Origin of the sequence: Caballeronia sp. INDeC2 (assembly GCF_023631325.1) — a bacterium.
Classification (GTDB): Bacteria; Pseudomonadota; Gammaproteobacteria; order Burkholderiales; family Burkholderiaceae; genus Caballeronia.
The window spans coordinates 171921-228671 of the sequence record NZ_JALQDG010000011.1 but is presented as its reverse complement, the minus strand read 5'-3'; the positions used below and the strand labels follow the sequence as shown (position 1 = coordinate 228671).

At 63.2% G+C, this 56751-nt stretch carries 52 protein-coding genes and 3 tRNA genes (2 of these 55 running past the window's edge); 39 read left to right on the top strand and 16 right to left on the bottom strand.

Annotation, left to right across the window (positions count from 1 at the left end; translation table 11 throughout):
* The 3 genes from NCS28_RS09475 to NCS28_RS09465 all read left to right on the top strand — a co-directional run.
* On the top strand, positions 1-746 hold the 3' portion of the coding sequence (locus tag NCS28_RS09475; RefSeq protein ID WP_250513581.1) for a glycosyltransferase family 4 protein. Its footprint begins 319 nt before the window's first position; only the last 746 of its 1065 coding nucleotides appear in the window; its start codon lies off the left edge, out of view; the stop codon is at positions 744-746.
* A 221-nt stretch (positions 747-967) separates the two neighbouring features.
* Positions 968-1798, top strand: a complete 831-nt coding sequence (locus tag NCS28_RS09470) for a hypothetical protein (RefSeq protein WP_250513580.1) — start codon at positions 968-970, stop codon at positions 1796-1798.
* 64 nt (positions 1799-1862) lie between these two features.
* Positions 1863-2336, top strand: coding sequence for a DUF2214 family protein (locus NCS28_RS09465; protein WP_250513579.1), 474 nt, complete (start codon positions 1863-1865; stop codon positions 2334-2336).
* 91 nt (positions 2337-2427) lie between these two features.
* Here NCS28_RS09465 and NCS28_RS09460 read toward each other — a convergent pair.
* Positions 2428-2502 (bottom strand) — tRNA-Val (locus tag NCS28_RS09460).
* 169 nt (positions 2503-2671) lie between these two features.
* Between NCS28_RS09460 and NCS28_RS09455 the strand changes: the two genes are divergently transcribed.
* Entirely contained in the window at positions 2672-3106 is a 435-nt protein-coding gene (locus tag NCS28_RS09455) for a hypothetical protein (protein ID WP_250513578.1), read from the top strand.
* A gap of 275 nt (positions 3107-3381) precedes the next feature.
* Here NCS28_RS09455 and dnaQ read toward each other — a convergent pair whose 3' ends face one another.
* Genes dnaQ through NCS28_RS09440 form a run of 3 tightly spaced genes read right to left on the bottom strand, consistent with a single transcriptional unit; the run spans position 3382 to position 5432 of the window.
* Entirely contained in the window at positions 3382-4119 is a 738-nt protein-coding gene (dnaQ, locus tag NCS28_RS09450) for a DNA polymerase III subunit epsilon (RefSeq protein ID WP_250513577.1), read from the bottom strand.
* An 18-nt stretch (positions 4120-4137) separates the two neighbouring features.
* Complete coding sequence (gene rnhA / locus NCS28_RS09445) at positions 4138-4599, bottom strand: ribonuclease HI (protein WP_250513576.1); 462 nt, start codon at positions 4597-4599, stop codon at positions 4138-4140.
* A complete protein-coding gene (locus NCS28_RS09440) occupies positions 4599-5432 on the bottom strand; it encodes a class I SAM-dependent methyltransferase (protein ID WP_250513575.1) in 834 nt (277 codons plus the stop codon). The genes rnhA and NCS28_RS09440 overlap by 1 nt, the downstream gene beginning before the upstream one ends.
* 27 nt (positions 5433-5459) lie before the next feature.
* Between NCS28_RS09440 and gloB the strand changes: the two genes are divergently transcribed.
* From gloB to NCS28_RS09405, 7 genes are all read left to right on the top strand, one after another.
* Positions 5460-6293, top strand: coding sequence for a hydroxyacylglutathione hydrolase (gloB, locus tag NCS28_RS09435; RefSeq protein ID WP_250513574.1), 834 nt, complete (start codon positions 5460-5462; stop codon positions 6291-6293).
* 161 nt (positions 6294-6454) lie between these two features.
* Positions 6455-8110, top strand: coding sequence for a transglycosylase SLT domain-containing protein (locus NCS28_RS09430; protein ID WP_250513573.1), 1656 nt, complete (start codon positions 6455-6457; stop codon positions 8108-8110).
* Positions 8111-8223: 113 nt separating this feature from the next.
* On the top strand, positions 8224-9474 hold the full coding sequence (locus NCS28_RS09425) for an MFS transporter (protein WP_250513572.1): 1251 nt from the start codon (positions 8224-8226) through the stop codon (positions 9472-9474).
* Positions 9475-9816: 342 nt separating this feature from the next.
* Positions 9817-10959 carry a glutamine-hydrolyzing carbamoyl-phosphate synthase small subunit gene (carA, locus tag NCS28_RS09420; RefSeq protein ID WP_250513571.1) on the top strand — a complete coding sequence of 381 codons (1143 nt, stop codon included), beginning with the start codon at positions 9817-9819 and terminating at the stop codon, positions 10957-10959.
* A 30-nt stretch (positions 10960-10989) separates the two neighbouring features.
* Positions 10990-14244: a carbamoyl-phosphate synthase large subunit gene (gene carB, locus NCS28_RS09415; RefSeq protein ID WP_250513570.1), complete on the top strand. Its 3255-nt coding sequence runs from the start codon at positions 10990-10992 to the stop codon at positions 14242-14244.
* A gap of 113 nt (positions 14245-14357) precedes the next feature.
* A complete protein-coding gene (greA, locus tag NCS28_RS09410) occupies positions 14358-14834 on the top strand; it encodes a transcription elongation factor GreA (RefSeq protein WP_061120979.1) in 477 nt (158 codons plus the stop codon).
* Positions 14834-15349, top strand: a complete 516-nt coding sequence (locus NCS28_RS09405) for a DUF4149 domain-containing protein (protein WP_250513569.1) — start codon at positions 14834-14836, stop codon at positions 15347-15349. The genes greA and NCS28_RS09405 overlap by 1 nt, the downstream gene beginning before the upstream one ends.
* A gap of 55 nt (positions 15350-15404) precedes the next feature.
* On the opposite strand, the gene NCS28_RS09400 is transcribed toward NCS28_RS09405, so the two are convergent.
* On the bottom strand, positions 15405-15941 hold the full coding sequence (locus NCS28_RS09400) for a YhbY family RNA-binding protein (RefSeq protein ID WP_250513568.1): 537 nt from the start codon (positions 15939-15941) through the stop codon (positions 15405-15407).
* A 284-nt stretch (positions 15942-16225) separates the two neighbouring features.
* Between NCS28_RS09400 and NCS28_RS09395 the strand changes: the two genes are divergently transcribed.
* From NCS28_RS09395 to phoR, 11 genes are all read left to right on the top strand, one after another.
* On the top strand, positions 16226-16888 hold the full coding sequence (locus tag NCS28_RS09395) for an RlmE family RNA methyltransferase (protein ID WP_250513567.1): 663 nt from the start codon (positions 16226-16228) through the stop codon (positions 16886-16888).
* A 185-nt stretch (positions 16889-17073) separates the two neighbouring features.
* Positions 17074-18960: an ATP-dependent zinc metalloprotease FtsH gene (gene ftsH, locus NCS28_RS09390; RefSeq protein WP_250513566.1), complete on the top strand. Its 1887-nt coding sequence runs from the start codon at positions 17074-17076 to the stop codon at positions 18958-18960.
* A gap of 232 nt (positions 18961-19192) precedes the next feature.
* Entirely contained in the window at positions 19193-19993 is an 801-nt protein-coding gene (gene folP / locus NCS28_RS09385) for a dihydropteroate synthase (protein ID WP_250513676.1), read from the top strand.
* Between the two features lie 115 nt (positions 19994-20108).
* Positions 20109-21470 (top strand): phosphoglucosamine mutase, encoded by a 1362-nt coding sequence (gene glmM / locus NCS28_RS09380; protein ID WP_250513565.1) that lies wholly within the window; start codon positions 20109-20111, stop codon positions 21468-21470.
* A gap of 223 nt (positions 21471-21693) precedes the next feature.
* A complete protein-coding gene (gene pstS, locus NCS28_RS09375; protein WP_250513564.1) occupies positions 21694-22725 on the top strand; it encodes a phosphate ABC transporter substrate-binding protein PstS in 1032 nt (343 codons plus the stop codon).
* Positions 22726-22848: 123 nt separating this feature from the next.
* Positions 22849-23832: a phosphate ABC transporter permease PstC gene (gene pstC, locus NCS28_RS09370; RefSeq protein ID WP_250513563.1), complete on the top strand. Its 984-nt coding sequence runs from the start codon at positions 22849-22851 to the stop codon at positions 23830-23832.
* On the top strand, positions 23832-24719 hold the full coding sequence (gene pstA / locus NCS28_RS09365; protein ID WP_250513562.1) for a phosphate ABC transporter permease PstA: 888 nt from the start codon (positions 23832-23834) through the stop codon (positions 24717-24719). Before pstC ends, pstA begins: the two co-directional genes overlap by 1 nt.
* Before the next feature lie 15 nt (positions 24720-24734).
* Complete coding sequence (pstB, locus tag NCS28_RS09360; RefSeq protein WP_250513561.1) at positions 24735-25610, top strand: phosphate ABC transporter ATP-binding protein PstB; 876 nt, start codon at positions 24735-24737, stop codon at positions 25608-25610.
* A gap of 39 nt (positions 25611-25649) precedes the next feature.
* On the top strand, positions 25650-26354 hold the full coding sequence (gene phoU, locus NCS28_RS09355; protein WP_250513560.1) for a phosphate signaling complex protein PhoU: 705 nt from the start codon (positions 25650-25652) through the stop codon (positions 26352-26354).
* 56 nt (positions 26355-26410) lie between these two features.
* Positions 26411-27112 carry a phosphate regulon transcriptional regulator PhoB gene (gene phoB / locus NCS28_RS09350; protein WP_061120967.1) on the top strand — a complete coding sequence of 234 codons (702 nt, stop codon included), beginning with the start codon at positions 26411-26413 and terminating at the stop codon, positions 27110-27112.
* A gap of 76 nt (positions 27113-27188) precedes the next feature.
* Positions 27189-28502 (top strand): phosphate regulon sensor histidine kinase PhoR, encoded by a 1314-nt coding sequence (gene phoR, locus NCS28_RS09345; RefSeq protein ID WP_250513559.1) that lies wholly within the window; start codon positions 27189-27191, stop codon positions 28500-28502.
* Positions 28503-28572: 70 nt separating this feature from the next.
* Here phoR and ppk1 read toward each other — a convergent pair whose 3' ends face one another.
* The gene (ppk1, locus tag NCS28_RS09340) at positions 28573-30636 is read right to left on the bottom strand and encodes a polyphosphate kinase 1 (protein WP_250513558.1); all 2064 of its coding nucleotides are present in this window, start codon (positions 30634-30636) and stop codon (positions 28573-28575) included.
* 251 nt (positions 30637-30887) lie between these two features.
* On the opposite strand from ppk1, the gene ppx reads away from it, so the two are divergent.
* Positions 30888-32399 carry an exopolyphosphatase gene (gene ppx / locus NCS28_RS09335; protein WP_250513557.1) on the top strand — a complete coding sequence of 504 codons (1512 nt, stop codon included), beginning with the start codon at positions 30888-30890 and terminating at the stop codon, positions 32397-32399.
* A gap of 54 nt (positions 32400-32453) precedes the next feature.
* Here the strand turns inward: ppx and NCS28_RS09330 are convergent, their stop codons facing one another.
* Entirely contained in the window at positions 32454-33278 is an 825-nt protein-coding gene (locus tag NCS28_RS09330) for a GNAT family N-acetyltransferase (RefSeq protein WP_250513556.1), read from the bottom strand.
* 135 nt (positions 33279-33413) lie between these two features.
* Positions 33414-33872: a SixA phosphatase family protein gene (locus NCS28_RS09325; RefSeq protein WP_250513555.1), complete on the bottom strand. Its 459-nt coding sequence runs from the start codon at positions 33870-33872 to the stop codon at positions 33414-33416.
* 105 nt (positions 33873-33977) lie between these two features.
* On the opposite strand from NCS28_RS09325, the gene NCS28_RS09320 reads away from it, so the two are divergent.
* Positions 33978-34054: transfer RNA gene (locus NCS28_RS09320), tRNA-Pro, on the top strand.
* 70 nt (positions 34055-34124) lie between these two features.
* Positions 34125-34298, top strand: coding sequence for a hypothetical protein (locus NCS28_RS09315; protein ID WP_250513554.1), 174 nt, complete (start codon positions 34125-34127; stop codon positions 34296-34298).
* Between the two features lie 442 nt (positions 34299-34740).
* Here NCS28_RS09315 and NCS28_RS09310 read toward each other — a convergent pair whose 3' ends face one another.
* From NCS28_RS09310 to NCS28_RS09300, 3 genes are all read right to left on the bottom strand, one after another.
* Positions 34741-35061 carry a hypothetical protein gene (locus NCS28_RS09310; RefSeq protein ID WP_502801172.1) on the bottom strand — a complete coding sequence of 107 codons (321 nt, stop codon included), beginning with the start codon at positions 35059-35061 and terminating at the stop codon, positions 34741-34743.
* 29 nt (positions 35062-35090) lie between these two features.
* Positions 35091-35774, bottom strand: coding sequence for a peptidoglycan DD-metalloendopeptidase family protein (locus tag NCS28_RS09305; RefSeq protein WP_250513553.1), 684 nt, complete (start codon positions 35772-35774; stop codon positions 35091-35093).
* A 125-nt stretch (positions 35775-35899) separates the two neighbouring features.
* Positions 35900-36811: an aldose epimerase family protein gene (locus NCS28_RS09300; protein ID WP_250513552.1), complete on the bottom strand. Its 912-nt coding sequence runs from the start codon at positions 36809-36811 to the stop codon at positions 35900-35902.
* A gap of 566 nt (positions 36812-37377) precedes the next feature.
* Between NCS28_RS09300 and NCS28_RS09295 the strand changes: the two genes are divergently transcribed.
* The 3 genes from NCS28_RS09295 (at position 37378) to NCS28_RS09285 (ending at position 39132) form a co-directional block, all read left to right on the top strand.
* Positions 37378-38208, top strand: a complete 831-nt coding sequence (locus tag NCS28_RS09295) for an undecaprenyl-diphosphate phosphatase (protein ID WP_250513551.1) — start codon at positions 37378-37380, stop codon at positions 38206-38208.
* A gap of 92 nt (positions 38209-38300) precedes the next feature.
* Positions 38301-38377, top strand: a tRNA-Arg gene (locus NCS28_RS09290).
* Between the two features lie 299 nt (positions 38378-38676).
* On the top strand, positions 38677-39132 hold the full coding sequence (locus NCS28_RS09285) for a response regulator (protein WP_250513550.1): 456 nt from the start codon (positions 38677-38679) through the stop codon (positions 39130-39132).
* On the opposite strand, the gene NCS28_RS09280 is transcribed toward NCS28_RS09285, so the two are convergent.
* Positions 39032-40360, bottom strand: coding sequence for a cyanate transporter (locus tag NCS28_RS09280; RefSeq protein WP_250513549.1), 1329 nt, complete (start codon positions 40358-40360; stop codon positions 39032-39034). The genes NCS28_RS09285 and NCS28_RS09280 overlap by 101 nt on opposite strands.
* A gap of 150 nt (positions 40361-40510) precedes the next feature.
* Between NCS28_RS09280 and NCS28_RS09275 the strand changes: the two genes are divergently transcribed.
* Entirely contained in the window at positions 40511-41224 is a 714-nt protein-coding gene (locus tag NCS28_RS09275; RefSeq protein WP_250513548.1) for a GntR family transcriptional regulator, read from the top strand.
* 72 nt (positions 41225-41296) lie between these two features.
* On the opposite strand, the gene NCS28_RS09270 is transcribed toward NCS28_RS09275, so the two are convergent.
* Positions 41297-42865 (bottom strand): acid phosphatase, encoded by a 1569-nt coding sequence (locus NCS28_RS09270; RefSeq protein WP_250513547.1) that lies wholly within the window; start codon positions 42863-42865, stop codon positions 41297-41299.
* 244 nt (positions 42866-43109) lie between these two features.
* On the opposite strand from NCS28_RS09270, the gene NCS28_RS09265 reads away from it, so the two are divergent.
* From NCS28_RS09265 to NCS28_RS09255, 3 genes are all read left to right on the top strand, one after another.
* Positions 43110-44444, top strand: a complete 1335-nt coding sequence (locus NCS28_RS09265; protein ID WP_250513546.1) for a cytochrome-c peroxidase — start codon at positions 43110-43112, stop codon at positions 44442-44444.
* 148 nt (positions 44445-44592) lie between these two features.
* Entirely contained in the window at positions 44593-44991 is a 399-nt protein-coding gene (locus tag NCS28_RS09260; protein ID WP_250513545.1) for an RT0821/Lpp0805 family surface protein, read from the top strand.
* Positions 44992-45010: 19 nt separating this feature from the next.
* Positions 45011-45460 (top strand): NUDIX hydrolase, encoded by a 450-nt coding sequence (locus NCS28_RS09255; RefSeq protein ID WP_250513544.1) that lies wholly within the window; start codon positions 45011-45013, stop codon positions 45458-45460.
* Here NCS28_RS09255 and NCS28_RS09250 read toward each other — a convergent pair whose 3' ends face one another.
* Entirely contained in the window at positions 45461-46435 is a 975-nt protein-coding gene (locus NCS28_RS09250; protein ID WP_502801174.1) for a transporter substrate-binding domain-containing protein, read from the bottom strand. It abuts the gene before it with no gap.
* Between the two features lie 67 nt (positions 46436-46502).
* Positions 46503-48212: a glutamine--tRNA ligase/YqeY domain fusion protein gene (locus NCS28_RS09245; protein ID WP_250513543.1), complete on the bottom strand. Its 1710-nt coding sequence runs from the start codon at positions 48210-48212 to the stop codon at positions 46503-46505.
* A gap of 377 nt (positions 48213-48589) precedes the next feature.
* On the opposite strand from NCS28_RS09245, the gene NCS28_RS09240 reads away from it, so the two are divergent.
* Positions 48590-48802: a hypothetical protein gene (locus NCS28_RS09240; protein ID WP_041730537.1), complete on the top strand. Its 213-nt coding sequence runs from the start codon at positions 48590-48592 to the stop codon at positions 48800-48802.
* 14 nt (positions 48803-48816) lie between these two features.
* On the opposite strand, the gene NCS28_RS09235 is transcribed toward NCS28_RS09240, so the two are convergent.
* On the bottom strand, positions 48817-50037 hold the full coding sequence (locus tag NCS28_RS09235) for a CaiB/BaiF CoA transferase family protein (protein WP_250513542.1): 1221 nt from the start codon (positions 50035-50037) through the stop codon (positions 48817-48819).
* A gap of 201 nt (positions 50038-50238) precedes the next feature.
* On the opposite strand from NCS28_RS09235, the gene alaS reads away from it, so the two are divergent.
* From alaS to NCS28_RS09205, 6 genes are all read left to right on the top strand, one after another.
* The gene (gene alaS / locus NCS28_RS09230; RefSeq protein WP_250513541.1) at positions 50239-52863 is read left to right on the top strand and encodes an alanine--tRNA ligase; all 2625 of its coding nucleotides are present in this window, start codon (positions 50239-50241) and stop codon (positions 52861-52863) included.
* Positions 52864-53103: 240 nt separating this feature from the next.
* Positions 53104-53340: a hypothetical protein gene (locus NCS28_RS09225; protein ID WP_250513540.1), complete on the top strand. Its 237-nt coding sequence runs from the start codon at positions 53104-53106 to the stop codon at positions 53338-53340.
* Positions 53341-53493: 153 nt separating this feature from the next.
* Positions 53494-54528: a threonine aldolase family protein gene (locus NCS28_RS09220; RefSeq protein WP_250513673.1), complete on the top strand. Its 1035-nt coding sequence runs from the start codon at positions 53494-53496 to the stop codon at positions 54526-54528.
* Between the two features lie 66 nt (positions 54529-54594).
* Positions 54595-55743 (top strand): 4-hydroxybutyrate dehydrogenase, encoded by a 1149-nt coding sequence (gbd, locus tag NCS28_RS09215; RefSeq protein WP_250513539.1) that lies wholly within the window; start codon positions 54595-54597, stop codon positions 55741-55743.
* Between the two features lie 3 nt (positions 55744-55746).
* Complete coding sequence (locus tag NCS28_RS09210; RefSeq protein WP_250513538.1) at positions 55747-56184, top strand: acyl-CoA thioesterase; 438 nt, start codon at positions 55747-55749, stop codon at positions 56182-56184.
* A gap of 70 nt (positions 56185-56254) precedes the next feature.
* A protein-coding gene (locus NCS28_RS09205) for a branched-chain amino acid ABC transporter permease (protein WP_250513672.1) crosses the window boundary here: on the top strand, positions 56255-56751 show its 5' portion. Its footprint extends 385 nt past the window's final position; the window shows 497 of its 882 coding nt (coding positions 1-497); the start codon lies at positions 56255-56257; its stop codon lies beyond the right edge, outside the window.

The following is a 56751-nucleotide window of genomic DNA, read 5'->3' as shown; positions in this document are numbered from 1 at the left end:
CGGTGCCGTTCCTGACGACGATGCACGGCCGCCTCGACCTGCCCGAACTGCAGCCGATCTTCAACACGTTCAACGACGTGCCGGTCATCTCCATTTCGGACAACCAGCGTCAGCCGCTGCCGCAGGCGCATTGGCTGTCGACGGTGTATCACGGGCTGCCGGAAAACCTGCTGAAGCCGATTCCGAACGTGAAGCCCGGCTATCTCGCATTCCTCGGCCGCATCTCGCCGGAAAAGCGCGTCGATCGCGCAATCCGTATCGCGCAGGCCGCGGGCATGAAAATCAAGATCGCCGCGAAGCTCGACAAGGCCGACCGCGCGTATTACGAAGAAGAGATCAAGCCGCTCTTCGCGCTGCCGCACGTCGAGTACATCGGTGAAATCAGCGAAGCCGAAAAGACGGAGTTCCTCGGCAACGCGCACGCGCTGCTGTTCCCGATCGACTGGCCGGAGCCCTTCGGCCTCGTGATGATCGAAGCGATGGCCTGCGGCACGCCGGTGATCGCGTTCAACCGCGGCTCGGTGCCGGAAGTGATCGAAAACGGGGTGTCGGGCTTCGTCGTGGAAGACGAACTCTCGGCGATCGCCGCCGTGAAGCGGCTCGACACGCTGTCGCGCGAGAAGGTCCGCGGCGCATTCGAAGCGCGTTTCTCGTCGAAGGTGATGGCGCAGAACTACGTGAACGTGTACGAAGAACTGCTGCGCCAGAAGCGCCGCACCGTTCTGCGCGAAGTCAACGCGAGCTGAGCCAAGCCTTGCCGCTTCGCGCGGCATCGGCAACGAAACAACGCCCCGCGTGCCTCAAGGCACGCGGGGCGTTGTCGTAATAGCACACTTGGGTCGGCCTTTCGCGCGCCAGACCGCGTTCCGGTTGTCAAACCTCTGACGACATCCGTAATCTCCCTATAATGGCCGGGCTTCGCGATGCGCGGAGCGGCATGCATCGTTCGTGGACAGGAGTGTTTCTTTTGGCGAGACCCAAGCAAATCAGCGCGAGCCCGGCACCGGGCGCCGGCACCGTGTTCGCGTTGCGCGCGATCGGACTGGTGCTCGCGGCGCGTTGGGCGTTCTCGATGTCGCAGATGGGCTATCTGTCCTCGCTGCGCGCGATGACGTCGTCGCCGTGGGCATGCGTGAACCTCGTCCTGATCTTTCTCCTGATCGTGCTGCCGGGTGCAAAGGCGCGCACGGAGCGTCCGCTGCATCCGCTGCCGCAATGGCTGCGGCAGGCATTGCGCTTCATCGCGCTGCTGGCTTTCGGCTTCGCGATGTTTTCCGTCGGCGCGTTCGTCTGGAGTTCCGGATGGCGGCGCTTCACGCAAGCGCTCGCCGAGACCAACGGCTGGCTCGTCGTCGGCCCGGCGCTCTATGCGGTCGTCATGTGGATTTGCCGGCCGCGCGCGCTCTGGCGCACGAACATCGCGGCGCGGCGCTTCGCGATCGGCCGCTATGCGATTTCCCTCGATCCCGTTACGCGGCTCGCGGTCGTCTGGGCGGAGAGCCGCAAGCTCGGCCAGTACGATGCGCGGGAACTGTCGGTGAAATGGCCGGTGCCGTCGCCGGACGTATCGCCCTCCACGACGATGCTCACGCCGGCCACCGAGCCCGCCGGCCCGTCGATCCGCGCAAGCGGCGAAGCGCGGCGCGGCGTGTTCGCACGTCGGCCGAAAGTCGAATTGCTGTGGGACTCGCCCGCCGCGGCCGGGCACAATCGCACCACCGTGTTCCGCGCGCCGCTCGCCAGCGAGAGCGATCGCAACGCGGCGCGGGCCCTCGATGCCACACTGCGTCAGGTCTGAATCGTTCGACTTCGTAAGCCGACATTGCCGTACACGTCGTTCCTGTCTTTTCAGGGAGGAAGGGATGCTGATACGTTGGTTGCTGGCCGCCATTCATCTTCTTGCTTTCGGGTTCGCGCTCGGCTCGGTACTCGCGCGCGCCCGCGCTCTGCGGCGTCTCGATGCCGCCGAGTCGATTCAGGCGAACGAACTGCGCCTGCGCGACGTGTTCCGTTCGGACTCGGTGTGGGGCGTCACCGCGATCGTGCTGATCGTGACGGGCGTGACGCGCGCGTTCGGCGGATTCGAGAAAGGGGGCGCTTACTATCTGCACGAGCCGCTTTTTCATTTGAAGATGACGGCGCTCGTCGTGATTCTGCTGATCGAAGTTTCGCCGATGCTTGCGCTGATTCGCTGGCGCATCGCGCTCGCGCAGGGCGGTCCGATCGATCTGACGCGTGCGCGGCGTTTTGCGTGGATGAGCGATCTCGAAGCCGCACTCGTGATGGTGATGGTGATTGCCGCGAGCGGGATGGCGCGGGGCGTGTGGGCATCGTAGCCGCATCAGGTGACGCAAAATGAAAAAGGCCCAAGTCGTGAGACTTGGGCCTTTTTATCTTCGGTGCTTGTCTTTACCAACACCAGAATTCTGGTGGGTAGTACTGGGATCGAACCAGTGACCCCTGCCGTGTGAAGGCAGTGCTCTACCGCTGAGCTAACCACCCGAAGAAGGCAAAGTATAAAGCATATTGCGCGCCTTGCCAATACCCTCGCACGATTGCGGTGAAGTCGATAGCGAGCGGCCTGAGAGTACTTTCATAAACCTTTCAGTCTGACCCTTTTAGGTTAAGCTCCCGATTCCGTACGGATTCCGTACGCAACCGAGGAACGAAGATGACTAACCTGATTGGAACAAAGACCGCCCGTGAACGTTTAGAGCCGCGTAGGGAACCGTATTTCGTGCGCCTACGGGCCGGACTCTTCGTAGGGTACGTGCGGGACGTTTGCGGCGCGTTCCAGCCGCGCGAAGTTCTCGACCTCTTGATGTTCGAGATTCGCAAGTTCAACTTCGGGTTCAACGTTCCGAAACTCAACGTGCCCGGTCGGTTCCGGTCGAAGGTGGACCTGCCGGACGATCCCGAAGGTCAACACCCGGTTCTCTCTTGGCTGTACGTGGAGGGGAAGGCGACTTGGAAGGAGTTGCAGGAGGACTATTGTCTGAAGGACGCGTTCACCATGCACCGCGAACTGCTTAAGTCGAAAGTTAAGGCCGCGATGGAAGCGGAGTTGGCCGCGATAGAGGCGAAGGCGAAAGCGAAGGGCGGCTGATTGCGCACTAATATTCGGGCTGCTCGCGGCGCTACGGTCGCGAGTACGCACCGGATTAGTGCAGATTTCCGTACGGATTCCGTAGCGGAAACGAAAACGGCCTACGCCGAAGCGTAAGCCGCTGATAATTCTGGTGCTTCTACGTTCATCTACACAGGTCCGCCGACCGTGTGAAGGCAGTGCTCTACCGCTGAGCTAACCACCCGAAGAGAAGTGAGATTATGTCAGGCGTTTCGCGTTTCGTAAAGAGCTTCTTAAAGCCAAATTCGAAAAAATTATGCGGGAACGACATCGCCTTCCGCCGGCGCGGTTTCCGTGCGCCATACGCTCGTGCCTTTGAGGGCCTTGTCGAGATCGGTCAGCACGGCTTCGTGCGCGGCTAGTTCGGCCTCGCTCGCGACGATCACCGGCAAATCGAGATCGTCGAACGCGATGCGCGACGTGGAAATCGAGCCCGACGCGGCCTGATCGCCGAGCATGTCGATGACGAGGCTCTCTTGACCGCGCGTCATCGCGAGATAGACCTCCGCGAGCAACTCCGAGTCGAGGAGCGCGCCGTGCAGCGTGCGATGCGCGTTGCTGATGCCGAAGCGGTCGCACAGCGCGTCGAGCGAATTGCGCTTGCCAGGGAACATCTGTTTGGCCTGCGCGAGCGAGTCGATCACGCCGGCGCATGTCTCCGACACCTTCGGCAATCCGAGCAGCGCGAACTCCATGTCGAGAAAGCCGACGTCGAAGGGCGCGTTATGGATGATCAGTTCCGCATCCGCGATGAAGTCGCGCAACTGAGCGGCGATTTCGGCGAACTTCGGCTTGTCGCTCAGGAACTCGGTGGTGAGACCGTGCACCGCGAGCGCGCCGGGATCGCTGTCGCGCTCGGGGTTCACATAGAGGTGCAGATTGTTACCGGTGAGCCGGCGGTTGATCAGTTCGACGCAGCCGATTTCGATGATTCGGTCGCCCGTCCTTGCGTTGAGGCCGGTGGTTTCGGTGTCCAGTATCAGTTGGCGCATAGATGGCGTGTAGTTTGATCAGTTGTCCGTGAGCGAGGTCACGCCGCGATTGGCGAGCGCATCGGCGCGTTCGTTTTCGGGATGACCGGCGTGGCCCTTGACCCAGCGCCACTCGATTTCATGCTGCGCGACGAGGCCGTCGAGCCGCTTCCAGAGATCGGCGTTCTTGACGGGCGTCTTCGCGGCGGTCATCCAGTTCTTTTTCTTCCAGCCGTGGATCCATTCGCTGATACCTTTTTGCACATATTGCGAATCGGTATGGATGATCGCGTGGCACGGGCGTTTGAGCGCCTCGAGCGCGGAGATTACGGCCATCAGTTCCATGCGGTTGTTGGTGGTCGCGGGCTCTCCGCCGAACAGTTCCTTTTCCAGCGAGCCGAAGCGGAGCAGGGCGCCCCAGCCGCCGGGCCCGGGATTGCCTTTGCAGGCGCCGTCCGTGTAGATGTCGATTACCTTGTTCGATGCGGATTCTTGAGTCATCAATGCTCGTTGCGGGTCTCGTTGCGCGTGTGCGGAGCCGCGACCGGCGCGAGGCCGGGCGCGAGCGCGGTTTTTTTCAGCTTGCGCGGACCGATGACGCGCATGCCGCGCACGCGTTTCACGGCCGTGATCATGTACGCCGCGCCGAAGATGGGCCACCAGCGGTCGCCGGCGGCTTCCATGAATTGAAAGCGTTGCAGCCATTTGTCCGCCACGAGCGGCGGACGATAGCAGCCGAAGCGCCCCCGTTCAAGATCGAATCCGAGCAGCTTGATCCAGTCCTTGATGCGCGTGAACGCGATCATCTCGTGCGCCGCCGGCACGAACGGCCGTCCGGCCACCTTGCCGAGCGATTGCCGCGCGCCCCACAGGCTCAGCGAATTGAAGCCGAGGATAATCAGTTGCCCTTCGGGCACGAGCACGCGCTCGGCTTCGCGTAACAGCCGGTGCGGATCCGGCGAGAATTCGAGCGTGTGCGGCAGCACGAGCAAATCGACGCTTTGCGCTTCGAAGGGCAGGTCGAGCAGATCGCACCACGCGGTGCTGCGCCCGTCCGGCGCGCTCGCGGCGGGCAGTGCGCTCACGCCGGGCGTCGTGGCGCGCGGCGGCGTGTAGGGCGCGCTCGATGCGCTTTCGGCGTCGAGCACGAGCGCACGGCCGGTCATGCGATTCTCGCGCAGCGCGTCGAGCTGCGGCATGCCGAGTTGCAGCGCGTGATAGCCGAAGATGTCGGACACCACGTGATCGAGCTGCGCCTGTTCCCATTCGAGCACGTAGCGTCCGGGCGCCGAACTCGTCCAAGTGGGCCAGTCTATAATCGGTCGGTCAGACATGTTCGAATTGCCGCATAGAAGATCGCCATGAATTCGCTTGCCAAGAATCTATCTGCTCAGGATGCACTCGAATACGTGCCGGTTCCGGCGTTCGAGGACAACTACATCTGGCTCGTGTCGGACTCGCGCGATGCGGTCGTGGTCGACCCCGGTGACGCTGCGCCCGTCGAGGCGTATCTCGCCAGGCGCGGTTGGCGGCTGACCGCTATTTTACTCACGCACCATCATCAGGACCACGTCGGCGGCGTGAAAGCGCTCCTCGATAGCCGATCGGCAGAGGGGGGCGTCCCCGTCTACGGTCCGGTTGGCGAGCGTATCGAGCATCTGACCCAGCGCGTCGCGGGCGGCGATACGGTGACCATCGCGCACCCGGCGCTCGAGCTCTCCGTCATCGACGTGCCGGGCCATACGGCCGGTCACATCGCTTACTTTCAGGCGGGCGGCGAGGGCGGCACGCCGCATCTTTTTTGCGGCGACACGCTGTTCGCGAGCGGCTGCGGCCGTCTCTTCGAAGGCACGCCGCAGCAAATGCTGAATTCGCTCGACGCCCTTGCCGCGTTGCCGGAGAACACGCAGGTTCACTGCGCGCACGAATACACGCTCTCGAACATCAAATTTGCGCGCGCGTGCGAGCCGGACAACGCCGCGCTGCTGCGCTGGAGCGACGACGCACAGGCGTTGCGCGCGGCCGGCAAGCCGACTTTGCCGACCACCATCGGCCATGAAAAAGCGGTGAATCCGTTCCTGCGCGCAGACGTTCCGGCGATCAAGGCGACACTTTCTTCGCAGTTCGGCACCACGGTGACAGACCGTCTGGAAGCGTTCCGAATGATGCGCGGCTGGAAAGATAAGTTCCGTTAACCCAAAGCTTTTGGGGCCAACTTAAACCCGAACGGTGGAATCGCCGTTAGATGCAGGATTTTGCAGGGGTTTTGCGCGCATTCTTATTGACGTCTTAAGTGCTGTTCCGTACCATCGGCTGCAAATTTCCAAGCATTATTTTGTGGAAGCAGAGACGTTCCATGCGACTAACCCTTAGCGCGCTGTCCGTCCTGATGCTCGCCGCGTGCGCGAGCCAGGGGCCTACAGCGTCAGATCCTTTATCAGCTTCAGCCACCTCCACCGCTTCGCAGCAACAGCAACAACAAGTCGCCGACACCATTCGCCGCACCGCAGCAGCCAAGGAAACCATCGACGTCGACAAGACGCCGGTGACTTCGCTCGCGGGATCGTCCGATCTCTGGAACCGCATTCGCGGCGGCTTTCAGATTCCCGATCTGCAAAGCGATCTCGTCGACATGCAGGTCAACTGGTATGCGCAGCGCCCGGATTACGTCGAGCGCATGACCACGCGCTCGCAGAAATACCTTTATCACATCGTCGAGGAGCTGGAGCAGCGGCACATGCCGACCGAACTAGCGCTCCTGCCGTTCATCGAGTCGGCTTACAGCCCGCAGGCGCTCTCCGTCGCGAAAGCCGCGGGCATGTGGCAGTTCATGCCGGGCACCGGCCGCGACTACAACCTCAAGCAGAACATGTGGCAGGACGAGCGCCGCGACGTGCTCGCCTCGACGAGCGCTGCGCTCGACTATCTCTCGCGTCTGCATGACATGTTCGGCGACTGGCATCTCGCGCTCGCCGCATACAACTGGGGCGAGGGCAACGTGCAGCGCGCGATCGCGCGCAACGAGGCGGCGGGCTTGCCGACCGACTACGAAAGCCTGCGCATGCCCAACGAGACGCGTAACTACGTGCCGAAGCTGCAAGCGGTGAAGAACATCGTGAGCAACCCGCAAACGTACGGTCTCACGCTGCCGGACATTCCGAATCACCCGTATTTCGTGACAGTCACGACCGCGCGCGACATCGACGTGACGATGGCCGCGAAGCTCGCCGGCATGAGCGTGGAAGAATTTCGCTCGCTCAATCCGTCATTCGCGAAGCCGGTGATTCTCGGCGCGACCAATCCGCAGATCCTGCTGCCGTTCGACAACGCGGCTTCGTTCCAGCGCAATCTTTCGTCGTATTCGGGCGCGCTGTCGTCGTGGACCACGTACACCGTGACCGAGCGCTCGCGCCCGGCGGCGATCGCCGAGAAGATCGGTGTGGACGCGGACACGCTGATGTCGGTCAACCGCATTCCCGCGGGCATGCGTCTGAAGCCCGGCTCGACGATCGTCGTGCCGCGCACGGACGACGACGACGAAGACATCAGCGCCGACGTCGCCGCAAACGCGATGCTCGCGATCGAGCGCGACGTGCCCGACACGCGCCGACTGGTGATCCGCGTGCGCCGCAAGCAGGCCATCAGCACGTTGGCGGACCGCTACAACGTGTCGCCGGCGCAGGTGCGCGCATGGAACCGCACGCACGGTGAGATGTTCATGCCGGGTCAAGTGGTCGTCCTGCATGTGCCGTACGGCCGTCCGGTGCCGGCCGAGCCGGGTCCGGCGCGCGTCGAAGTGGTGTCGGCGTCGAGCCGTTCGTCGGGCGGTGTGTCGAGGATCGGCACGCGCGTGCCGGAAACGAAGTCTTCGCGCGGCGGCAAGGCAGTCGCGCATTCGGCGGGGAAGGTGACGAAAGTGTCGGCTTCGACGACCTCGCACGCTGCGAAGCCCGCTGCCGCGGCGAAAACCGTGAAGCCGGCCGCATCGACGAAGAGCAGCAAAAAGAAATAAGGCCGGCGTTTCGGCGAAGCGCTAATCCACGCCGTCACCAAGGTGACGGCGTTTTCTTTTGGCGACCCCGCTACACTGGCGAACCAAAAGAATCAATGAAGCGTCCGTTTCACATGTCGTCCACCCTTCGTCTCCGCGTTTTCTTCCTGTTTGCCGCCGGTTACTTCGTCTCGTACGTGTTCCGCGGCGTCAATCTCGGCTTCGCGCCGCTCATCACGCACGACCTCGGATTGTCCGCGGCCGACCTGGGTCTGCTCACCTCGCTGTATTTCATCGGCTTTGCGCTGGCGCAGATTCCCGTCGGCGTGCTGCTCGATCATTACGGCCCGCGCCGCGTTACGGCGAGCATGCTGGTGTTCGCGGCTGCCGGCATCTGGGTGTTCGGCGCATCCCACGGGCTGGCAGGGCTGATGATCGGCAGGTTGCTGATCGGCATCGGCGTGTCGGTGTGCCTGAGCGCGGCCTTCAAGGCATCGGCGCAGCATTTCGCGCTCGCGCGCCTGCCGCTCGTCAACGGATTTACGATGGCCGTCGGCGGACTGGGCGGTGTCGTGGTCGGGTCGCCGCTCGCGGCGCTTTTGCAGGTCGCGAGTTGGCGGCAAATGTGCGCGGGGCTCGGCGTGTTCACGCTCGCTGTCGCTACCGCGATCGTCCTGTTCGCGCCGCGCAAGGCGGAGACCGATGCGCATCGTCGGGCAGACGTCGTCACCCAATTCAAGGGGACGTGGCTCATTCTGAAAAGCGGCGTGTTTTGGAAGATCGCGTCGTTTTCCGTCGTCACGCAGGGCGTTTTCTATGCGATGCAATCGCTATGGATTCGCCCCTATTTGCTCGATGTAATGAACCTCGAGCCCGCGCACGCCGCGGCGCTCGTGTCGATACTCGGCTTCGCGATGATGTTCGGCTGTGTCGGCTTCGGCGCGGCGGCGCGCGGAATGGAACGGCGCGGCGTGTCGGTATATGCGTTCTGCGGCGCCGGCATGGTGCTGTTCGTCGCGACGCAACTGCTGATGGTGCTGCGCGTGCCGGTTCCGCCGTCCGTTTTGATCGCCGCATACGGGATTTTCGGCGGCACGGGCATTCTGAGCTACGCGGTCGCCGCGGAATATTTTCCGTCACACATGATCGGCCGCGCGCATACGACGCTCACCCTTGTGATCTTCCTGTTGATCTTCGCCTTTCAGGTGGGCGTCGGCGCGATGCTTTCGCTTTGGCCTTCCGATGGCGGGCGCTATCCGGCGTCGGCGCATCTGAAGGTGTGGATCGTTCTGATCGGGGTGCAACTCGCAAGCGCGGTCTGGTACGTTTTCCCGAGCCGCGTGCTGCGCAAGATCGGTCGCGAAGCCGAGCACGCCGTGCGCTGACCGGCGCCCGAGGCAAGCAACCGGCAAGCGGATGTTTCCCAAATCTGGCGAATGCGACCTTTTCGCGCTATAATTCGAAGGTTTGAGCATATCAACCCGCACCCTAGCGCCTACCTCCCATTCACCGTCGTTCGCTGCGCACGAACTGCGCGCCGCACGCCGCCGATCGCCTGCTTGAATCCATTGTTGCCACGCGCGAGCGTGCCGGTTCGAGCCACGATGCGCGCCCCGCGAGCCGCCGCTTTCACTGCGAAGGAAGCCCTCGTTCTTCGAGCGACGGGAGGCCAAGCCTGAATTTCGGACAGACAGGTCGGTAACAGGGTGTTCCCCAAGGAGCTTCCCGTGTTGCCGTCATTCTCCCCCGCACTCCTCGCACTTGCCGACGGCACGGTCTTTCGTGGTCAATCGATCGGCGCGCCCGGTTCGACGATCGGCGAAGTGGTCTTCAACACCGCCATCACCGGTTATCAGGAAATCCTGACCGATCCGAGTTATGCCCGCCAGATCGTCACGCTGACCTATCCGCACATCGGCAACTACGGCGTGAACGCCGAAGACGTCGAAGCCACCAAAGTCCATGCCGCCGGCCTCATCATTCGCGATCTGCCGGTGCTCGCATCCAACTTCCGTTCCGAGCAGAGTCTCTCCGATTATCTGAAGGCGCAGCGCGTCGTGGCGATTGCGGGCATCGACACGCGCAAGCTGACCCGCATCTTGCGCGAGAAGGGCGCGCAGAACGGCTGCATTCTCGCCGGCACCGATGACGAAGCGAAGGCGCTCGGCCTTGCGCGCTCGTTCCCGGGTCTCGCGGGCATGGACCTCGCGAAGGTCGTGTCGACGGAACAGAATTACGAGTGGACGCAGACCGAATGGCGTCTCGGCAATGGCTACGGCAAGCAGGAAGCGCCGAAATTCCGCGTCGTCGCATTCGACTACGGCGTGAAGTTCAACATCCTGCGCATGCTGGCCGAGCGCGGTTGTCACGTAACCGTGCTGCCGGCGCAATCGAGCGCCGCCGACGCGCTCGCGCTCAATCCGGACGGCATCTTCCTGTCGAATGGCCCGGGCGACCCGGAGCCGTGCGACTACGCTATCGCCGCGACCAAGGAATTCATCGAACGCGGCATTCCGACGTTCGGCATCTGCCTCGGCCATCAGATCATGGGTCTCGCCGTCGGCGCGAAAACGATGAAGATGAAGACGGGCCATCACGGCGCGAACCATCCGGTGAAGGACATGGAAGACGGCCGCGTTGTCATCACGTCGCAGAACCACGGCTTCGCGGTCGATGCCTCCACGCTGCCCGCGAATGCGAAGGTCACGCACGTCTCCCTCTTCGACGGCACGCTGCAAGGTTTCGCGCTCACGGACAAGCCTGCGTTCTGTTTCCAGGGCCACCCGGAAGCGTCGCCCGGCCCGCACGACATCGCGTATCTGTTCGACCGCTTCATCAAGCTGATGGAGTCGGCGAAGGTCGCCGCCTAAAGTACCGAACATATATATTCGAGAGCAGTTATGCCGAAGCGCACAGACATCAAGAGCATCCTCATCATTGGCGCGGGCCCGATCATCATCGGCCAGGCGTGCGAGTTCGATTACTCGGGCGCGCAAGCCTGTAAAGCGCTGCGGGAAGAGGGCTACAAGGTCATCCTCGTCAACAGCAATCCGGCGACGATCATGACCGATCCGAACACGGCCGACGTCACCTACATCGAGCCGATTTCGTGGGAAGTGGTCGAGCGCATCATCGCGAAGGAGCGCCCGGACGCGATCCTCCCGACCATGGGCGGACAGACCGCGCTCAATTGCGCGCTCGACCTGTTCCACCACGGCGTGCTGGAGAAGTACAACGTCGAACTGATCGGCGCATCGCCGGAAGCGATCGACAAGGCGGAAGACCGTCAGAAGTTCAAGGACGCGATGACGAAGATCGGCCTCGGCTCGGCCAAGTCGGGCATCGCGCATTCGATGGAAGAAGCGCTCGCCGTGCAGGCGCAGATTGCCGAAGCGACGGGCAGCGGCGGTTATCCGACCGTGATTCGTCCTTCGTTCACGCTGGGCGGCTCGGGCGGCGGCATCGCGTACAACAAGGAAGAGTTCGAGGAAATTTGCCGCCGCGGTCTCGATCTGTCGCCGACGCGCGAACTGCTGATCGAAGAATCGCTGCTCGGCTGGAAAGAGTACGAGATGGAAGTCGTTCGCGATAAAAAGGACAACTGCATTATCGTGTGCTCGATCGAAAATCTCGACCCGATGGGCGTGCACACGGGCGACTCGATCACCGTCGCGCCCGCGCAGACGCTCACCGACAAGGAATATCAGGTGCTGCGTAACGCGTCGCTCGCGGTGCTGCGCGAGATCGGCGTCGATACGGGCGGCTCGAACGTGCAGTTCGCAATCAATCCGAAGGACGGCCGCATGGTCGTCATCGAGATGAACCCGCGCGTGTCGCGCTCGTCGGCGCTGGCGTCGAAGGCGACGGGCTTCCCGATTGCGAAGGTCGCCGCGAAGCTCGCGTGCGGCTACACGCTCGACGAACTGAAGAACGAAATCACGGGCGGCCAGACGCCGGCATCGTTCGAACCGACGATCGATTACGTCGTGACGAAGGTGCCGCGCTTCGCTTTCGAAAAATTCCGCGAAGCCGATTCGCGCCTGACGACGCAGATGAAGTCCGTCGGCGAAGTGATGGCGATGGGCCGCACCTTCCAGGAATCGTTCCAAAAGGCGTTGCGCGGTCTGGAAGTGGGCGTCGACGGCCTCGATGAAAAAACACAAAGCCGCGACGAAGTGATCCGCGAGATCGGCGAGCCGGGACCGGACCGCATCTGGTATCTCGGCGATGCATTCCGTCTCGGCCTCACGATGGACGAGATCTTCGAAGAGACGTCGATCGATCCGTGGTTTCTCGCGCAGATCGAACAGATCATCTTGAAGGAGAAGGCGCTCGAGGGCCGCACGCTCGCGAGCCTGACGCGCGATGAGCTGCTCTACTTGAAGAAGAGCGGATTCTCGGATCGGCGTCTTGCCAAGCTCACCGGTTCGAAGCAAGACGACGTGCGCAAGAAGCGCCATGAACTGAAGGTGCGTCCCGTCTACAAGCGCGTGGACACGTGCGCGGCCGAGTTCGCGACGAAGACCGCCTACATGTACTCGACCTACGAGGAAGAGTGCGAAGCGAATCCCACGGACAAGAAGAAGATCATGGTGCTGGGCGGCGGCCCGAACCGGATCGGGCAGGGCATCGAGTTCGACTATTGCTGCGTGCATGCCGCGCTCGCGATGCGCGAGGACGGCTATGAAACCATCATGGTCAACTGCAACCCGGAAACCGTGTCGACCGACTACGACACGTCCGATCGTCTGTACTTCGAATCGCTGACGCTGGAAGACGTGCTCGAAATTGTCGATCTGGAAAAGCCGGTCGGCGTGATCGTGCAGTACGGCGGACAGACGCCGCTCAAGCTCGCGCTCGATCTCGAAGCGAACGGCGTGCCGATCATCGGTACGTCGCCGGACATGATCGATGCCGCCGAAGACCGCGAACGCTTCCAGCAGCTTCTGAAGGATCTCGATCTGCGCCAGCCGCCGAACCGCACGGCGCGCGCCGAAGACGAAGCGCTGAAGCTCGCGGAAGAGATCGGTTATCCGCTCGTCGTGCGTCCGTCGTACGTGCTGGGCGGCCGCGCGATGGAAATCGTCCACGAGCCGCGCGACCTCGAACGCTATATGCGCGAGGCCGTGAAAGTATCGAACGACTCGCCGGTGCTGCTCGACCGCTTCCTCAACGACGCGATCGAATGCGACGTCGACTGCATCTCCGATGGCGACGACGTGTTCATCGGCGGCGTGATGGAGCACATCGAACAGGCGGGCGTGCACTCGGGCGACTCGGCTTGCTCGCTGCCGCCGTACTCGCTGTCGAAGGAAACCGTCGACGAGCTGAAGCGGCAAACCGGCGCGATGGCGAAGGCGCTGAACGTCGTCGGTCTCATGAACGTGCAGTTCGCGATCCAGCAGGTGCCGCAGGATGATGGCTCGAAGAAGGACGTCATCTACGTACTGGAAGTGAACCCGCGCGCGTCGCGCACGGTGCCGTACGTGTCGAAGGCGACGGGCCTGCCGCTCGCCAAGATCGCCGCGCGCGCGATGGTCGGTCAGAAGCTCAAGGCGCAAGGCGTCACGAAGGAAGTGATTCCGCCGTACTTCAGCGTGAAGGAAGCGGTGTTCCCGTTCGTCAAGTTCCCGGCGGTCGATCCGGTGCTCGGACCGGAAATGCGTTCGACGGGCGAAGTGATGGGCGTGGGCCGCACGTTCGGCGAAGCGCTCTTCAAGTCGCAGCTCGCGGCCGGCTCGCGTCTGCCGGAATCGGGCACGGTGCTGCTCACGGTGATGGATGCGGACAAGCCGAAGGCCGTCGAAGTCGCGCAGATGCTGCACGAACTCGGCTATCCGATCGTCGCGACCAAGGGCACGGCGGCGGCCATCGCGGCGGCGGGCGTGCCGGTGAAGGTCGTGAACAAGGTGAAGGACGGCCGTCCGCACATTGTCGACATGATCAAGAACGGCGAGATCGCGCTCGTGTTCACGACCGTCGACGAAACGCGCGCCGCCATCGCCGATTCGCGCTCGATTCGCATGAGCGCGCAGGCCAACAAGGTCACGTACTACACGACGATGTCGGGCGCGCGCGCTGCGGTCGAGGGCCTGCGTTATCTCCGCGATCTGGAAGTCTATGATTTACAAGGGCTCCATGCTCGCCTAAACTAAGGCTTCGATTACCAGTCTAAGCATCACGAGCCGCGGTTAAGCGGCGTCTCCTTTGATCGGGAGATGCGCTTAACCGCGGTAATTTTTTTGACGAAATTGTTTGTGAGTGGTCTATGAGCACGATTCCTTTGACGAAGCGCGGCGCGGAGTTGCTGCGCGACGAATTGCAGCGCCTGAAGGCCGTGGAGCGTCCGGCGGTCATCAACGCGATCGCGGAGGCCCGCGCGCAAGGCGACTTGTCGGAAAACGCGGAATACGATGCGGCGAAGGAAAAACAGGGCTTCATCGAGGGCCGCATCGCCGAGATCGAGTCGAAGCTCGCCGCCGCGCAAGTGATCGACCCGACGCAGGTCGAGGCCGAAGGCCGCGTGGTATTCGGCGCGACGGTCGAGCTGGAGGACCTGGAGTCGGGGGACATGGTGACGTATCAGATCGTCGGCGATGACGAAGCGAATATCGATCACGGTCTCATCTCGGTGAGCTCGCCGATCGCGCGCGCGCTCATCGCGAAATCGGAAGGCGACGTGGCGTCGGTGCAGGCACCGAGCGGCGCGCGCGAGTACGAAATCATCGCGGTGCGTTACGTCTGATGGAGCACCGGCTCTTTCGCACCGTCAGCATGGTCTGGGTCGGCAGCTTGCTCACCCTGGGCCTCGTCGCCGCGCCCGTCCTCTTTTCGATGCTCGACCGCACGTCGGCGGGCTCGGTGGCGGCGCAACTCTTCAGGATCGAGGCGATCATCGGCGTGGTCAGCGCGCTCGTGCTGATTCTGATCGGCAATCGCTTCGTGAAAAGCGGCATCGTCGACTACAAGCGCGTTCGGTGGATCGTCGCGGTGATGCTGCTTTGCGTGCTCGTCGGCTACTTCGCGCTGCAACCGTTCATGAACTCGCTGCGCATGGCGGCGCAGGAAGCAGGCACCGATCTCGCGAACTCCCCGTATGCGAAGGAGTTCGGCGTGCTGCACGGCATATCGAGTGCGATCTATCTGATCGAATGTCTGTTCGGCATTGCGCTGGTGTGGCGCCTGCCGGGAGCTGCGCCCGTCAAGTTCGTGCCGAAGGGCAAGTCGGCCAAGGTGGCGGCGAAGCGAGCGCGCAGTTAAGCGCGCTTATTACGAGACGGCGCGTGCGTCGATTCGGGACGCACGCGCCGTTTGATCATTTCACGTCCTGATGCTGGCGTTTAGAGCTGGTCTGACGCTTCTTCGCCCGCTTCACGTTGCCGCCGGCCGTCACGCGTTCGTTGCCCAGCACTTTCAGCGTCTGCTTTTTCGGCTTCTTGAAGGCAGGCGCGTCGCGCGTGATCTTCACTGCCTTGACGACGCGCGGCGCACGGCCCTTGGTCGCGCGGTCGGCGGCTTCGCCCGCGCTCGGCGGCATCGTGCTGCGCGTGCGGGTGGCGCGGCTCTTCGGCGCGGCGCCTTCGGGTCTCCAGATCACGAGCAGCTTGCCGATATGCTGGATGGGCGCGGCGTTCAGGCGATCGCAGATTTCGTCGTAGATGCCGACGCGCGTTTCGCGTTCGTCGCCGAACACGCGGACCTTGATGAGCTGGTGCGCTTCGAGGTGCACGTTGATCTCTTTCAGCACGGCATCGGTCAGACCCTCCGCGCCGACGAGCACGACGGGCTTGAGCGCGTGGGCCTGGGAGCGCAGATCGGCGCGTTCGGCGGGGGAAAGGTTAAGAGCTGGCATGAGAAATTTGGGACTCGACTAAAATGTGGACGGCGTGAGGTACGCGCGCGAGGCGGTTTGAACACGCTGAAGCGAAAGCATATGGCTTCGCGCCGGATTGGCGGCGCATCGATCGCGCCACCGCCCACCAGAAACAGAACAGGCCGGATGCCGGGTTTCCGCGCATGTGAGCGCGCGAGGTCCGGTCCGGCCGACAAGACGCGTATTATCCGCTAAAAGCATCGCGCGATGCAGCAAAATGCGCACCGGGCGCGCTGTCAGCGCGCCACATGAGCTCAGTCTGAATGGCAAAGAACCGTTTTAATCAATCGTGGTTACACGACCACATCAACGATCCCTACGTAAAGATGGCGCAGCGCGAGGGCTATCGCGCGCGCGCCGCGTACAAGCTGAAGGAGATCGACGAGCAGGACAAGCTCATCAAGCCGGGGCAGGTCATCGTCGATCTTGGCTCGACGCCCGGCAGCTGGAGCCAGTACGCGCGCAACAAGCTCGCGCAGGGCGCGAAGCGGGACGCCGAGCGCGAGGGCGGCATCGACGGCACGATCATCGCGCTAGATATTCTGCCCATGGAGCCGATTGCGGACGTCACGTTCATTCAGGGCGACTTCCGCGAGGACGAGGTGCTTGCGCAACTCGATGAGATCGTCGGCGAGCGTCGGGTGGACCTTGTAATTTCCGACATGGCCCCCAACCTCTCCGGTGTAGCCAGTGCGGATGCCGCGCGTATCGAGCATCTCTGCGATCTGGCGCTGGAGTTCGCTCAGAACCATTTGAAACCGGAGGGTGCGCTGCTGGTCAAATGTTTTCATGGCAGCGGCTACAGTCAGATCGTCGAAAAGTTCAAGCACCAGTTCAAAGTGGTGGCGCCGCGCAAGCCCAAGGCCTCTCGCGACAAATCGTCGGAGACTTTTATCCTCGGGCGGCGGCTCAAGCACCCGAACTGAAAGGCCCGGTCAGCCAGTTTGGCGAAAATCCGCGATATTTGCGCGGATTATGCCGAAAAAAGCTTGTCTGCCGCTATTTATGCGGTAGATAAACCTTATGGCAGGGGTTAGCGGTCTGGATTAGAATGCTTTGGTGGCGTCGCAAGGTTTATGTAGGCGCCCGTCTATGAGTGAGGAGTGGTGCTTTGAACAACAATATGTTCTCTAAAGCGGCAGTGTGGCTCGTGATCGCACTGGTGCTGTTTACGGTGTTCAAGCAGTTCGATAAGCCCCGCGTCCAGGAAGGTGTGTCCTATTCGCAGTTCATGGACGACGCGAAGAACGGCAAAGTCAAGAATGTCACCGTTCAGGGCCGCAATCTCACGGTCACTCCGGCGGACGGCCAGAAATACCAGATCGTGTCGCCCGGCGACATCTGGATGGTCGGCGATCTGATGAAATACGGCGTTCAGGTCAGCGGCAAGGCTGACGATGAACCGAATGCGCTCGTCTCCGCGCTGTACTACCTCGGGCCCACGATCCTGATCATCGGCTTCTGGTTCTACATGATGAGGCAGATGCAAGGGGGCGGCAAAGGCGGAGCGTTTTCGTTCGGAAAGTCACGAGCGCGGCTGATCGACGAAAACAACAACGCAATCAATTTCACCGACGTCGCGGGCTGCGACGAAGCCAAGGAAGAAGTGTCGGAGCTGGTGGACTTCCTGCGCGATCCGCAGAAATTCCAGAAGCTGGGCGGGCGCATACCACGCGGCGTGCTGCTGGTGGGTCCTCCGGGTACCGGCAAAACCTTGCTGGCGCGCGCCATCGCCGGTGAGGCGAAGGTACCGTTCTTCAGCATTTCGGGTTCGGACTTCGTGGAAATGTTCGTCGGTGTCGGCGCGGCGCGTGTGCGAGACATGTTCGAGCAGGCGAAGAAGCATGCGCCATGTATCGTGTTCATCGATGAAATCGACGCGGTCGGTCGTCATCGCGGCGCCGGTATGGGCGGTGGCAACGACGAGCGCGAGCAGACGCTGAACCAGATGCTCGTCGAGATGGATGGCTTCGAGGCGAACTCGGGCGTCATTGTGATCGCGGCGACGAACCGGTCGGACGTGCTCGATAAAGCGCTGCTCCGTCCGGGCCGTTTCGACCGTCAGGTGTACGTCGGTCTGCCGGATATCCGCGGTCGCGAGCACATCATGAAGGTGCATCTGCGCAAGGTGCCGATCGCGAACGACGTGGATGCATCGGTTATCGCACGTGGCACGCCGGGTTTCTCCGGCGCGGATCTCGCGAACCTCGTGAACGAAGCTGCGCTGTTCGCGGCGCGTCGCGGCAAGCGCATCGTCGAGATGCAGGACTTCGAGGACGCGAAGGACAAGATCTTCATGGGTCCGGAGCGCAAGTCGGCGGTCATGCGTGAGGAAGAGCGTCGCAATACGGCGTATCACGAGTCCGGTCACGCAGTGGTGGCGAAGCTGCTTCCGCACGCCGATCCGGTCCATAAGGTCACGATCATGCCGCGCGGCTGGGCGCTCGGCGTCACCTGGCAGTTGCCGGAGCATGACCGCGTGAACCTGTATCGCGACAAGATGCTCGAGGAAATCGCGATCCTGTTCGGCGGTCGCGCAGCGGAAGAAGTGTTCCTGAACTCGATGTCGACCGGTGCTTCGAACGACTTCGAGCGCGCGACCAAGATGGCGCGCGACATGGTCACGCGCTACGGCATGTCGGATGTGCTCGGCACGATGGTTTATGTCGACACCGAAGACAACGGCATGTTCGGCAAAATGGGCGCGAAGTCGGTGTCCGAAGCCACGCAGCAGAAGGTCGATGCGGAAATCCGCCGCATCCTCGACGAGCAATATGCGCTTGCCCGCAAGCTGCTGGAAGACAACCGCGACAAGGTCGAAGCGATGACCAAGGCGCTACTCGAATGGGAAACCGTCGACGCGGACCAGATCACCGACATCATGTCGGATCGTCCGCCGCGTCCGCCGAAGAATCTGCCGCCGCCGTCCGGCGATACGCCTTCGGGTGGCAGCAGCGGCACCGAGGTTAAGCCGGGCAACGCGCCGGCGACGGCCTGAGTTCCCTGCGTCCGTTCATGGGCCGGTGTGCATAGCACGCCGGCCCATTTTCACTTTACGGCCCAGGTTTTAATGAGATGCTGAACGCGGCGTCCGTCGCTTGCGAGAGTCGCGTTCCCATTCTGATCTACGCTTCGTTCCGACTCGCTTGACCACGCCAATCTCATCCCCGCTTTCAGCCGCGCCGCTCCAGTGCGGCCGTTTCACGCTGACCTTCGACCGCCCGCTCGTCATGGGCATTCTCAACGTTACGCCGGATTCGTTCTCGGACGGCGGCCGCTTCGTGTCGCGTGACGCCGCGCTCGCACGCGCCGAGCACATGCTTGCCAATGGCGCCGACATGATCGACATCGGTGGCGAATCGACGCGTCCCGGCGCGCCGCCCGTGCCGCTCGACGAGGAACTGGAGCGCGTCGTGCCGATCGTCGAGGCGCTGCGCGCCATGCAAGTGCCGCTTTCCGTCGATACCTACAAGCCTGCCGTCATGCGCGCCGTGCTCGAAGCCGGCGCGGACATGATCAACGATATCTGGGGCCTGCGTCAGGAAGGCGCGCTCGATGCCGTCAAGGACAGCAATTGCGGACTGTGCGTGATGCACATGCTCGGCGAGCCGCGCACAATGCAGCTCCACGACCCTGCGTACAAGGATGTCGTCGCCGACGTACGCGCGTTCTTCGCGGAGCGCGTCGCCACGCTCGCGCACGCAGGCATCGCAGCGGAGCGCGTCAGTCTCGATCCGGGCTTCGGATTCGGCAAGACGGTCGAGCATAATTACGCGCTGCTCGCGTATCTCGCGGCCACGTTGCCGTCCGGGACGAGCTTCCCGCTGCTCGCGGGCATGTCGCGCAAATCGATGCTCGGCGCGGTCACCGGGCGCGGCGCCGGCGAGCGTCTCGCGGCGAGCGTCGCGGGCGCGGTCTGCGCGGCCGAACGCGGCGCTGCGATCATCCGCGTACACGATGTCGCTGAGACCGTCGATGCGCTGAAAGTCTGGCAGGCCACAAAGAATGCGGCCGGGAATGGGCATCATTGACTCCTGGCCTCAATCATTAGGAAGTTAGGCGCAGGCGCGCGCCCATAGCACTCATCAACTAAAAATCGCAGTCCGATAACAAGCGCCATACGGACGCGAGGAGGGTCAAGCAACAATGGCACGTCAATACTTTGGAACGGACGGCATCCGCGGACGCGTTGGCGTCGCGCCGATCACGCCGGACTTCGTACTCAAGCTCGGCTACGCGGCCGGCAAGGTGCTGGCCGGCGCCGACCGCGCCCAGCAGAAGAAGGGCAATCGCCCGACGGTGCTGATCGGCAAGGACACGCGCGTGTCCGGCTATATGCTCGAAGCCGCGCTGGAGTCAGGCTTTTCGGCGGCGGGCGTCGACGTGATGCTGGCCGGCCCTATGCCGACGCCCGGCGTCGCATACCTGACGCGCGCGCTGCGCTTGTCGGCGGGTGTGGTGATCAGCGCGTCGCACAATCCGTATAACGACAACGGCATCAAGTTCTTCTCCGCCGACGGCAACAAGCTGCCCGACGAAGTCGAGCTCGAAATCGAGCGTCAGCTCGAGCAGCCGATGGAATGCGCGCCGTCCGAAAGTCTCGGCAAGGCGCGGCGTCTCGACGACGCGGGCGGACGTTATATCGAATTTTGCAAGAGCACCTTCCCGGCGAGCTTCGACTTGCGCGGGCTGAAGCTCGTGGTCGATTGCGCGCACGGCGCCGCGTACGACGTCGCGCCGCACGTGTTCCACGAACTCGGCGCGGAAGTCGTGTCGATCGGGGTGTCGCCGAACGGCTTCAATATCAACGACGGCGTCGGTGCCACCGCACCCGATGCGCTCGTGCGCGCCGTGCTGGAGCACAAGGCCGATCTCGGCATCGCGCTCGATGGCGACGCGGACCGCCTGCAGATCGTCGATTCGACCGGCCGTCTCTTTAACGGCGACGAACTGCTCTACGTGCTCGTCAAGGACCGCATCGCGACCGACGGCAAAGTGGAAGGCGCAGTCGGCACGCTGATGACCAACATGGCCGTCGAAGTGGCGCTGAAGGAAGCCGGCGTGCAGTTCGTGCGGGCGGCGGTCGGCGACCGCTACGTGCTCGAAAAGCTGCGCGAAAACGGCTGGCTGCTGGGCGCGGAAGGCTCGGGCCACATCCTGTCGCTCGACCGTCATTCGACCGGCGACGGCATCGTCTCGGCGCTCCTCGTGCTCGCGGCGATCCAGCGCAGCGGCAAGTCGCTGGCCGATTTGCTGCACGGCGTGAGCCTGTTCCCCCAAAAGCTCATCAACGTGCGCATGACTGCGGGCGCGGACTGGAAAAGCAGCGACGCGATCCGCCGCGCAGTCGAGCAAGCCGAGCGTTCCCTCGAATCGCACGGGCGGGTTTTGATTCGCGCGTCGGGGACCGAGCCGGTGTTGCGCGTGATGGTCGAAGCGTCGGCGCAAAAGGACGCGGTTCGATACGCGGAAACGATTGCGCAAGTCGTGAAAGAGGCGACTTCGTAGGCGTTTACTGGAAGCCGTCACATTCGCTGAGAGCGGGCTGCGGCCCGCTTTTTTTATTGGAATCGATGCGTTGACAAAGAGGGTGTGATCAAACTTTCAGCGCGTAAGCGGAATGACACGCTGGCTTCACGCAAATTCATATTACTGTCACAGACTCCTCCTATATTTCGCGTTGTCGTCTCACACGCACACACGACACACGCTCACAACCCTGGAGGTTTCAATGAAATTGATGCAAACCGCGCTGGCCGGCGTAATTGGCGCCCTGTTCGCCATCTCCGCGCAAGCCGCCGACATTACCGGCGCGGGTTCTACCTTCGCAGCTCCGATCTACACCAAGTGGGCAGACGCCTACCAGAAAACCGGCGGCGGCAAGGTGAACTATCAAGGCATCGGCTCGTCGGGCGGTATCAAGCAAATCATCGCAAAGACGGTGGATTTCGCGGGCTCGGATGCTCCGCTGAAAGATGAAGAACTCGCGAAGGACGGCCTGTTCCAGTTCCCGACGGTGGTCGGCGGCGTCGTGCCGGTGATCAACGTGCCGGGCGTAAAGGCCGGTGAAGTGACGCTGTCGGGCCAGGTACTTGGCGACATCTACCTGGGCAAGATCAAGAAGTGGAACGATCCGGCGATCGCCGCGCTGAACCCGAAGGTCAAGCTGCCGGATACGGACATCGCCGTGGTCCGTCGCGCCGACGGCTCGGGCACGAGCTTCATCTGGACCAACTATCTGTCGAAGGTCAACACCGAGTGGAAGTCGAAGGTCGGCGAAGGCTCGACCGTCAACTGGCCGACGGGCACGGGCGGCAAGGGCAACGACGGCGTCGCGGCCTTCGTGCAACGTCTGCCGGGCGCGATCGGCTACGTCGAGTGGGCGTATGCGAAGCAGAACAAGATGACCTATGTCGGCATGAAGAACGCGGCGGGCACGGTCGTCGAGCCGAAGACGGACACGTTCAAGGCGGCGGCTGCCGGCGCGGACTGGTCGAAGTCGTTCTACCAGATCCTGACGAACGAGCCGGGCCAGAACGCGTGGCCGATCGTCGGCGCGACGTTCGTGTTGCTGCACGCGACGCAAGAAAAGCCGCAACAAGGCACGGAAACGCTGAAGTTCTTCGACTGGGCATTCAAGAACGGCAATCAGGCTGCCAACGATCTCGACTACATCTCGCTGCCGGATTCGGTCGTCGCCGAAATCAAGACTCAATGGAAGGCGAAGGTCAAGGATGCGTCGGGCAAGTCCGTTGCCGAATAAGCGCAGTACCCCTGGCTTGAAACTGTCCTAAGCTTCTGAAGCCCGGACGGTCGTAACAAGAAAGCCGCGCGGCGGGCCGAAAGGCTGCCGCGCGGTCTGACACGTAGCGAAACCAAGGCTCCCATGTCGGACATCAACTTAGCGTCGGCAGTGCCGGCAGCGCAGACGCAGCGCGCGCCGAGCCGTATCGGCGACATCATTTTCGGCGGCGTGACGCGGCTTGCGGCCGTCATCACGCTGCTTCTGCTTGGCGGCATCATCGTTTCGCTGATCGTCGCGTCGATGCCGACCATCCAGAAGTTCGGCCTCTCGTTTCTGTGGCGCTCGGAGTGGGATCCGCCCAGCGAACTGTTCGGCGCGCTCGTGCCGATTTACGGCACCATCGCGACTTCGATCATCGCGCTCATCATCGCGGTGCCGGTGAGCTTCGGCATCGCGCTCTTTCTGACGGAACTGTCGCCCGCCTGGCTGCGCCGGCCGCTCGGCGTCGCGATCGAACTGCTCGCGGCGATTCCGTCGATCGTCTACGGCATGTGGGGCCTGCTCGTGTTCGCGCCGATCTTCGCGCAATACTTCGAGAAGCCGCTCGGCCATCTGCTCGGAGGCGTGCCCGTTATCGGCATGTTCTTTCAGGGGCCGCCGATCGGCATCGGCATCCTGTGCGCGGGCGTGATTCTCGCGATCATGATCATTCCGTACATCGCGTCCGTGATGCGCGACGTGTTCGAAGTCACGCCGGTGCTGCTGAAGGAATCGGCGTACGGCATCGGCTGCACGACCTGGGAAGTGATGTGGAAGATCGTGCTGCCCTATACGCGCGCCGGTGTGATCGGCGGCGTCATGCTCGGCCTCGGCCGCGCGCTCGGGGAAACGATGGCCGTCACGTTCGTCATCGGCAACACGAACCTGCTCGACAACGTGTCGCTCTTTTCGCCCGGCAACAGCATCACCTCGGCGCTCGCCAACGAGTTCGCGGAAGCGAGCCCGGGCCTGCATACCTCGGCGCTGATGGAACTCGGTCTGATTCTCTTCGTAATCACGTTCTTCGTGCTCGCGCTCTCGAAGCTCATGCTTCTGCGCATGGAACGCGGGGAGGGCCGTAAATAATGAGCCGTCCCGCTACGTTCAATCAGGATCCGGAGCGCGTGCAGGCCACGCGCATGAAGCTGCAAAGACGCCGCCGCGGCACCAACGCGGTCGCGCTGACGCTCTCGCTCGCCGCGATGGCCTTCGGCCTCATCTGGCTCGTCTGGATTCTCTACACGACGCTCAAGCTCGGCATCGGCGGTCTGTCGATCGACCTCTTCACGCAATCGACGCCCCCGCCGAATACCGACGGCGGCGGTCTCGCCAACGCGATCGTCGGCTCGTTGATGCTCGTGCTGCTCGCGACGTGCGTCGGCACGCCGCTCGGCATTCTCGCGGGCGTGTATCTCGCGGAATACGGACAGAAGGGCTGGCTCGCGAGCGTGACGCGCTTCATCAACGACATTCTGCTGTCGGCGCCCTCGATCGTCGTCGGGCTGTTCGTGTATGCGATCGTCGTCGCCAAGATGGGCCGCTTCTCGGGCTGGGCCGGCGTGATTGCGCTGGCGCTTCTGCAGATTCCGATCGTGATCCGCACGACCGAGAACATGCTGAAGCTCGTGCCGAACGCACTGCGTGAAGCCGCGTTCGCGCTCGGCACGCCGAAGTGGAAGATGGTGATGTCGATCACGCTGAAGGCGTCGGTGGGCGGCATCGTGACGGGCGTGCTGCTGGCTATCGCGCGTATTGCCGGCGAAACCGCACCGCTGCTTTTCACGGCGCTGTCGAATCAATTTTTCTCGTGGGACATGAATCAGCCGGTGGCCAACCTGCCGGTGACGATCTACAAGTTCGCGATGAGTCCGTTCCCGCAGTGGCAATCGCTCGCGTGGGCCGGTGTGTTCCTGATTACGCTCGGCGTGCTGGGTCTGAATATCCTGGCGCGCGCGATCTTCTCGAAGAAATAAGGGCGGAGTGATTCCATGAATATGGTCGAAAGTGGTGTCAACCACCTGAATTCGAAGGTTGAAGCAACGCCGGTCGAGCGCGGCCCGGTGCCGGGCAGCGTGCGGCCGACGCATGGTTCGCAACCTGCCGATTCCATCAAGCCGAAGATCGAGGTGAAGAACCTCAACTTCTTCTACAACAAGTATCACGCGTTGAAGAACATCAACCTGCGCATTCCGGAGAAGAAGGTGACGGCCTTCATCGGTCCGTCGGGTTGCGGCAAGTCCACGTTGCTTCGCACGTTCAACAAGATGTACGCGCTCTATCCGGAGCAGCGCGCCGAAGGCGAAATCCTGATGGATGGCGCGAACCTGCTCGACACGACGCGCGACATCTCGCTTCTGCGCGCACGCGTGGGCATGGTGTTCCAGAAGCCGACGCCGTTCCCGATGTCGATCTACGACAACATCGCGTTCGGCGTGAAGATGTTCGAGCAGCTCTCGCGCTCGGAGATGGACGATCGCGTGGAATGGGCGCTCACGAAGGCCGCGCTCTGGACCGAAGTGAAGGACAAGCTGCAACAGAGCGGCTACGGTCTGTCGGGCGGCCAGCAGCAGCGTCTGTGCATCGCGCGCGGCATTGCGATCCGCCCGGAAGTGCTGCTGCTCGACGAGCCTTGCTCCGCGCTCGACCCGATTTCGACGGGCCGTATCGAAGAGCTGATCGCCGAACTGAAAAGCGATTACACGGTTGTCATCGTCACGCACAACATGCAGCAGGCGGCGCGTTGTTCGGACTACACTGCCTATATGTACCTCGGTGAATTGATCGAGTTCGGCGATACCGAAAAGATCTTCATCAAGCCGGCCCGCAAGGAAACGGAAGACTACATCACGGGCCGCTTCGGCTGATCGTCAGCCAGGTCAAACAGAAAGGCATAAGGAGCATATATGTCCGATAAACATCTCTCGAGCCAGTTCGACGCCGACCTCAACGCGGTGTCGTCGAAAGTGCTGGAAATGGGCGGTCTCGTCGAGTCGCAGATCATCAACGCGATGCAGGCGCTGAACGAATTCGATATCGGCATTGCGGATCAGGTGATTGCGGCCGAGGCGCGCCTGAACACGATGGAAGTCGAGATCGACGAGGAGTGCAGCAACATCATCGCGCGCCGTCAGCCGGCTGCGCGCGACCTGCGTCTGCTCATGGCGATCTCGAAGACGATCACGAACCTCGAGCGCGCCGGCGACGAAGCCGAGAAGATCGCGAAGCGTGTGAAGCGCATCAACGAAGACGGCGCGGGGCGCACGGTGAACATCGCCGAGGTCAAATTGTCGGGCGAAATGGCTGTGTCGATCCTGCGCCGCGCGCTCGATGCGTTCGCGCGTCTGGATACGGTCGCGGCCGCGCAGATCGTGCGCGACGACAAGGCTATCGACGATGAATTCCGCGCCTTCGTGCGCAAGCTCGTGACTTACATGATGGAAGATCCGCGCACGATTTCCGCGGGCCTCGACTATCTGTTCATCGCGAAGGCGGTGGAGCGCATCGGCGATCACGCGAAGAACATCGCCGAGTTCATCATCTATATCGTGAAGGGCACGGACGTGCGCCATATCTCGCGCGACCAGCTCGAACGCGAGGCGCTTAGCTGATGATGGCCGGCCGCGCGCAATCGTTTTAACTCAAGCAAAAAGGTCAAGAGGTGCCGATGCCCAGCAGTATCCTCGTCGTCGAAGACGAACCCGCGATCTCCGAACTGATTTCGGTGAATCTTCAGCATGCGGGACATTGCCCGATTCGCGCATACAACGCGGAGCAGGCGCAAAACCTGATCAGCGACGTGCTACCCGATCTCGTGCTGCTCGACTGGATGTTGCCCGGCAAGTCGGGCATCTCGTTCGCGCGTGAACTGCGCAACAACGAGCGCACGAAGCACATTCCGATCATCATGCTGACCGCGCGCGGCGACGAGCAGGACAAGGTGCTCGGCCTCGAGATCGGCGCGGACGATTACGTCACGAAGCCTTTCTCGCCAAAGGAACTGATGGCGCGCATCAAGGCGGTTCTGCGCCGCCGCGCGCCGCAGCTGACGGAAGACGTCGTCGCGATCAACGGCCTGCGCCTCGATCCGGCGACGCATCGCGTGGCGGCGAGTCATTCGGGCAACGACATCAAGCTCGATCTCGGCCCGACCGAATTCCGGCTGCTGCATTTCTTCATGACGCATCCGGAGCGTGTGCATAGCCGCACGCAGTTGCTGGATCAGGTGTGGGGCGATCACGTGTTCGTCGAAGAGCGCACGGTCGATGTGCACATAAAGCGTCTGCGCGCCGCGCTCAAGCCGGCAGGCTGCGATGCTATGATCGAAACGGTGCGCGGCAGCGGATACCGGCTTGCGAAGAGCGCCTGAGTTCGCGATCAGCGTCATCCGCTTCAACGTTCCGCATTAACGTTCCGCATCAACGTCACTCAGACTCGCCGACAACATGAACATCATCTGGACGCGTGCGATCGTGTCCCTCGCGCTGCTCGCCGCGCTGTGCGTCGCGATCGGCGCATTCGCGGGCGTGCGGGTCGCGCTCGCCTTCGCGGTGCTCATGCTCGTCGTGCAAGGCTTCTTCGTCACGTATCACATGCAGCGCCTGTGGCGCCTGCTCGAAGCGCCGGTCTATGGCGAAGTGCCGAGCGCGCTTGGCATCTGGGGCGAAATCTATTACCGCCTGCATAAGCTCGCAAAGCGCTGGCATGCCCAAGTGCGCCAGGTCGAGCAGCAGCATGCGCGCTTCATACAGGCGATCCAGGCGTCGCCGAACGGCGTCGCGATGCTCGACGATCACGACCAGATCGAGTGGTGCAACGCGATTGCCGAGAAGCACTTCGGGCTCGATGCCAAGCGCGACTTGCGCCAGCACATCACGCATCTCGTGCGGCATCCGGATTTCGTTCGCTACCTGAACGCGCACCACTACGAAGAGATGCTCGTGATGCGCGGCATGGGCGTGAATCGCAAGTACACCGTGTCGGTGCAGGTGTTTCCGTATGGCGACCATCGCAAGCTCATTCTCACGCAGGACATCACCGAGCTGGAGCGCACGGATTCGATGCGGCGCGACTTCGTCGCGAACGTGTCGCATGAACTGAAGACGCCGCTCACGGTGCTCTCCGGCTTTCTCGAAACCATGCGCGAGTTGCCGCTCGATGAAGCGGATCGCATGCGCTATCTAGACATGATGGAGCAGCAGGCATCGCGGATGCAGAACATCGTGCGCGATCTGCTCGTGCTCGCCAATCTGGAGGGCGACATGCGGCCCCCGGGCGAAGAGCTGCTCGATATGCGGGCTGTAATGCGGCATCTGGAGGACGATGCCAATAACCTGTCGAACGGAAGGCATCGGATCACGTTTCATTGCGACGATGCGTTGACTATCGCAGGGGCGGAGACTGAGGTGATGAGCGCGCTCGGCAACCTCGTGACGAATGCGGTGCGGTATACACCTGACGGCGGGACTATCGAGGTGACGTGGCAGCGCTTAAAGGAGCGTGCGGTGTTTACTGTGCGGGACAGTGGGCTTGGCATTCCGGCCGAGCATATTCCGCGGTTGACTGAGCGTTTCTATCGCGTGGATAGAAGCCGGTCGCGGGATACGGGGGGCACGGGGCTCGGTCTCGCTATCGTCAAGCATGTGTTGCAACGGCACAATGCCGAGCTCGATGTTAAGAGTGAGGTGGGGAACGGCAGCACGTTTATCGTAAGGTTTCCTGCGTCGCGGACTGCGTTGAGGAAGTCGCTGGCCGCGTGAGGCACTTTTTGGTTTCAGCTTTCGCTTGTGTTGTTACGGAACCCGGCAACAATACAACGAAGCAAACAAATCAAGAACAAAACTTGGCAAGCAACCCTAGCTGCGCATTGCGAATAGATTTGCCAGGCCGCCGCTTCCGATAATGCCCATCGCTCTGCATGACCCAAGCCGATTGATTATCGCCAAGACACACCGACAACCCTTCGGCAATCACCCTTCGCTTTAACCGCCGATCGCGAATCGGAAACGCCACTTCCACGCGACGAAAAAAGTTGCGATCCATCCAGTCGGCGCTCGAAAGAAACACGTCTTCCCTGCCGTTCGCATAAAAATAAAAGATCCGATGATGTTCGAGAAAGCGCCCGACGATCGACCTCACCGTGATGTTCTCCGACAGATCCTCCACACCGGGCTTCAGCGAACACACCCCCCGCACGATCAGATCGATCTTCACGCCCGCATGCGACGCCTCGTAAAGCGCGGCAATGACCGTAGGCTCCAGCAAGGCATTCATCTTCGCCACGATGCGCGCACGCCGTCCCGCGCGCGCGTGCTCGGCCTCCGCGCGGATCGCATCGATGAGCTTCGCGTGCAGCGTGAACGGCGATTGCCATAGCTGATGGAGCGCAATCTCGCCGCCGATGCCGGTCAGTTGCTGAAAGACGTGATGCACGTCCTCGCACATCTCCTGATCGGACGTCATCAACCCGAAATCGGTATAAAGACGCGCCGTGCGCGGATGATAGTTGCCCGTGCCCAGATGCGCATACCGCTTCAGCACGAGCTTGCCGCCTTGCGACACGCGCCGCACGATCAACATCATCTTCGCGTGGCACTTATGTCCGACGACGCCGTACACGACATGCGCGCCCACGGCTTCGAGCTGTGACGCCCAGTTGATGTTCGTCTCTTCATCGAAACGCGCGAGCAGTTCCACGACGACCGTCACTTCCTTGCCATTGCGCGCGGCCTGCATGAGCGCGTCCATCAGCGGCGAATCGGTGCCCGTGCGATAGATGGTTTGCTTGATCGCGACGACCTGCGGATCCTTCGCCGCCTGCAACAGCAACTCCAGCACGGGCTGAAAGCTCTCGTACGGATGATGCAGCAGGATATCGCCCTGATCGATCGCATCGAAGAGACTCGACGCGTTCGCGATCGCCTTCGGCACGGAAGGAATATGCGGCACGAACTTGAGGTCGGGCCGGTCGACCATTTCGGGCAACTGCATGAGCCGCACGAGATTGACCGGCCCGTTCACGCGATACAGATCGCGTTCGCTCAACTGACCTTCGTCGAGCAGACGCCGCACGAGATGCGGAGGCGTTTCCGCCGACACTTCGAGACGCACCGCGTTGCCCAGATGCCGCGCCGGCAATTCGCCCTGAAGCGCGACGCGCAGATTGGTGATCTCGTCTTCGTCGACGAAAAGCTCGCTGTTGCGCGTGATGCGAAACTGATTGCAACTGCGCACGACGAGATGCGGAAACAGCTCGCTGACGAAGTGCTGCATGAACGAACTCAGCAGCACGAAGCCGTGCGGATAACCCGACAGCGCTTCAGGCATGCGCACGAGGCGTGGCAGCGCGCGCGGCGCCTGAACGATGCCCATCATCGCCTGACGGCCGAAGGCGTCCGTGCCTTCCAGTTCGACGACGAAGTTCAGGCTCTTGTTCAGCACGCGCGGAAACGGATGCGCGGGGTCGAGGCCGATCGGCGTGAGCACCGGCAAGAGTTCGCTGTGAAAATATTCGCGCGCCCACGCGGTCTGTTGCTCGGTCCAGTCTTCCGCGCCGTGAAAGTAGATGCCTTCCATTTCGAGCGCCGGTAGCACGATGTCGTGCAGCATCGAGTATTGCTGGCGCACGAGACGCTGCGCGCGCTCGGAGACGAGGTCGTAGACGTGTTGCAACGACATGCCGTCCGGCGAGAGCGAGCCGGGGTTGTCGCGCATCTGCTCTTGCAGGCCCGCCATGCGGACTTCGAAGAATTCGTCGAGGTTGCTGCTCGTGATGCAGATGAAACGCAGGCGTTCCAACAAGGGAACCGTCGTGTCGGCGGCTTGCGCGAGGACGCGCTCGTTGAAACCTAGTATGCCCAGTTCGCGGTTGAAGAGCGGATAGCGTATGGACATCGGAGGGAGGGAAGGTGTCTCGATCAGATGGGCAAGGGAACTCTCGGATGCTCTCACAGTATGATGTGTTTTTTATGACAGAACGATTGTCACAAATTCTACTCACATTGCGGATAGCGTCGCTAGCGCGAACGCGCGGTTCCGAACGCGCCGGCGAGGGCCGCGGCCGCATCGGCATAGAATAGAATTCGTGCGCTGCAACAGCGCCGCTGTGACAGTGCCTTTCCCCACTTCACGACTCTGGATATCCGATGGTCACACATCCCCATCTACTTGCCGCCGTAGACCTCGGATCGAACAGCTTCCGGTTGATCGTCGGACGGGTCGAGGAAACGCCCGCCGGCAGCCAGATCTATCAGGTCGACGCGCTGCGCGAGCCCGTGCGGCTCGGCGGCGGGTTGTCGAAGGACAAGATGCTCGACCGCGCGTCACAGGTGCGCGGCTGGGAGGCGCTGAAGCGTTTCGGCGAACGTCTGCGCGACTTTCATCCGGATCAGGTGCGGGCCGTCGCCACCAACACGCTGCGCGTCGCGAAGAACGCGCACGACTTTCTCGTCGAAGCGGAAGCCGCGCTCGGTTTTCCGATCGAAGTGATCGCGGGGCGCGAGGAAGCGCGCCTCATCTATGCGGGCGCGGCGCACTCGGTGCCCGCGAGCGCGGGCAAGCGGCTCGTGGTCGATATCGGCGGCGGCTCGACGGAGTTCATCATCGGCTCGCATTACACGCCGATCCACATGGAAAGCCTGTATATCGGCTGCGTGAGCCATAGCCGCCAGTTTTTCCCGGCGGGCAATGTCGATGAATACACGATGCGCCAGGCCGAGCTAGCCGCCAAGCGCGAAATCCAGATCATCTCGAGCGAATACAAGGGCACCGGCTGGGACCAGGCGATCGGTTCGTCGGGCACGGCGCGCGCGCTCGCGGAACTGATCGAGGCGAACGATTTCAACGACGAAGGCATCACGCACGGCATCTCGCGCGGCGGGCTGGAGAAACTGAAGCGCGCGCTCATCAAGGCCGAGAACGTGAACCGGCTGAAGCTCGTCGCGCTGAAGCCCGACCGCATACCGGTGCTCGCGGGCGGCTTGTCGATCATGCTCGGCGTGTTCGAGGAACTGGGCATCGAATACGCCGACACGACCGATGCCGCGCTGCGACTCGGCGTGCTGTACGACCTGCTCGGGCGTTCGCAGCATCAGGACATGCGCACGGTCACGGTCGAAGGCTTCAAACGCCGTTATGGCGTCGATGCCGCGCAGGCCGAGCGCATCGGCGAACTGGCGATCAGCTTTTACGATCAGCTCGGCGAACCCGACGAGGACGTGCGCGAGGAAAATCGCATGTTCCTCGCGTGGGCGGCGTCGCTGCACGAGATCGGCTTGTCGATCGCGCATAGCGCCTATCACAAGCATTCCGCGTATATCGCGAGCAACGCCGACATGCCCGGCTTCTCGCGCACCGATCAGGCGCGTCTCGCCGCGCTCGTGCTCGGGCATGCGGGCAAGCTCGGCAAGCTCGCGCAGGCGCGCGACGTCGAATGGACCTTGCTCTTTTGCCTGCGGCTCGCCGCGCTGCTGTCGCGCCGTCGCACGGATGTCGGATTGCCCGGCATCGAGGTGAGAAAGGTGGGCGGCGGTTTCGAAGTGCGTCTGCCGAACCAGTGGGTGACGAACAATCCGCTCACCGATTACAGCCTCGTTCAGGAAGCGATGGAATGGGAGAAGATCGGCCGGCCCTATCGCGTGGTGTACACGGGCGATTGACGCCGCAACATGAAAGGACCCGTCGAGTGAGCGGGGCCTTTCTGTCTCAAGGCTTCAGCGTCCCTGCATGTCGCCGATGAAGTGCCGCGCGTAACGCGCGTTGATATCGGAAAGACGGAAGAGGGTGAGGAAGTCGGCGGTGTTGAAATCCGGATCCCACGCCGGCGCGCCGCAGATCTTCGCACCCAGGCGCAGATAACCTTTCACGAGCGGCGGCGGACTTACGTTCGCACCCGTGCGCAGTTCCTCGACGGGCAGCGGCGTGTGCGCGAAGGCGCGGTATTCGGGCGCGGTGAGCGCATCGGCGGGCAGCGAAGTATAGAGATTCGCGGCGTAATGCCCGCCGTCGATCATGCCGACGCTCGCGCAGCCGAGCATCGTTTCATAGCCGTTCTGCATCATGTACGCGGCGAGGCCGCCCCACAGCGACATGATCACCGCGCCGTTGCGATAGTCCGGATGCACGCACGACCGGCCCACTTCGACGAGCTTCGGCCGCAGATGCGTCAGGCGCGACACGTCGAATTCGCTTTCGGCGTACAGACGGCCAATGCGCACGGCCTGATGCGGCGGCAGCACGCGGTATGTGCCCACAACCTGCAGCGTGTCGAGATCGCGCACGAGCAGGTGATCGCAATAGGCGTCGAAGGCATCGACGTCGAGGCCCGCGGGGCCGGACAGACGCGCGCCCATTTCTTCGGAGAACACGCGATAGCGCAGGCGCTGCGCGTCGCGCAGGGCGTCTTCGTCGCGCGCCCACGCAACTTGCAGGCGCTCGCGGCCCGTGACGGTTTCCGACGTGCGCGGAAGGTGGCGGCGCGAATCGAGCGAGAGCGATGACGCTCCGAGTTGCAGGAAAGGCGTCGGCATATCTTGCATTGGCGTTCCTCGACAGGACGTGGCTTCAAGTCCTCGCCAATGTAGTAATGCACGGTGACGCTCGCATGGCGTCGCAATGACGTTTCGATGAAACGACACGCGCATGAACGCGAGCTTACGGTGCCGCCGCCGCGCTCAAAGCAGATCGGGATTGACGACCGCGCGCAGCACGACGTGGCCATCGCCGCCGCGCGTGCGTCCCTGGAACCACCAGATGCCCGCTTTCTTGATCGACCATTCCGATTCGTGGCCCGTCATGAGGAGCGCGGCGACGCGGCCGAGCGTCGGTTGATGCCCGATCACGACGACGGTCTCCGCGACCCCCTCCGGCCAGCCCGCCGCATCGAGCACGGCTTGCGCGCCGTTGCCCGGCGCGAGTTCATCGATCACGCGATAGCGGTCGCCGAAGGCCTCGGCGGTCTGGATCGTGCGCGTCGCGGGACTGGCGAGAAACACGGCGTCATCGGCGATGCGCGCCCTCAGCCACTTCGCGATGCCTTGCGCCTGCTTGCGTCCGCGCGGCGTGAGCTGGCGCGCGAGATCGCTCGACGCCTGATCTTCCGCTTCGGCGTGACGCCACAGAATGAGGTTCATGGATCGTCTCCGGATGATGAGTTCGCTTTCGAATGGAGCAGAAAGATGCATGCCCGCGTTTGGCATTGCGGATGCGAGCAAGGCACGTTACAATCTGCGGCTCGTCGGAGCGTAGCGCAGCCTGGTAGCGCATCTGATTTGGGATCAGAGGGTCGAAGGTTCGAATCCTTTCGCTCCGACCACGATACACGAAGGGGTTACAAGTTACGGCTTGTAACCCCTTTGTCTTTTCGACGCTCGTCCGGGAGTCTCATGCCGCGTATCGTTTTCAACCTCGTCTGCGCCGTATTCATTGCGTGCGGCTTCGCCGCCTGCGCCGACTCTGCGCATCAGAAGCATGAGCCGCAAGATCCGCCCGACTACAAGGGCGTGCCGACGGACATGACCCCGCCGTCGATGATCTCCGATCCCGCCAAGCCTCAATAAGCGCCATAAAAGGCGAAGCCCCGATGCGGGCACACCGGGGCTTCTGACCCGCGCAGGCCGTTCGCGCGGAGATCATGCGCGGGCTAAGAGCAGTCTATGGATATCGCCGCCTCGTGACTGTATGCGCTTGTTTCGGCGCGTAACGGGATGCAAGTCGGAGCGTGCGTCAGCCGACAGTTCGGAATCGGAAAACGCTACCTGTCACACAATTCAGAGTATTCATTCGAGCGAATAATTTGCCGGCAAAGTATGATTCGGCAATGTGTTTCAAAGTGTATCTGTCATGGATCTGCTCTGGGTTTTCGCCGCCGTCGCGCCGCTCGCCGTTGGGTCGCTCGTTGCATTCGCTGCACATATCGATCCGCTATCAGGGCATTGGCGCACGCCAGCCTCGAAGAAGCCAAAGAACGACGCGGTCGACTGCTGACGGCGCGTGCAACGGTTACTGCTTGCAGCGAATCACCATCGAGCGGTTCTTGATGTTCGCGCCGAAAATCCCGCCAACGGAGCCGCCCGCGGTCGCGCCGTTATCGGCATCCTTCGAGACCACGTCGTAACCGTACGCCCCGCACACTTCGCCCGCCTGCTTGTAGCAGGCCGCCCAGCTCGTGCTGGCATCGCCGCCGCTGCAGTTGATCGCAAAGCCGGTGTCGCCCGAAGGCAGATAGGTCATCGTCGCCGTGTGCGCGCATCCGGCGAGTGCGCCGGTCAAGGCGAGCGCCGCGCCGAGCGCGGCCGTGTTCATCCTCATCGTCAATCTCATCAATCTTCCTCGTAACGTCCGCCGGGCTTTCAGCGCGGCGGTAGATAGCGCGCCGGGTCCGTCGAGCGGCCCATGTAGCGCACTTCGAAATGCAGCATCGTGCGATCGCTGTCGGTATCGCCCATTTCGGCGATCTGCTGGCCTTGCTGCACGGTCTGGCCTTCCTTCACCAGCAGCACGCGATTGTGGGCGTAGGCGGTCAGATATTCGTCGTCGTGCTTGACGATCAGCATGTTGCCGTAGCCGCGCAGACCGTTGCCCGCGTAGACGACATTGCCGGTCGCGGCGGCGACGACGGGCGTGCCCGGCACATTGGCGATATCGATGCCCTTCGAGTTCTTGCCGTCGAAGCCGCGAATGATGCTGCCCTGCGCCGGCCAGACGAGCGTCACGCCCGGTCCCGCCTTGTTCTGCGACGACGCTTGCGCGCCGGCATCGCTCTTCGCGCTGCCCGCAGCCGACGACTCCGCCGCGCTCGCGCTTCCCGCCGGCGGCGCGATGCGCAGCACCTGTCCGACCTCGATGGCGTCGGCATTCGAGAGCCCGTTCCAGCGCTTGATGTTCGCGACTGTCGTGCGATTCGCACGCGCGATTTTAGACACGGTGTCGCCGCGCTCCACGCGATAAAAGCCCGGCGCGACCGGCCCCGTTCCGCAAGCGGCCAACACTGCGATGAGCGATGCGCAGACGAGCCGTCGAATTCTTTTTTGCAAACCTGACCTCGTAAAGCACTGCCGCGAGAGGTGCGCAGCACGATCGCGCGGCGAGTCGAAAGGCAGGATTTTACCGTCTCGGGTTTCCCCGGACAGAAAGGCGCTTCGTGCAGGCGTCCTTCGCCTTATTCGTCGTGCGTGACGACGAGCCTGAGCAATGCCGTCTCCGTCTTGCCCGGTGCGAGCCAGCGCAGGCCGCGGCCATTGTGGATGGCGTCGGGCAGGCCGATCCACGGCTCGACGCAATAGAAGTCCGACGTGTCCGCTTCGGTCCAGGTCGTCACCGCGTACCACGGCACCGAGTCCGGCTGCTGCAGCTCGAAGCCGACCGTGCGCTTCAGGCCCGGCAGCTTCACCAGTACCGGTTCATCGGACTGTCGCGTGAAGCAGTGAAACGTATCGACGATACCCGGGTCGGCGAGCGAATAGCGCGGCAGGCCGGGCTCGGCTTCGGTGATCGAGCCGTCCGCGAGTTGCCGGCGCCGCTCGGTGCGCGGCAGCTCGACGCTGCTCTCGGCGCGCTGGCCGTGCGGCAGATGAAAGTAGAAGTGATGCCCGGCGTAGTAGGGCAGCGCGACCTCGCCAGGATTGGACGTCGTGAGCTCGACTTCGAGCGTATTGCCGTCGACGATGCGGTACGCCGCCTCGAAACGGAACGCGAACGGATAGCCGTCGCGGGTCGCGTCGCTGTCGACGAGCGTCATGCGGAGGCCGTGGCCGTCCGCGTCGCGCGTGCTGGAGAAGGGCAGGTTGCGCGCGAAGCCGTGGGTCGGCAGGGCATGCACGACGCCTTCGGGGTCGCGCCATTTGCCGATTTCGCCATCGACGAAATGACGTCCGAGAAACGGAAAGAGCAGCGGATTGCCGCCGCGGATCTTGGCCGGATTCGACCAGTCGGGCGCATTCGCTCCCGTGGGCCAGTGCACGACCGGCTCGCCGCCGACGCGCCAGGTCATGAGCCGTCCGCCCGCGTGCGGCGCGAGCCGGATGGCGGCGCCGTCGCGCTCGATTTCGATGACGTCAATTTCCGATGACATGATGGCAGGCGCTCCGTTGAATGACGATGCGCCGCGCGCGGCGATCCGGCGCGGCTAGACCCGACGATTCTGCCTTGGAATTCCGTCGGGAAAAACCCTTTGCGGGAAATTGCGACTGAGCAAGGCTCGCGCGATATGTTGTTATGTGGTTCCTGTGTTGGGCATCAGACGGACAAGGAGCAGTCATGGATCTGGCGATGGAAATGGGCGTCGCGATGTTCGCCCTCTTCGGCGCGAGCACGGCAGTCTTTCTTTACAAGCTGGCGGCCTGAGGGCCATCGCGGTCCTGCAACGCCGCGCGGCGCTTGGGCGTGCGCTTTCTTTCGTATCGCCTGTATTCTGCTTGCGATCATTCTTCGTTTTCCCGACGATTGACTGTCGACGCATTTTGTGTGCGGTTTGCGCTTGGCGCTCGATTTCGCCACCGGCATAATCGGTCCCGTTTGCGCGCCGTATCGGCTTTTCCTTCCTGTTCCCATTTCCCTTATGCCTCGTTCGGCTTCGCGTGATGCGAGGGATGGAACTGCACGGCGCGTCCTTCTTCCTCCTCAAAAAAGGACCGACGCGTGACTCTGTGGTTTCTCGTATTCTTGAGCGTGCTCCAGGGCGTGACCGAACTCTTTCCGGTCAGCAGTCTCGGCCACACCTTGCTCGTTCCCGGGCTGATCGGCATGCACATCGACAAGCACGCGCCGCAGCTGCTGCCGTTTCTCGTCGCATTGCACCTCGGCACGGCCATCGCGCTGCTCTGGTATTTCCGCGTGCGCTGGATCGCGCTGATCCGCGGCTTCGTCGCGTCGCTCGGCGGCCGCGCGAACGACGACGGCCACATGATGTGGGCGCTCATCATCGGCACGATTCCGACGGGCATCGTCGGACTGCTGCTCGAAAAACGGCTCGAGGCGATTTTTCACGATTTGCGGATCGTCGCGGCGGCGTTGATCGTGAACGGCGTGCTGCTGTGGCTGGGCGATCGTTTGCAAAGAAGCCGCGCGGTGCGCGCGCCGCAGAAGCTCACGTTCAAGCAGGCGTTTCTCGTCGGCCTCGCGCAGATCGGCGCGCTGATTCCCGGTTTTTCGCGCAGCGGACTGACGATGATCGCGGGCGTGGGCGCCGGGCTCACGGCGGAGGCGGCGGCCGAATTCTCGTTTCTGCTCGGCACGCCGATCATCTTCGCAGCGGGCGTGCTCGAATTGCCGAAGCTCTTTCACGCGCCGGGGCAACTGGCCGATTCGGTGCTGGGCGGCGTGCTGACGGGCATCGCGGCGTATCTCAGCGTGCGCTTTTTGATGCGCTACTTCGAAGGGCACGGCAAGCTCGCGTCGTTCGGCGTGTATTGCGTGATCGCGGGGATCTTCTTCCTTGGCTGGTTCGTGATGCATCCGCAGCCGGTGTGACGAACTCGGGACTAGCGCGGCGGCGAATGAGGTAAAATCGCGGTCTCTTCTGATGCGCGGCCGCTTTTGTCCTTGCCGCGCGCTCCGGTTCTCCGCCCTTAGCTCAGCTGGATAGAGCAACGGCCTTCTAAGCCGTAGGTCACACGTTCGAGTCGTGTAGGGCGGGCCAAACGGCCTGCGTCGAGCCCAGTCTTTGCGACTGGGATCTTTGTTTTTATGGCGCTCGCGGGAACGGTCCTCAAACATCAGCATGGCTAAGCGAACCGGCACACGCTGCCAAGCTGGCCCACTTCCTGCCCATCCTCCAGCCATACACGCGCCGATCCCGCGCCCCACAACCCTTCGGAAAAACTAACCATCTCGTACAAGCGAATCTTCCGCCCATCAACAGTGCGCCGATGCGTCATCCTGGAGCGCAATGCGCCATAACGGTGACAGCGACGAGCCGATCGACGCAAGAGGAACGACTTGAACAATCGAGCATACGAAACCAGCCTGGCGCAATGCTCGCTATGGAACCGCAAGCAGTCGCGCCTGCAACCGGAGTCGCGGCGCGTGCTGCTCGCGCTGCCGGAGCGGGTGCTCGGCGCGTCGCTCGCTTCCTTGTTCGAATTGAAGGGCTTTCCCGCGCAACTCGCGGTGGACGCGGCATCACTCAAACAGATCGCGCGGGAATGGCGTCCGCATGTGCTTTTTCTCGATACGCGCATCGGTGGATGCGGCAACTACGCGCTGGTCCGCGCGCTACGCGAGCTCGATGACGACGCCAATCGCCTCATCATCGCGATGAGCGGCTTTCTGCCCGAAGAGCCGATCGCGCATCTCAAGGAAGCGGGCTACGACGGGCATTGCCGCCGTCCGTGCCCCGTGTGGCAGATGACCGATCTGCTCGACGAGTTCTTTGCCTGTCACGCGGTGCGTTGAGCGCGCCGTCCTGCTCACGCATCGCGCGCGCATAGCTGCGAGGCCCGAACACGACATTCAGCGCGATCATCGCGACGAGGCTCGCGGCCAGCGTCAGCCACGACATCGCGAAGCCGCCGCTCACATCGCGCACGACGCCCGCGACGACCGGCGCAATCGCCGCGATGACGAAGCCCACGCCCTGCACGAACGCGACGAGCCGCGCGGCCAGTGCGGGGTCGTCTGCGTGATCGAGGGTCAGCACGAGCGAGAGCGCGAACACGCCGCCCAGTCCGCTGCCGAGCAACGCGACGACCGCGAGCGGCGCCGACAGCGGCGCGGCGAGCAGCAGACCGAAGCCCGCCAGTTGAGCGACGAGACCGAGCGCGAGCCACGGACGAAGGTCGCGGCCACGTCCGAAGCGAGCCGCCGCCATCGGCAGAAGCAACGCCGATGCTGCCTGGAACATGGTCAGCATTGCAAGCAGCGCGCCGCTCTCGCTCACGCCGCGGCCGAGTTGCTGGTAGTACGCGGGCAACCATGCGACGAGACTCGTATAGCCGCCATTGACTAGCCCGAAGAAGATTCCGAGCGTCCACGCCCGGCGATTCAAAAAGAGCGACGGCGCGGGTTTCGCGTGGACATTCGACGATGGGCGAGGCAACGCGTCGGCGCGCATCAGGAGCATCCACGCCGCAAGCGCGAGCAGCGCGGGCAATGCCCAGAACGCGAGCCCCGCCTGCCACGACACGCGCGCCGCGACCGCCGGCGTGATGCTCGCGCCGAGCCCGCCGCCTGCCATGATCGATGCGGAGTAGAGGCCCATCGCGAAGGGCAGGCGCGCGGCGAAGCGAGTCTTCATGACGCCGGGCAAGAGCGCCTGAATGACCGCGACGCCCGTGCCCGCGATTGCCGCGCTCGCGATGAGCGCGTCCGCGTTGCCGGCGACGAATCGCCCCGCACAGGCGGCGACGATCGCGATGAGCCCGATCGCCACGCCGCGCGCCTGGCCGACCGAGCGTGACAGCGCGCTCGCGCCGAATGCGCAGACGCCCATCGCGACGACGGGCAAGCCGGTAAGCATCGAAGCGCCGCGGAACGACAATCCCGTCGCGTGCAGAATCACGCTCATCAGCGGACTGATCGAAGTGAGCAGCGGCCGCAGGTTCAGGCCGATCGCGACGATCACCGCGAGCCACGCCAAGTTCGATGCGCGCGGTGCATCGACGATCCATGTCGATGGTTTCATACGATTGAATCCTCCCGGCGCCGTGTAATTTGGTTGACCATTTTATCGTTATTTGGTCAACCAAGAATACGCGAAACCTGATAACCCGGATTCGCGCCGGAGCGCATGCACTCGCTACAATGCGATTCAACGCAAGCACGATCAGCCAACATGGCAACACGCCAGGACACGACATCCAACGAAGCCGCGAGCGCAACGCCGCCAGACGAACGCGTGTACGCGGCAATCACGTCCGCGCTCTTGAACGGCAAGCTCGCGCCCGGCGCGCAACTCGTCGAGCGCGAGCTCGCCGCCGCGTTCGACTGCACGCGCGGCACGATCCGCAAGGTGCTGGCGAGGCTCGGCGCCGAAGGCAAGCTCACGCTTGAGGTGAATCGCGGCGCGTTCGTGCCGTCGCCGACGCCCGTCGACATTCGCGAGGTGTATCGCGCGCGGCAGGTGGTGGAGGCGGGCATCGTCGCGGCGCTGTGCGGCACGCTGAGCGCGCAAGCGAAGCGCGCGCTGCGCGCCCACGTCAAAGCGGAGCAGCGCGCGGTGAAGGCGGAGCGCGTGGAAGAGTGCGTGCGCCTCGCGGGCCACTTTCATCTGCTGCTTGCGGAACTCGCGGGCGCGCCGGAAGTGCAGGCGTTTCTCGCGAAACTGGTCGCGAAGACCGAGCTCTATAAAGCGCTCTTCGATCCGTCGAAATTGTCGAACTGTTCATCGGACGAGCACGGACGACTCGTCGATGCCCTCGAGGACGGCGATCTCGCCGCCGCGCTCACGGTCATGCGCTCGCATATCGACGAACTCGAAGCGCGCGTGCTCGCGCAGACAAGCAGCGCGCGCACGAACGATCTGGCGACGCTCTTCGCGGGCGCTTGAGCATCGGCGCAAAAAAACGGGCCGCGGTGTGACAGCCGCGGCCCGTTTCGTTGCAGCGCCGACGCGCAATGCTTATTGCGAGAAGTCGAGCGCGTTGGTCAGATCGCCCATCGCCTTGCCGCCGTTGGCGACGAGTGCGTCGTCGCGCGATTTCAGGCCCGGCAATGTTGCCAGGCTAAAGCGCTTGGTGATGAAGCGCAGGATCGACGTCGTGTCGTATTGCGTGTGATCGACGAAACCCTTCTTCGCATACGGCGAGATGATGAGCGCCGGGATACGCGTGCCCGGACCCCAGCGGTCGCCCTTCGGCGGCGCGACGTGATCCCAGAAGCCGCCGTTCTCGTCGTAGGTCACGACGACGACCATGTTCTTCCACTGCGGGCTCTTCTGCAGATGGGAGACGAGATCGGCGATGTGCTGGTCGCCCTGCGCGACGTCCGTGTATCCGGCGTGCTCGTTCAGGTTGCCCTGCGGCTTGTAGAACGCGACTTGCGGCAGCGTGCCCGCGTCGATCGCCTTGATGAACTCCGAACCGTTCGTGCCGCCGTCGAGCAAGTGTTGCGCGCGATTGGCGGTGCCCGGTGCGAGGTCGGCGAAGTAGTTGAACGGCTGATGGTGCGTCTGGAAGTCAGGCACCACGTTGACCGCGCCGTTGATCACCGAACGGTCCGCGAGCGCCGCGCCCCACGAGCCGCCGTACCATGCCCAGCTCACGCCGGCCGTGTTCAGCAGATCGCCGATGTGCTGTTGCGTCTGCGGCGGCAGCGTCGTCGGCTGGGTCGGGTCCGCGAGGTTCGGATCCCCGCCCGTCACCGGCTTGTTGCCGCTCGGCTGATACGGCGGCTGCATCGTGTTGACGGCGTAGAAGTCGGGGGTGAGCGTGCCCGAGTTCACGAACTGTGCGTCGGCCGAGCCGGTCAACGCCGAAGGCGGCGGATTCGTCTTCGTCTTGAGCGACACGCCGTCCGCGTTCACCGCCGAAATCGATCCCTTCGCGACGCTCGTGTCCGCGTTCGGATACACCGGCGTGCACGCGCAGACGAGCCACTGGTGGTTCAGGAACGAACCGCCGAACGCGCTCATGAAGAAGTTGTCCGCGAGCGTGTATTGCTGCGCGATCTTGTAGAGCGGCAGCTTGTCCGGCGGCGTGTCGTAGTGACCCATCACGAGGCCGCCCGAATCGCCCCACGCGGCGAACTTGTCGTTCTTGCCGCCGTCGATCTGCATCTGGTTCTCGTAGAAGCGGTGATACAGATCGCGCGTCGTGACGTTGAGCTGCGTGTGGAAGCCCTTTGGATCGTCGATCGCGAACGGCGCGTTCGGCAGGTTCGCCGTCATCGCCTCGGAAATCGCGGGCGTCACACCCTTCGCCGTCAGGCCGGTCCAGATGGTCGGCAGCGTCGGGAGCACGCTGCCGTCGCGGTCGAGCTGCTGCGAGTTCGCCGCCGTCACGTTCTGCAGGCCGTTCGCGCCGGGGAAGTGGCCATAGAGGTTATCGAAGCTGCGGTTTTCCGCGTAAATCACGACGACGTTCTTCACCGAAGAAATATCGTTATCGTGATGATCGTCGCCGCCGCATGCGTAGAGGCCGAATGCTGCAGCGGCCGCGAGCGGCACCGCGCAAACGAGTTTCTTGTTCATTGAGATTCTCTCTTGTGTTGGGGACCGGCGCGTGACGCGGGCGTCGTCGGAAAGCCTTTGCCCGCCGGCGTGCGCAGTGTCGCAACGCAAGTTGACGCCGCCGTGTAATAAGGCTTTCGTTTGCGTAATGTTCGCTTAATAAATTTCTTCCGATGCGCTCGACATGACAGCGTCGAGGCTTGTCACATGAACGACATGCGTACGACATACGCTTCGGCATCTTTCGATTCCGATCCTCACGTCCATGTCTTCGATGCGTTTGCCGTCCGTCCTCTGTGCGCTCGCGCTCGCCGCAATATCGGCGGCGATGAGCGGCTGCGATTCCCACGCCGCGGACCAAAGCGCGAGCGGGAAGACGCAGGCCGACGCGGCGCCGCACGGTCAATCGCGCGCGGAAGTGTTCGCGCACGTGAAGCAGATGACGTCGCTCGGCGAAAAGCTCTTCTTCGATCCGTCGCTGTCCGGTTCGGGCAAGCTCGCGTGCGCGTCGTGCCATAGCCCGAGTCATGCGTTCGGGCCGCCGAACGCGCTGTCTGTGCAACTAGGCGGCAACGACATGCATCGGCCGGGATTTCGCGCGGTGCCGTCGCTCAAATATCTGCAAGCGGTGCCGGCATTCACGCGTCATTTCCACGATTCCGACGACGAAGGCGACGAGAGCGTCGATGCGGGTCCGACCGGCGGCCTCACGTGGGACGGCCGCGTCGATCATGGCTCGGACCAGGCGCGCATTCCGCTCTTGTCGTCGTTCGAGATGGGCAGCACGCCCGCCAAGGTGACGGCGGCGGTGAAGGCGTCGCCGTATGCCGACGACTTCCGCAACGCGTTCGGCGCCAACGTGTTCGACAGCGACGACAAGGCGTTCGCCGCCGTGCTGCAATCGCTCGAAGCGTTCGAGCAGACGCCCGAGAAGTTCTATCCGTACACGAGCAAGTACGACGCGTTCCTCGCGGGCCGCGCGAAGCTCAACGACGCCGAGATGCACGGCCTCCAGCTCTTCAACGACGAGAACAAGGGCAACTGCGCGGCGTGTCACATCAGCCAGCGCGCGAAGGACGGCTCGCCGCCGCAGTTCAGCGACTTCGGCCTGATCGCGATCGGCGTGCCGCGCAATCGCGCGTTGCCGGTCAACAGGAACCCGAACTTTCACGATCTCGGCGCATGCGGTCCCGAGCGTCGCGATCTGACGGGGCAGGACGAGTATTGCGGCATCTTCCGCACGCCGTCGCTTCGCAATGTCGCGACGCGCAAGACCTTCTTCCACAACGGCATCTATCACAATCTGGAAGACGTAGTGCGCTTCTACGTCGAGCGCGATACGAACCCGGAGAAGTTCTATCCGGTATCGAAGAAAGGCGTCGTCCAGAAGTTCGACGATCTGCCGAAGCGCTATTGGGAAAACATCAATACCGAGGCGCCGTTCGATCGCAAGAAAGGCGACAAGCCCGCGCTCGACGAAGCCGAAATCAGGGACGTCGTCGCGTTCCTCGGCACGCTCACCGACGGCTACGATCCGGCTAAGGACAAGAACGCGCAAAAGGGCACCGGCATCAACGAAATGAAGTCCGCGTCCAACTGACGTACGCCCGCGCGGCGGGGCGGCCGAACGCCCTCGCGTCATGCTATCCTCGTTGCGGCCCGCCCACACGGGCTGAGGTCGATCAATCGCAGTTGCCGCCTTGCTTGCGCTTGCAGGCGGCATATTCATCGCAACGAGGACAATTCAAATGCCGATCACACATCGAGCATTCGCTCGCGCTTCCTTTCCGACGTTCGCGGCTGCCGCGCTCGTCGCTGCGAGCACGGCCGCATCCGCCGCCAATCTAGGCTTCCTGAACAACACGCCGATCACCTACATGAAGCAGCGCGACCTGCAGGCGCTCAACAACGCCGCGCAGACCGCGCTCAATACCAAGCAGGACGGCGAATCGCTCGACTGGGACAACAAGGGCGCGGGCAACACGGTTCCGATCAACGGCACCGTCACGCCGCAGGAAACCTTCGAGTCGGGCGGGCTCAAGTGCCGCAAGGTCACGCTCGTCGCGCACGCGAAAGGGCAGACGCAAACCTGGACGCCGACCGCCTGCAAGGCGAGCGACGGCAAGTGGAAACTCAAGAAGCAGTGATGAACGGGGAAAGCCGTCGATGACCGCGCGCTCCGTATCGTGCGGCGTGGTCATCCTGAACGCGCAGGGCGACGTGCTGCTGTGCCACGCGACCGAGACCACGCACTGGGACGTGCCCAAGGGCGCCGCCGATCCCGGCGAGAATCCGCGCGAGGCAGCATTGCGCGAGCTCGTCGAGGAGACGGGCATCGTGCTCGCCGCCGAACGGCTGAAGGATCTCGGACGCTTCGTCTATCGTCGCGACAAAGACTTGCATCTCTTCGCGGTGCGCGTGAGCGAGGACGAAGTGCAGCTCGAGAACTGCGTGTGCGAATCGTATTTTCCACGCTATAGCGACGGCACGATGATCCCCGAGATGGACGCCTACCGCTGGGTCAGCCCGGCCGACGTCGACAAATTCGCGAGCCGCAGCCTCGCGCGCCTGTTCCAGACGACGCTATCGCTCGCGGAGCTGCACGAGACGTTGTAGTCAATCGACCGTGCGGTCGTTAGGATTGGCGAAGAGCGCCTTCATTTCCGCCGACATCGGAAATTGCAGATTGATACCGTCGGGCGGAATCGGGCGCATGAACCACGTATCGTAGAGTTTCGTGGCTTCGCCGGAGCGTTGCATGTTGGCGATCACGTCGTCGACGATGCGCTTGAACACCGGGTCGCCCTTTCTCATCATGCAGCCGTACGCTTCGTTCGCAAGCGATGCGCCCGTCACCATATAGTCGTTGCGCGCCGCGCCTTCCTGGGCGATCTTGCCGTAGAGCAGCGGATCGTCCATCACGAACGCCACCGCGCGATCCGACTTCAACGCAGCGAACGCTTCCGCATGATCGCGCGCGCTGATGATGCGCAGATTCAGCTTCATGTCGATGCTCATCTGCCGCAAAATGCGCTCATCCGATGTACCCGCCGTGGTCGCCACCGTCTTGTTCGCGAGGTCCGCGTAGTCGCGGATGCCCGACTTCTTCTTCACGGCCATGCGGATGCCGTACTGGAAGAAGCTGTTCGAAAACGCGACGAGCGGATCGCGCTCGGCCACATGCGCGGTCGAGCCGCATTCGAGATCGACCTGATTGTTCACGACATACGAGATGCGGTTCGCCGACGTGACCTGAACGTTCTTCACCGCCAGATTCGGCATGTTGAGGCGCTTCTTGATTTCGTCGACGACCTTGAGCGCAATCTCGTACGAGTAGCCGAGCGGTTGTTGCTTCACCGTGTACGAGAACGGCACCGACGACTCGCGCGTGCCCAGCACGATCGCGCCGTTCTCGACGATCTTGCGCAGCGTCGCGGAAGGCGGCATCTGATCGACGGTGGCCTGCGCCGTGGCGAGTTCGGCAGCGGTGGCGCCATGCGCGCCGGCGGATGCGAGCAGCAGCCACGAGGCGAGGGCGGCAATTCGTTGCGCCCTCGTGCGGCGCGGCGCGAAGCAATACGGCAGCTTCATGAAGTCCTCGTTGGAAGCGGACATCGACAGCGCCGCGTGGCCGCGCGGGCGCCCTGTCATGCCGATATCAGGCCGGTTTGCCCCAGCTGTCGCGCAGGCTCACGATGCGGTTGAACACCGGCTTGCCCGGTTGCGAATCCACGCGGTCCGCGACGAAATAGCCGTGGCGCTCGAACTGGAAGCGGTCTTCGGCGTTCGCGTCGCGCGCGCTCGGCTCGAGATACGCGTTCACGACGCGCTTCGAATCCGGATTGAGCGCATCGAGGAATTCCGCGCCGCCCGCGCCGGGCTGCGGCTCCTTGAAGAGACGGTCATAGAGGCGCACTTCGGCCGCATACGCGGTCGCCGCGCTGACCCAGTGAATCGTGCCCTTCACCTTGTAGTTGTTCGCGCCTTCCGTGCCCGACTTGCTGTCCGGGAAGTAGTTGCAATGGACGGCGATCACGTTGCCGTTTTCGTCTTTGTCCGCGCCCGTGCATTCCACGACGAAGCCGTATTTGAGACGCACCTTGTTGCCGGGGAAAAGGCGGAAATAGCCTTTCGGCGGCGTTTCCTGGAAGTCCTCGCGCTCGATCCACAATTCGCGAGAGAACGGGAACGTGCGCACGCCGCGATCCGGGTGATGCGGATGCACCGGCGCGCTGCAGGTCTCGTCCTGTCCTTCCGGATAGTTGTCGATAATGAGCTTCAAAGGATCGAGCACGCAGATCGCGCGCGGGGCCTTGTCGTCGAGATCGTCGCGCAGTGCGCCTTCGAGCACGCTCATGTCGATCCACGAATCGACCTTCGTCACGCCGACGCGCTCGACCATCAGACGGATGCTCTCCGGCGTGAAGCCGCGCCGGCGCACGCCGACGATGGTCGGCATGCGCGGATCGTCCCAGCCTTCGACGTGATTGTCCTGCACGAGCTGCAGCAGCTTGCGCTTGCTCGTGATCGCGTACGTGAGGTTCAGGCGCGAGAACTCGATTTGCTGCGGCAGCGGACGTTGAAACACGCCGTCGTCCGCGAGCTGCGCGAGGAACCAGTCGTAGAGCGGACGATGATCCTCGAATTCCAGCGTGCAGAGCGAGTGCGTGATGTTCTCGATCGCGTCCGACACGCAGTGCGCGTAGTCGTACATCGGGTAGATGCACCACGTGTCGCCCGTGCGGTAGTGATGCGCGAAGCGGATGCGATAGATCACCGGATCGCGCATGTTGAAGTTCGGCGACGCCATGTCGATCTTCGCGCGCAGCACGTGCTCGCCTTCCTTGAACTCGCCCGCCTTCATGCGGCGGAAGAGGTCGAGGTTCTCCTCGGGCGTGCGGTCGCGATACGGCGAGTTGATGCCCGCTTCGGTGGCAGAGCCGCGCGTCGCGCGCATCTCTTCGGCGGTTTGACTGTCGACGTACGCCTGGCCCTTCTTGATGAGCATCTCGGCGAATTCGTACAGCTTGTCGTAGTAGTCGCTCGCGAAGTACTTGTGTTCCGCGCCGTTCTTGTTCCAGTCGAAGCCGAGCCATTTCACGGCGTCGATGATCGAATCGACGTATTCGACGCTTTCCTTCTCGGGGTTCGTATCGTCGAAGCGCAGATGGCACACGCCGCCGTAATCCGCGGCGAGGCCGAAGTTCACGCAGATGCTCTTCGCATGGCCGATGTGCAGATAGCCGTTCGGCTCCGGCGGAAAGCGCGTCTCGACCCGCTGCGACCATTTGCCGGAGCGGTTGTCTTCTTCGATGATGTTGCGGATGAAATTTGATGGCGCCGGGGCGTCGTTGCGATCGGTGTTCATGCGAAAGAGAGTGCCAGCGGATGCGCTCGCGCGCGTGAAACGGTTCGGGAAGCGTTCATCGAGACCAGTCGGCTCGATACACGTACGAAGGCTTGAATATTGGGTCGATTCTACCTTACGCAACCGTCCCGGGCAGGCTGCGGCGGCGTTCGGGGGCCGCTTGCGGGCGGTTTCGTCGCGCGATTCGCACAGTCGCGCCGTTTCGCGAGTTCCGTTACATGGTTTACGCGCGGCGATGGGCTTCGTAACCGCCGTAACGGGACGTAAATCGCGTTGAAAGGCGCGGGCGCGCGATTTTAAGATCGGCTCGCCTGCATCGGTCGCGGGCATGCGCGAAGTACACGACACATCACAACGAGAAAACAAGGAAGCCCATCATGAAGAAGATCGCCATCACGACGCTCAAGTTCGCCGCCGCCGCCGCGCTCGTATCGAGCCTCGCGGCCTGCGCAAACGTGTCGCGCCAGCAGGCGCACGCCGGAGTCGGCGCGGCCGCGGGCGGCGCGCTCGGCTATCTGGTCACGGGCGGACCGATCGGCACCGTCGCGGGCGCGGCGGCGGGCGGTCTGATCGGCGCGGGCGTTCGTTGATCCCGCCGATCCGCTCAGATTGCCTTCGATGCGCGTAATTGCGCGATCTGCGCTTCGTCGTAACCGAGCACGTCGGCGAGCACGCTCGTCGTGTGCTCGCCCAGTAGCGGCGGATGCGTGCGCGCTTCGGGCGGCGTCGCGCTCATCTTGATCGGGCTCGCGACGAGCTTCACCGTGCCGGCTGTCGGATGCGGCAAATCGATCTGCATCTTGCGTGCGAGCACCTGCGGATCCTCGAACACTTCGCCCAGATCGTTGATCGGACCGCACGGCACGCCGGCGGCTTCGAGCTGCGTAATCCACTCGTGCTTGCCTTTCAGACGCACCATGTCCGCGAGAATCGGCACGAGGATGTCGCGGTTGCGCACGCGCGACGGATTCGCCGCGAAACGCGGATCGTCCGCCAGTTCCGCGCGCCCGCCCGATTCGACGAACTTGCGGAACTGCCCGTCGTTGCCCACGGCGACGATGATCCAGCCATCGCTCGTCTGGAAGGTCTGATACGGCACGATGTTCGGATGCGCGTTGCCCCAGCGCACCGGCGGCTTGCCGCTCGCGAGGAAATTGGTGTTCATGTTGGCGAGCATCGCGACCTGCACGTCCAGCAGCGCCATGTCGATGTATTGCCCTTCGCCCGTGCGGTCGCGGTGCGCGAGCGCGGTGAGCACGCCGATGGTCGCGTACATGCCGGTCATCAGGTCCGCGACCGCCACGCCGGCCTTCTGCGGACCGCCGCCGGGCTGCCCGTCGCGCTCGCCGGTAATGCTCATGAACCCGCCGATGCCCTGCACGATGAAGTCGTAGCCCGCGCGCTGGGCGTACGGCCCGGTCTGTCCGAAGCCGGTCACCGAGCAATAGACGATGTCCGGCTTCACCACCTTCAGCGATTCATAGTCGAGCCCGTACTTCTTCAGTTGCCCGGCCTTGTAGTTTTCCAGCACGACATCGCTTTGCGCGGCCAGCTCGCGGACGATCCGCTGGCCTTCGGGCGTGGCGATATCGACCGTCACCGAACGTTTGTTGCGGTTCGCCGCGAGATAGTACGCGGCCTCGCGGGTGTCTTCGCCGGCGGGCGTTTTGAGGTAGGGCGGGCCCCAGTGGCGTGTGTCGTCGCCGGTTTCGGGCCGCTCGATCTTGATGACGTCCGCGCCGAAATCAGCGAGGGTCTGCGCGCACCACGGTCCCGCCAGCACGCGGGTCAGGTCCAGAACGCGGATATGGCTCAAGGCTCCCATTCGTCGGTTCGCTCGCTCAAATTGTCTCCGGACTGCGAATGTCGCACAGAACCGCCGCGCGCGCGATACCTGACAGGCCGCGCCCCCGGTTGGATGCGGCGAATCCCGTATAATCGACAATCACCCTTGCCACGCCGGCCGAGGCTCGTCGCGAGCCGCCCGCGGGCACCATCAAAGAACCGAAGACACGCCCCGTACGCTATGAAAGCCGCCGAAATACGCGAGAAATTCCTGAAGTTTTTCGAATCGAAGGGTCATACGATCGTGCGTTCGTCGAGCCTCGTGCCCGGCAACGACCCGACGCTGCTCTTCACCAACTCGGGCATGGTCCAGTTCAAGGACGTGTTTCTGGGCAGCGAATCGCGTCCGTACTCGCGCGCGACCACCGCGCAGCGCAGCGTGCGCGCGGGCGGCAAGCACAACGATCTGGAAAACGTCGGCTACACCGCGCGCCATCACACGTTCTTCGAGATGCTCGGCAACTTCTCGTTCGGCGATTACTTCAAGCGCGACGCCATCCACTATTGCTGGGAACTGCTGACGAAGGTCTACAACCTGCCGGCAGAAAAGCTCACCGTGACCGTCTACCAGGAAGACGACGAAGCCTTCGATATCTGGGCGAAGGAAATCGGCGTGCCGGTCGAGCGCATCATCCGCATCGGCGACAACAAGGGCGCGCGTTACGCATCGGACAACTTCTGGCAGATGGCCGACACCGGCCCGTGCGGTCCGTGCTCCGAAGTGTTCTACGACCACGGCCCGGAAATCTGGGGCGGCCCGCCGGGGTCTCCTGAAGAAGACGGCGACCGCTTCATCGAGATCTGGAATCTCGTGTTCATGCAGTTCAACCGCGACGCGCAGGGCAACATGACGCCGCTGCCCAAGCAGTGCGTCGATACGGGCATGGGCCTCGAACGCCTCGCCGCGGTGCTGCAGCATGTGCACAGCAACTACGAGATCGATCTGTTCCAGAACCTCATCAAGGCCGCCGCGCGCGAAACCAGCACGCCGGATCTGGAAAACAACTCGCTCAAGGTGATCGCGGACCATATCCGCGCGTGCTCGTTCCTCATCGTCGATGGCGTGATTCCCGGCAACGAAGGCCGTGGCTACGTGCTGCGCCGGATCGTGCGCCGCGCGATCCGTCACGGCTACAAGCTCGGCCAGAAGGGCGCGTTCTTCCATAAGCTCGTGGCGGATCTCGTCTCGGAAATGGGCGCGGCGTACCCCGAATTGAAGGAAGCGCAGCAGCGCGTGACCGACGTGCTGCGTCAGGAAGAAGAGCGCTTTTTCGAGACCATCGAGCACGGCATGGCGATCCTCGAAGGCGAACTCGCCGATCTTGAAGAGAAGGGCGTTAAGCAACTGGACGGCGAACTCGCGTTCAAGCTGCACGACACGTACGGCTTTCCGCTCGACCTCACCGCCGACGTGTGCCGTGAGCGCGGCGTGACCGTCGACGAACCCGCGTTCGACGACGCGATGGCGCGTCAGCGCGACCAGGCGCGTGCGGCGGGCAAGTTCAAGATCGCCGCGGGCCTCGAATACTCGGGCGCGAAATCGACCTTCCACGGCTACGAAAAGGAAATCTTCGACGACGCGAAAATTCTCGCGCTGTATGTCGAAGGCGCATCGGTGAACGAGGCGAAGGACGGCCAGCAGGCGGTCGTCGTGCTCGATCACACGCCGTTCTACGCGGAATCGGGCGGTCAGGTCGGCGATCAGGGCGTGCTCGCGAACGCGAACGTGCGCTTCGCCGTCGCGGATACGTTGAAGGTGCAGGCCGATGTCGTCGGTCATCACGGCACGGTCGAGCAAGGCACGCTCAAGGTCGGCGACGTCGTGAAGGCCCAAATCGACGCCGTGCGTCGCGCCCGCACCGCGCGCAATCACTCGGCCACGCATTTGATGCACAAGGCGCTGCGCGAAGTGCTCGGCGGCCACGTGCAGCAGAAAGGCTCGCTCGTCGACGCCGACAAGACGCGCTTCGACTTCGCGCACAATGCGCCGATGACGGACGACGAAATCCGTCGCGTCGAGCAGATCGTGAACAACGAGATCATCGCGAACGCGCCTGGCGTCGTGCGCGTGATGTCTTACGACGACGCGGTGAAGGGCGGCGCGATGGCGCTCTTCGGCGAGAAGTACGGCGATACAGTCCGCGTGCTCGATCTCGGCTTCTCGCGCGAGCTTTGCGGCGGCACGCACGTGCAGCGAACGGGCGATATCGGCTTCTTCAAGATTGTGATGGAAGGCGGCGTCGCGGCGGGCATTCGCCGCGTCGAGGCGATTACCGGCGACAACGCCGTGCGCTACGTGCAGGAGCTGGATCAACGCATCAACGCGGCGGCAAGTGTGTTGAAGGCGCAGCCTTCGGAACTCACGCAGCGTATCGCGCAGGTTCAGGAGCACGTGAAGTCGCTGGAGAAGGAACTCGGCGCGCTGAAGTCGAAGCTCGCGGCGAGCCAAGGCGATGAACTCGTGTCGCAGGCCGTCGACGTCTCCGGCGTGCAAGTGCTGGCCGCGCAGCTCGAAGGCGCGGACGTGAAGACGCTGCGCGAAACCGTCGACAAGCTGAAGGACAAGCTCAAGAGCGCGGCGATCGTGCTCGCATCGGTGGATGGCGGCAAGGTCAGCCTGATCGCGGGCGTGACGCCGGATGCGTCGAAGAAGGTGAAGGCGGGCGAGCTCGTCAACTTCGTCGCGCAGCAAGTCGGCGGCAAGGGCGGCGGCCGTCCGGACATGGCGCAGGCGGGCGGCACGGAGCCTGCCAATCTGCCGGCCGCGCTTGCCGGCGTGACGGGGTGGGTTCAGCAGCAGCTCTAAAGCGGGGTAGTCACTTCTTGGCGACAAACGCCTGATGCGCTTCGGGCGTTCGCCGGATCCCGTTTTCTTTTTGGTTTATTAGCACTGCCGCCCGCACAGGGGCAGTGCCAAAAGACCACAGGAAAACGGATCCGGCAAGAGCCTCGCCTTCTGAGCGAGGGCCGTTATTTTCTTACACCCTGTCAGGCACATCGCATGCAAGGCTCCCATCACGTCCAACAAAGAAGAGGGAGATCCATCATGAGTCGCAAAATCGCATTGATCGCACTGACGTCCGCCATGCTCGCCGCTACCGGCGCAGTGCAGGCGAAGGGCTGCATCGAGGGCGCGGCGGTCGGCGGCGTGGCGGGGCACGTCGCGGGCAAGCACGGCACGGCGGGCGCGGTGGGTGGCTGCGCGATCGGCCATCACGAAGCCAGCAAGAAGGACAAGAAGGCGCAGCAAGCGAATGCGGCGAGCGCGCCCGACGCCAAGTAAGCCAGCAAACAAGCGCCACGCGGATCGGCGCCACGGCGCGCGTCGATCCGAGCCGCTAGAATGGCCGGATTGCCGGCGCGCAACGCCATCCGTTCACGCGCCTCGTTCTGACAAGGCCATCACAGCAATCCCATGACAGCGCCCACGGACCCGATCCAACACTTCGCCTCCGACAACTACGCAGGCATCTGCCCCGAAGCGCTGCAAGCGCTCATCAATTCCAACACGAGCGGTCACGAGCCCGCTTACGGCGACGATTCGTGGACGGCCCAAGTCTGCGACCGCATCCGCGATCTCTTCCAGACCGATTGCGAAGTCTTCTTCGTGTTCAACGGCACCGCGGCAAATTCGCTCGCGCTCGCTTCCTTGTGTCAGTCGTATCACTCGGTGATCTGCCACGAACTCGCGCATATCGAAACCGATGAATGCGGCGGTCCTGAATTCTTCTCGGGCGGCTCGAAGCTGCTCACCGCGCGCGGCGAGAACGGCAAGCTCACGCCCGATGCGATCGAAGAGCTCGTCACGAAACGCGCGGACATCCACTATCCGAAGCCGAAGGTCGTCGCGCTCACGCAGGCGACCGAAGTCGGCACCGTCTACACGGTTGAGGAAATCCGCGCGATCGCGGCGATTGCGAAGCGCCGTCATCTGAAAGTGCACATGGACGGCGCGCGTTTCGCCAACGCGGTCGCGACGCTGAACGTGCATCCGTCGGAGATCACGTGGCGCGCGGGTGTCGACGTGCTGTGCTTCGGCGGCACGAAGAACGGCTTGCCGGTGGGCGAGGCGGTCGTGTTCTTCGACAAGGCGCTCGCCGCCGATTTCGCGTATCGGCTCAAACAGGCGGGGCAACTCGCATCGAAGATGCGCTTCATCTCCGCGCCGTGGCTCGGCCTGCTCGATAACGACGTCTGGCTGCGCAACGCGCGTCATGCGAATGCAATGGCGCAACTGATGGCCGAGCGCCTCGTCGAGATTCCCGGCGTAAGCCTGCTCTTCAAGCCCGAATCGAACGCGGTGTTCGCGGAACTGCCGGCGCACGTCGCCACGGCGCTGCGGGCGAAGGGCTGGCGCTTCTATCAGTTCATCGGCTCAGGCGGCTGCCGTCTGATGTGCGCATGGGATACGAAGCGCGAAACCGTCGAACGCTTCACCGACGAGGTTCGCGCGCTCTGCGGGCCGCGCTGAACCCCGATTGACAAGCCCGCCGCGCCGCTCCTAACATGCCCGCACACTCCCACCGGTTCCCATGTCATGGCTTGCATCTTCTATCTGACTCATATCCATCTCGGTTACGACGCGCTTCAGACGCTGGAAAGCGAATGCGCACGCATCGGCGTGAAGCGTCCGCTCGTCATCACCGATAAAGGCGTCGCGGCGGCGGGCCTCGCGGATCGCGTGATCGAAAGCGCGAAGCTCGGCGCGTTGCCGGTGTTCGACGACACGCCGTCGAATCCGACCGAAGCGATGGTCACGCGAGCTGCGGAGCAATATCGGCGCGAAGGGTGCGATGGACTCATCGCGGTGGGCGGCGGCTCGTCGATCGATCTGGCGAAGGGCGTCGCGATCGCGGCGACGCACGACGCACCCTTGACGACCTTCGCGACGATCGAAGGCGGCAGCGGCAAGATCACCGAGCGCGCCGCGCCGCTGATCGCGGTGCCGACCACGTCGGGCACGGGCAGCGAAGTGGCGCGCGGCGCGATCATCATCCTCGAGGACGGGCGCAAGCTCGGTTTCCATTCCTGGCATCTGCTGCCGAAATCCGCGATCTGCGATCCGTCGCTCACGCTCGGCCTGCCGTCGTCGCTCACCGCCGCAACCGGCATGGACGCGATCGCGCATTGCATCGAAACGTTTCTCGCGCCCGCGTTCAATCCCCCCGCCGACGGCATCGCGCTCGACGGGCTCGAACGCGCGTGGGCCAACATCGAGCGCGCGACGCAAGACGGCCAGGACCGCGACGCGCGCCTGAACATGATGTCCGCGTCGATGCAGGGCGCGATGGCGTTCCAAAAGGGCCTGGGCTGCGTGCATTCGCTGTCGCATCCGCTGGGCGGGCTCGCGGTGAACGGGCGCACGTCGCTCCATCACGGCACGCTGAACGCGGTGGTCCTGCCCGCGGTGCTGCGCTTCAACGAGAGCGCGCCGTCGGTTGTCGCGGAACGGCGCTTCGAGCGCATGCGCCGCGTGATGAGTCTCGCGGACAATGCCGATGTCGCGCAGGCCGTGCACGACATGACCGCGCGGCTCGGCTTGCCGACGCGTCTTTCGCAAATGGGCGTCGACGAAAGCATGTTCGACAAGGTGGTGAAGGGCGCGCTCGCCGATCATTGCCACAAGACGAATCCGCGCGAGGCGAGCGCCGACGACTATCGACGCATGCTGACGGAGTCCCTTTAAGCGATGAGCAAGCCGGTTCCAACCACGCGCGCGGACTACGCGCACTTTCTCGCGATCAGCACGCGCTGGTCGGACAACGACGTCTACGGGCACATCAACAACGTCGTCTATTACAGCTACTTCGACACGGTCGTGAACGAGTATCTGCTGCGCGCGGGCGTGCTCGATTTCAGCGAGGGCGAGACGATCGGCCTCGTCGTCGAGACGCGCTGCAACTTCTTCGCGCCGGTCGTGTTCCCCGAGCCGATCGAAGCGGGCTTGCGCGTCGAGAAGCTCGGCAACACGAGCGTGCGCTACGAAGTGGCGATCTTCGTGCAAGGCTCGGACACCGCCGCCGCCCAGGGGCATTTCGTCCATGTCTACGTGGATCGCGTGACGCGCAGGCCGGTGCCGCTGCCCGCGCCGCTCGTCGATGCGCTGAAGCCGCTCATCGTCGGCTGAAGGTCGCGCCTTGCTTCAGTGGTTCTGCGTCAGTCTGCTCAACGGCGTGAGCGTGGGATTGCTGCTCTTCATGCTGTCGGCGGGCCTCACGTTGATATTCTCGATGCTCGGCGTGCTCAACTTCGCGCACGCGAGCTTCTATATGCTCGGCGCGTATGTCGGGCAGGCGCTCGCCGCGTACGGCGGATTCTGGTTTGCGTTGATCGTCGCGCCTGTCGTCGTCGGCATCGCGGGCGCCTTGTTCGAACGGCTGTTGCTGAGACGCGTGCATGCGCGCGGCGCGCTCGCGGACATGCTGCTCACGTTCGGCGCGACCATCGTGATCGGCGAGGGCGTCAAGCTCGTGTGGGGGCTCGGGCCGTTGCCCGCGCCGATTCCCCCTGTGCTCGACGCTCCGCTCTTCACGCTCTACGGCGCGTCGTTCGCACGCTACCGCGTGTTCATGATGACGATCGCGGTCCTGATGCTCGGCGCGCTCTGGCTGATCTTGCGCGTATCGAAGACGGGCCTCGTCGTGCGCGCGGCGCTCACGCATCCCGCAACGGTCGAAACGCTGGGCCACGACGT

Excerpts from the sequence above, each read along its gene's own strand:
- phoR (WP_250513559.1), top strand. The coding sequence starts at position 27,189 with ATGAACATCATCTGGACGCGTGCGATCGTGTCCCTCGCGCTGCTCGCC.
- NCS28_RS09310 (WP_502801172.1), bottom strand. The coding sequence starts at position 35,061 with ATGAGATTGACGATGAGGATGAACACGGCCGCGCTCGGCGCGGCGCTC.
- NCS28_RS09395 (WP_250513567.1), top strand. The coding sequence starts at position 16,226 with ATGGCAAAGAACCGTTTTAATCAATCGTGGTTACACGACCACATCAAC.
- dnaQ (WP_250513577.1), bottom strand. The coding sequence starts at position 4,119 with ATGCGCCAACTGATACTGGACACCGAAACCACCGGCCTCAACGCAAGG.
- NCS28_RS09465 (WP_250513579.1), top strand. The coding sequence starts at position 1,863 with ATGCTGATACGTTGGTTGCTGGCCGCCATTCATCTTCTTGCTTTCGGG.
- ppx (WP_250513557.1), top strand. The coding sequence starts at position 30,888 with ATGGTCACACATCCCCATCTACTTGCCGCCGTAGACCTCGGATCGAAC.
- phoB (WP_061120967.1), top strand. The coding sequence starts at position 26,411 with ATGCCCAGCAGTATCCTCGTCGTCGAAGACGAACCCGCGATCTCCGAA.
- NCS28_RS09255 (WP_250513544.1), top strand. The coding sequence starts at position 45,011 with ATGACCGCGCGCTCCGTATCGTGCGGCGTGGTCATCCTGAACGCGCAG.
- NCS28_RS09455 (WP_250513578.1), top strand. The coding sequence starts at position 2,672 with ATGACTAACCTGATTGGAACAAAGACCGCCCGTGAACGTTTAGAGCCG.
- pstC (WP_250513563.1), top strand. The coding sequence starts at position 22,849 with ATGTCGGACATCAACTTAGCGTCGGCAGTGCCGGCAGCGCAGACGCAG.
- NCS28_RS09430 (WP_250513573.1), top strand. The coding sequence starts at position 6,455 with ATGCGACTAACCCTTAGCGCGCTGTCCGTCCTGATGCTCGCCGCGTGC.
- carB (WP_250513570.1), top strand. The coding sequence starts at position 10,990 with ATGCCGAAGCGCACAGACATCAAGAGCATCCTCATCATTGGCGCGGGC.
- NCS28_RS09400 (WP_250513568.1), bottom strand. The coding sequence starts at position 15,941 with ATGCCAGCTCTTAACCTTTCCCCCGCCGAACGCGCCGATCTGCGCTCC.
- NCS28_RS09280 (WP_250513549.1), bottom strand. The coding sequence starts at position 40,360 with ATGAAACCATCGACATGGATCGTCGATGCACCGCGCGCATCGAACTTG.
- NCS28_RS09245 (WP_250513543.1), bottom strand. The coding sequence starts at position 48,212 with ATGAACACCGATCGCAACGACGCCCCGGCGCCATCAAATTTCATCCGC.
- NCS28_RS09265 (WP_250513546.1), top strand. The coding sequence starts at position 43,110 with ATGTCTTCGATGCGTTTGCCGTCCGTCCTCTGTGCGCTCGCGCTCGCC.
- NCS28_RS09405 (WP_250513569.1), top strand. The coding sequence starts at position 14,834 with ATGGAGCACCGGCTCTTTCGCACCGTCAGCATGGTCTGGGTCGGCAGC.
- NCS28_RS09270 (WP_250513547.1), bottom strand. The coding sequence starts at position 42,865 with ATGAACAAGAAACTCGTTTGCGCGGTGCCGCTCGCGGCCGCTGCAGCA.
- glmM (WP_250513565.1), top strand. The coding sequence starts at position 20,109 with ATGGCACGTCAATACTTTGGAACGGACGGCATCCGCGGACGCGTTGGC.
- NCS28_RS09300 (WP_250513552.1), bottom strand. The coding sequence starts at position 36,811 with ATGTCATCGGAAATTGACGTCATCGAAATCGAGCGCGACGGCGCCGCC.
- phoU (WP_250513560.1), top strand. The coding sequence starts at position 25,650 with ATGTCCGATAAACATCTCTCGAGCCAGTTCGACGCCGACCTCAACGCG.
- pstB (WP_250513561.1), top strand. The coding sequence starts at position 24,735 with ATGAATATGGTCGAAAGTGGTGTCAACCACCTGAATTCGAAGGTTGAA.
- NCS28_RS09275 (WP_250513548.1), top strand. The coding sequence starts at position 40,511 with ATGGCAACACGCCAGGACACGACATCCAACGAAGCCGCGAGCGCAACG.
- NCS28_RS09235 (WP_250513542.1), bottom strand. The coding sequence starts at position 50,037 with ATGGGAGCCTTGAGCCATATCCGCGTTCTGGACCTGACCCGCGTGCTG.
- rnhA (WP_250513576.1), bottom strand. The coding sequence starts at position 4,599 with ATGACTCAAGAATCCGCATCGAACAAGGTAATCGACATCTACACGGAC.
- NCS28_RS09315 (WP_250513554.1), top strand. The coding sequence starts at position 34,125 with ATGCCGCGTATCGTTTTCAACCTCGTCTGCGCCGTATTCATTGCGTGC.
- NCS28_RS09260 (WP_250513545.1), top strand. The coding sequence starts at position 44,593 with ATGCCGATCACACATCGAGCATTCGCTCGCGCTTCCTTTCCGACGTTC.
- NCS28_RS09225 (WP_250513540.1), top strand. The coding sequence starts at position 53,104 with ATGAGTCGCAAAATCGCATTGATCGCACTGACGTCCGCCATGCTCGCC.
- pstS (WP_250513564.1), top strand. The coding sequence starts at position 21,694 with ATGAAATTGATGCAAACCGCGCTGGCCGGCGTAATTGGCGCCCTGTTC.
- NCS28_RS09330 (WP_250513556.1), bottom strand. The coding sequence starts at position 33,278 with ATGCAAGATATGCCGACGCCTTTCCTGCAACTCGGAGCGTCATCGCTC.
- NCS28_RS09425 (WP_250513572.1), top strand. The coding sequence starts at position 8,224 with ATGTCGTCCACCCTTCGTCTCCGCGTTTTCTTCCTGTTTGCCGCCGGT.
- NCS28_RS09240 (WP_041730537.1), top strand. The coding sequence starts at position 48,590 with ATGAAGAAGATCGCCATCACGACGCTCAAGTTCGCCGCCGCCGCCGCG.
- NCS28_RS09325 (WP_250513555.1), bottom strand. The coding sequence starts at position 33,872 with ATGAACCTCATTCTGTGGCGTCACGCCGAAGCGGAAGATCAGGCGTCG.
- gloB (WP_250513574.1), top strand. The coding sequence starts at position 5,460 with ATGAATTCGCTTGCCAAGAATCTATCTGCTCAGGATGCACTCGAATAC.
- gbd (WP_250513539.1), top strand. The coding sequence starts at position 54,595 with ATGGCTTGCATCTTCTATCTGACTCATATCCATCTCGGTTACGACGCG.
- ppk1 (WP_250513558.1), bottom strand. The coding sequence starts at position 30,636 with ATGTCCATACGCTATCCGCTCTTCAACCGCGAACTGGGCATACTAGGT.
- greA (WP_061120979.1), top strand. The coding sequence starts at position 14,358 with ATGAGCACGATTCCTTTGACGAAGCGCGGCGCGGAGTTGCTGCGCGAC.
- NCS28_RS09210 (WP_250513538.1), top strand. The coding sequence starts at position 55,747 with ATGAGCAAGCCGGTTCCAACCACGCGCGCGGACTACGCGCACTTTCTC.
- folP (WP_250513676.1), top strand. The coding sequence starts at position 19,193 with ATGGGCATTCTCAACGTTACGCCGGATTCGTTCTCGGACGGCGGCCGC.
- NCS28_RS09440 (WP_250513575.1), bottom strand. The coding sequence starts at position 5,432 with ATGTCTGACCGACCGATTATAGACTGGCCCACTTGGACGAGTTCGGCG.
- alaS (WP_250513541.1), top strand. The coding sequence starts at position 50,239 with ATGAAAGCCGCCGAAATACGCGAGAAATTCCTGAAGTTTTTCGAATCG.
- pstA (WP_250513562.1), top strand. The coding sequence starts at position 23,832 with ATGAGCCGTCCCGCTACGTTCAATCAGGATCCGGAGCGCGTGCAGGCC.
- NCS28_RS09250 (WP_502801174.1), bottom strand. The coding sequence starts at position 46,435 with ATGAAGCTGCCGTATTGCTTCGCGCCGCGCCGCACGAGGGCGCAACGA.